This window comes from Lactobacillus sp. HBUAS51381, assembly GCF_012641095.1.
Lineage (GTDB): Bacteria > Bacillota > Bacilli > Lactobacillales > Lactobacillaceae > Levilactobacillus.
The window spans coordinates 1-44,696 of the sequence record NZ_JAAVSC010000023.1 but is presented as its reverse complement, the minus strand read 5'-3'; the positions used below and the strand labels follow the sequence as shown (position 1 = coordinate 44,696).

The 44,696-nt window shown below is 49.6% G+C and carries 49 protein-coding genes and 1 tRNA gene; 12 read left to right on the top strand and 38 right to left on the bottom strand.

Translation table 11 applies throughout. The annotated features are described in order from the left end of the window. The 8 genes from rseP to rpsB all read right to left on the bottom strand — a co-directional run. The coding region (rseP, locus tag HEQ50_RS08835; RefSeq protein WP_168900155.1) for an RIP metalloprotease RseP at positions 1 to 872 on the bottom strand (872 nt) is incomplete at its 3' end. Between the two features lie 95 nt (positions 873 to 967). After that, complete coding sequence (locus HEQ50_RS08830) at positions 968 to 1,756, bottom strand: phosphatidate cytidylyltransferase (RefSeq protein ID WP_168900154.1); 789 nt, start codon at positions 1,754 to 1,756, stop codon at positions 968 to 970. A 22-nt stretch (positions 1,757 to 1,778) separates the two neighbouring features. Beyond that, positions 1,779 to 2,570 carry an isoprenyl transferase gene (locus HEQ50_RS08825; RefSeq protein ID WP_168900153.1) on the bottom strand — a complete coding sequence of 264 codons (792 nt, stop codon included), beginning with the start codon at positions 2,568 to 2,570 and terminating at the stop codon, positions 1,779 to 1,781. Positions 2,571 to 2,768: 198 nt separating this feature from the next. Continuing rightward, positions 2,769 to 3,191: a hypothetical protein gene (locus HEQ50_RS08820; protein WP_168900152.1), complete on the bottom strand. Its 423-nt coding sequence runs from the start codon at positions 3,189 to 3,191 to the stop codon at positions 2,769 to 2,771. 27 nt (positions 3,192 to 3,218) lie between these two features. Next, positions 3,219 to 3,776: a ribosome recycling factor gene (gene frr / locus HEQ50_RS08815; RefSeq protein WP_168900151.1), complete on the bottom strand. Its 558-nt coding sequence runs from the start codon at positions 3,774 to 3,776 to the stop codon at positions 3,219 to 3,221. Between the two features lie 2 nt (positions 3,777 to 3,778). Beyond that, positions 3,779 to 4,501 (bottom strand): UMP kinase, encoded by a 723-nt coding sequence (gene pyrH / locus HEQ50_RS08810; RefSeq protein ID WP_168849012.1) that lies wholly within the window; start codon positions 4,499 to 4,501, stop codon positions 3,779 to 3,781. Positions 4,502 to 4,647: 146 nt separating this feature from the next. Then, positions 4,648 to 5,532 (bottom strand): translation elongation factor Ts, encoded by an 885-nt coding sequence (gene tsf / locus HEQ50_RS08805; RefSeq protein WP_168900150.1) that lies wholly within the window; start codon positions 5,530 to 5,532, stop codon positions 4,648 to 4,650. Between the two features lie 148 nt (positions 5,533 to 5,680). Next, positions 5,681 to 6,484 carry a 30S ribosomal protein S2 gene (rpsB, locus tag HEQ50_RS08800; RefSeq protein ID WP_168900149.1) on the bottom strand — a complete coding sequence of 268 codons (804 nt, stop codon included), beginning with the start codon at positions 6,482 to 6,484 and terminating at the stop codon, positions 5,681 to 5,683. 338 nt (positions 6,485 to 6,822) lie between these two features. On the opposite strand from rpsB, the gene HEQ50_RS08795 reads away from it, so the two are divergent. Beyond that, positions 6,823 to 7,545: an HAD family hydrolase gene (locus tag HEQ50_RS08795; RefSeq protein ID WP_168900148.1), complete on the top strand. Its 723-nt coding sequence runs from the start codon at positions 6,823 to 6,825 to the stop codon at positions 7,543 to 7,545. Between the two features lie 64 nt (positions 7,546 to 7,609). Here HEQ50_RS08795 and HEQ50_RS08790 read toward each other — a convergent pair whose 3' ends face one another. The 3 genes from HEQ50_RS08790 to HEQ50_RS08780 form a co-directional block, all read right to left on the bottom strand. Next, positions 7,610 to 8,605 (bottom strand): D-2-hydroxyacid dehydrogenase, encoded by a 996-nt coding sequence (locus tag HEQ50_RS08790; protein ID WP_168900147.1) that lies wholly within the window; start codon positions 8,603 to 8,605, stop codon positions 7,610 to 7,612. 89 nt (positions 8,606 to 8,694) lie between these two features. Next, positions 8,695 to 8,970, bottom strand: a complete 276-nt coding sequence (locus HEQ50_RS08785) for a GIY-YIG nuclease family protein (protein ID WP_168900146.1) — start codon at positions 8,968 to 8,970, stop codon at positions 8,695 to 8,697. Continuing rightward, positions 8,957 to 9,712, bottom strand: coding sequence for a tRNA1(Val) (adenine(37)-N6)-methyltransferase (locus tag HEQ50_RS08780; RefSeq protein WP_168900145.1), 756 nt, complete (start codon positions 9,710 to 9,712; stop codon positions 8,957 to 8,959). The genes HEQ50_RS08785 and HEQ50_RS08780 overlap by 14 nt, the downstream gene beginning before the upstream one ends. Positions 9,713 to 9,813: 101 nt before the next feature. On the opposite strand from HEQ50_RS08780, the gene HEQ50_RS08775 reads away from it, so the two are divergent. Beyond that, on the top strand, positions 9,814 to 10,458 hold the full coding sequence (locus HEQ50_RS08775) for a 1-acyl-sn-glycerol-3-phosphate acyltransferase (RefSeq protein ID WP_168900144.1): 645 nt from the start codon (positions 9,814 to 9,816) through the stop codon (positions 10,456 to 10,458). A gap of 167 nt (positions 10,459 to 10,625) precedes the next feature. Here the strand turns inward: HEQ50_RS08775 and HEQ50_RS08770 are convergent, their stop codons facing one another. The 6 genes from HEQ50_RS08770 to HEQ50_RS08745 form a co-directional block, all read right to left on the bottom strand. Continuing rightward, on the bottom strand, positions 10,626 to 12,020 hold the full coding sequence (locus HEQ50_RS08770) for an MDR family MFS transporter (protein ID WP_168900143.1): 1,395 nt from the start codon (positions 12,018 to 12,020) through the stop codon (positions 10,626 to 10,628). A gap of 64 nt (positions 12,021 to 12,084) precedes the next feature. After that, positions 12,085 to 12,543 carry a MarR family winged helix-turn-helix transcriptional regulator gene (locus HEQ50_RS08765; protein WP_168900142.1) on the bottom strand — a complete coding sequence of 153 codons (459 nt, stop codon included), beginning with the start codon at positions 12,541 to 12,543 and terminating at the stop codon, positions 12,085 to 12,087. A 155-nt stretch (positions 12,544 to 12,698) separates the two neighbouring features. Further along, positions 12,699 to 14,492: an ABC transporter ATP-binding protein gene (locus HEQ50_RS08760; protein WP_168900141.1), complete on the bottom strand. Its 1,794-nt coding sequence runs from the start codon at positions 14,490 to 14,492 to the stop codon at positions 12,699 to 12,701. Continuing rightward, positions 14,482 to 16,242 (bottom strand): ABC transporter ATP-binding protein, encoded by a 1,761-nt coding sequence (locus tag HEQ50_RS08755; RefSeq protein WP_168900140.1) that lies wholly within the window; start codon positions 16,240 to 16,242, stop codon positions 14,482 to 14,484. The genes HEQ50_RS08760 and HEQ50_RS08755 overlap by 11 nt, the downstream gene beginning before the upstream one ends. A gap of 135 nt (positions 16,243 to 16,377) precedes the next feature. Continuing rightward, a complete protein-coding gene (locus HEQ50_RS08750) occupies positions 16,378 to 16,605 on the bottom strand; it encodes a YneF family protein (RefSeq protein ID WP_168900139.1) in 228 nt (75 codons plus the stop codon). Between the two features lie 98 nt (positions 16,606 to 16,703). Continuing rightward, on the bottom strand, positions 16,704 to 16,955 hold the full coding sequence (locus HEQ50_RS08745) for a DUF896 domain-containing protein (RefSeq protein WP_168900138.1): 252 nt from the start codon (positions 16,953 to 16,955) through the stop codon (positions 16,704 to 16,706). A gap of 249 nt (positions 16,956 to 17,204) precedes the next feature. Between HEQ50_RS08745 and lexA the strand changes: the two genes are divergently transcribed. After that, positions 17,205 to 17,834 carry a transcriptional repressor LexA gene (gene lexA, locus HEQ50_RS08740; protein WP_168900137.1) on the top strand — a complete coding sequence of 210 codons (630 nt, stop codon included), beginning with the start codon at positions 17,205 to 17,207 and terminating at the stop codon, positions 17,832 to 17,834. Between the two features lie 63 nt (positions 17,835 to 17,897). Here lexA and HEQ50_RS08735 read toward each other — a convergent pair whose 3' ends face one another. Continuing rightward, entirely contained in the window at positions 17,898 to 18,338 is a 441-nt protein-coding gene (locus tag HEQ50_RS08735) for a nucleoside 2-deoxyribosyltransferase (RefSeq protein WP_168900136.1), read from the bottom strand. Between the two features lie 220 nt (positions 18,339 to 18,558). Here HEQ50_RS08735 and HEQ50_RS08730 point away from each other — a divergent pair, with 220 nt between their 5' ends. Beyond that, positions 18,559 to 19,149: a hypothetical protein gene (locus HEQ50_RS08730; protein ID WP_232842723.1), complete on the top strand. Its 591-nt coding sequence runs from the start codon at positions 18,559 to 18,561 to the stop codon at positions 19,147 to 19,149. A gap of 143 nt (positions 19,150 to 19,292) precedes the next feature. Here HEQ50_RS08730 and HEQ50_RS08725 read toward each other — a convergent pair whose 3' ends face one another. Continuing rightward, positions 19,293 to 20,462, bottom strand: coding sequence for a hydroxymethylglutaryl-CoA synthase (locus HEQ50_RS08725; RefSeq protein WP_211089282.1), 1,170 nt, complete (start codon positions 20,460 to 20,462; stop codon positions 19,293 to 19,295). Positions 20,463 to 20,772: 310 nt separating this feature from the next. Further along, positions 20,773 to 21,654 (bottom strand): PPK2 family polyphosphate kinase, encoded by an 882-nt coding sequence (locus tag HEQ50_RS08720; protein ID WP_168900135.1) that lies wholly within the window; start codon positions 21,652 to 21,654, stop codon positions 20,773 to 20,775. 164 nt (positions 21,655 to 21,818) lie between these two features. Between HEQ50_RS08720 and HEQ50_RS08715 the strand changes: the two genes are divergently transcribed. The 3 genes from HEQ50_RS08715 to ndk all read left to right on the top strand — a co-directional run bounded on the left by HEQ50_RS08715 (position 21,819) and on the right by ndk (position 23,346). Further along, positions 21,819 to 22,481, top strand: coding sequence for a histidine phosphatase family protein (locus HEQ50_RS08715; RefSeq protein ID WP_168900134.1), 663 nt, complete (start codon positions 21,819 to 21,821; stop codon positions 22,479 to 22,481). A 20-nt stretch (positions 22,482 to 22,501) separates the two neighbouring features. After that, positions 22,502 to 22,687: a PspC domain-containing protein gene (locus tag HEQ50_RS08710; protein ID WP_168900133.1), complete on the top strand. Its 186-nt coding sequence runs from the start codon at positions 22,502 to 22,504 to the stop codon at positions 22,685 to 22,687. A gap of 182 nt (positions 22,688 to 22,869) precedes the next feature. Further along, entirely contained in the window at positions 22,870 to 23,346 is a 477-nt protein-coding gene (ndk, locus tag HEQ50_RS08705; RefSeq protein WP_168900132.1) for a nucleoside-diphosphate kinase, read from the top strand. 178 nt (positions 23,347 to 23,524) lie between these two features. On the opposite strand, the gene HEQ50_RS08700 is transcribed toward ndk, so the two are convergent. From HEQ50_RS08700 to HEQ50_RS08680, 6 genes are all read right to left on the bottom strand, one after another. Further along, positions 23,525 to 23,716, bottom strand: coding sequence for a hypothetical protein (locus HEQ50_RS08700; protein ID WP_168900131.1), 192 nt, complete (start codon positions 23,714 to 23,716; stop codon positions 23,525 to 23,527). Positions 23,717 to 23,720: 4 nt separating this feature from the next. After that, positions 23,721 to 23,975, bottom strand: coding sequence for a DUF6883 domain-containing protein (locus tag HEQ50_RS12990; protein WP_334468893.1), 255 nt, complete (start codon positions 23,973 to 23,975; stop codon positions 23,721 to 23,723). Next, positions 23,966 to 24,358, bottom strand: a complete 393-nt coding sequence (locus tag HEQ50_RS08695; RefSeq protein ID WP_168900130.1) for a hypothetical protein — start codon at positions 24,356 to 24,358, stop codon at positions 23,966 to 23,968. The genes HEQ50_RS12990 and HEQ50_RS08695 overlap by 10 nt, the downstream gene beginning before the upstream one ends. Before the next feature lie 110 nt (positions 24,359 to 24,468). Continuing rightward, the gene (locus tag HEQ50_RS08690; RefSeq protein ID WP_168900129.1) at positions 24,469 to 24,780 is read right to left on the bottom strand and encodes a hypothetical protein; all 312 of its coding nucleotides are present in this window, start codon (positions 24,778 to 24,780) and stop codon (positions 24,469 to 24,471) included. Positions 24,781 to 24,900: 120 nt separating this feature from the next. Beyond that, positions 24,901 to 24,988: transfer RNA gene (locus tag HEQ50_RS08685), tRNA-Ser, on the bottom strand. Between the two features lie 52 nt (positions 24,989 to 25,040). Then, positions 25,041 to 25,439 (bottom strand): TIR domain-containing protein, encoded by a 399-nt coding sequence (locus HEQ50_RS08680; RefSeq protein WP_168900128.1) that lies wholly within the window; start codon positions 25,437 to 25,439, stop codon positions 25,041 to 25,043. Positions 25,440 to 26,165: 726 nt separating this feature from the next. Here HEQ50_RS08680 and HEQ50_RS08675 point away from each other — a divergent pair. Further along, on the top strand, positions 26,166 to 26,615 hold the full coding sequence (locus HEQ50_RS08675) for a universal stress protein (protein ID WP_168900127.1): 450 nt from the start codon (positions 26,166 to 26,168) through the stop codon (positions 26,613 to 26,615). A gap of 196 nt (positions 26,616 to 26,811) precedes the next feature. Continuing rightward, entirely contained in the window at positions 26,812 to 27,993 is a 1,182-nt protein-coding gene (locus HEQ50_RS08670) for an MFS transporter (protein ID WP_168900126.1), read from the top strand. A gap of 69 nt (positions 27,994 to 28,062) precedes the next feature. On the opposite strand, the gene HEQ50_RS08665 is transcribed toward HEQ50_RS08670, so the two are convergent. The 4 genes from HEQ50_RS08665 to rnz all read right to left on the bottom strand — a co-directional run bounded on the left by HEQ50_RS08665 (position 28,063) and on the right by rnz (position 32,966). Next, a complete protein-coding gene (locus HEQ50_RS08665) occupies positions 28,063 to 28,581 on the bottom strand; it encodes an adenine phosphoribosyltransferase (protein WP_168900125.1) in 519 nt (172 codons plus the stop codon). Positions 28,582 to 28,602: 21 nt separating this feature from the next. Then, entirely contained in the window at positions 28,603 to 30,918 is a 2,316-nt protein-coding gene (recJ, locus tag HEQ50_RS08660; protein ID WP_168900124.1) for a single-stranded-DNA-specific exonuclease RecJ, read from the bottom strand. Between the two features lie 699 nt (positions 30,919 to 31,617). Further along, on the bottom strand, positions 31,618 to 32,016 hold the full coding sequence (locus HEQ50_RS08655; protein ID WP_168900123.1) for a lipopolysaccharide assembly protein LapA domain-containing protein: 399 nt from the start codon (positions 32,014 to 32,016) through the stop codon (positions 31,618 to 31,620). A gap of 14 nt (positions 32,017 to 32,030) precedes the next feature. Further along, positions 32,031 to 32,966 carry a ribonuclease Z gene (gene rnz / locus HEQ50_RS08650; RefSeq protein WP_168900122.1) on the bottom strand — a complete coding sequence of 312 codons (936 nt, stop codon included), beginning with the start codon at positions 32,964 to 32,966 and terminating at the stop codon, positions 32,031 to 32,033. Between the two features lie 169 nt (positions 32,967 to 33,135). Between rnz and HEQ50_RS08645 the strand changes: the two genes are divergently transcribed. Together HEQ50_RS08645 and HEQ50_RS08640 are read left to right on the top strand one after the other, a co-directional pair. Then, complete coding sequence (locus HEQ50_RS08645; protein ID WP_168900121.1) at positions 33,136 to 33,411, top strand: hypothetical protein; 276 nt, start codon at positions 33,136 to 33,138, stop codon at positions 33,409 to 33,411. A gap of 13 nt (positions 33,412 to 33,424) precedes the next feature. Further along, positions 33,425 to 34,177, top strand: coding sequence for a hypothetical protein (locus HEQ50_RS08640; protein ID WP_168900120.1), 753 nt, complete (start codon positions 33,425 to 33,427; stop codon positions 34,175 to 34,177). 139 nt (positions 34,178 to 34,316) lie between these two features. On the opposite strand, the gene obgE is transcribed toward HEQ50_RS08640, so the two are convergent. Together obgE and uvrC are read right to left on the bottom strand one after the other, a co-directional pair. After that, positions 34,317 to 35,612 carry a GTPase ObgE gene (gene obgE, locus HEQ50_RS08635; protein WP_168900119.1) on the bottom strand — a complete coding sequence of 432 codons (1,296 nt, stop codon included), beginning with the start codon at positions 35,610 to 35,612 and terminating at the stop codon, positions 34,317 to 34,319. A gap of 88 nt (positions 35,613 to 35,700) precedes the next feature. Continuing rightward, complete coding sequence (gene uvrC, locus HEQ50_RS08630; RefSeq protein ID WP_168900118.1) at positions 35,701 to 37,518, bottom strand: excinuclease ABC subunit UvrC; 1,818 nt, start codon at positions 37,516 to 37,518, stop codon at positions 35,701 to 35,703. 221 nt (positions 37,519 to 37,739) lie between these two features. On the opposite strand from uvrC, the gene HEQ50_RS08625 reads away from it, so the two are divergent. After that, positions 37,740 to 37,928 carry an SPJ_0845 family protein gene (locus HEQ50_RS08625; RefSeq protein WP_057733679.1) on the top strand — a complete coding sequence of 63 codons (189 nt, stop codon included), beginning with the start codon at positions 37,740 to 37,742 and terminating at the stop codon, positions 37,926 to 37,928. Between the two features lie 80 nt (positions 37,929 to 38,008). On the opposite strand, the gene HEQ50_RS08620 is transcribed toward HEQ50_RS08625, so the two are convergent. The 6 genes from HEQ50_RS08620 to HEQ50_RS08595 form a co-directional block, all read right to left on the bottom strand. Continuing rightward, the gene (locus HEQ50_RS08620) at positions 38,009 to 38,308 is read right to left on the bottom strand and encodes a nucleoside triphosphate pyrophosphohydrolase family protein (protein ID WP_168900117.1); all 300 of its coding nucleotides are present in this window, start codon (positions 38,306 to 38,308) and stop codon (positions 38,009 to 38,011) included. 1 nt (position 38,309) lies between these two features. Next, the gene (gene yihA / locus HEQ50_RS08615) at positions 38,310 to 38,903 is read right to left on the bottom strand and encodes a ribosome biogenesis GTP-binding protein YihA/YsxC (protein ID WP_168900116.1); all 594 of its coding nucleotides are present in this window, start codon (positions 38,901 to 38,903) and stop codon (positions 38,310 to 38,312) included. A gap of 182 nt (positions 38,904 to 39,085) precedes the next feature. Further along, on the bottom strand, positions 39,086 to 40,339 hold the full coding sequence (clpX, locus tag HEQ50_RS08610; RefSeq protein WP_168900115.1) for an ATP-dependent Clp protease ATP-binding subunit ClpX: 1,254 nt from the start codon (positions 40,337 to 40,339) through the stop codon (positions 39,086 to 39,088). Positions 40,340 to 40,564: 225 nt separating this feature from the next. Next, positions 40,565 to 41,872, bottom strand: a complete 1,308-nt coding sequence (tig, locus tag HEQ50_RS08605; RefSeq protein WP_168900114.1) for a trigger factor — start codon at positions 41,870 to 41,872, stop codon at positions 40,565 to 40,567. 366 nt (positions 41,873 to 42,238) lie between these two features. Next, positions 42,239 to 43,429 carry an elongation factor Tu gene (gene tuf, locus HEQ50_RS08600; protein WP_168900113.1) on the bottom strand — a complete coding sequence of 397 codons (1,191 nt, stop codon included), beginning with the start codon at positions 43,427 to 43,429 and terminating at the stop codon, positions 42,239 to 42,241. Positions 43,430 to 43,609: 180 nt separating this feature from the next. Next, a complete protein-coding gene (locus HEQ50_RS08595) occupies positions 43,610 to 44,566 on the bottom strand; it encodes a hypothetical protein (RefSeq protein WP_168900112.1) in 957 nt (318 codons plus the stop codon). Between the last annotated feature and the right edge of the window lie 130 nt (positions 44,567 to 44,696).

Here is a 44,696-nt window from a genome sequence, read left to right as displayed (position 1 = left end):
TGGGCCTGCGTGATGCCAATCATCCCAACCGTCTTACCGTTGGACTTTTCGCCCTTCGGCGTCAACGTCACGGTCTTTTGGGTCTTACCGCGTTGAATGACCACTTTGGTCGCCTTGTTGGCCCGCGGTTGAATGGCGGTACTCAAAGCCGTCCAATCCTTGGTCTGCTTGCCGTTGACCGACAAGATCTTATCATTCGATTGAATACCGGCCTTTTTGGCAACCGAAACGGGTGAGCTGGCGACTTGGACCTGGTTCGTGCCCATCGCCACGCCACCCTGGACGAACGACATTAACATAAAGGTCACGATTGCCAGGATGATGTTATTCATCGGTCCGGCAAAGTTGGTCATCAAGCGCCGGCCTAGAGATGCCGACTGGAATTGAACGTCCTTAGGCGCAATTTGGAGCTCGGTGCCATCCGTCTCAATGATCGTGGCATTGTGGGCGACCGAATAGCGTTTAACCTCAGATTCATCGCCATTCTCATAACCCTCAACCCAGAGTTCATCCTCCAGATCAGACCCGGTGATTTCCACCGGAATTCCGTTAAATAGCGTGGATTTCTTGCTGGCATTGATGCGTTCAACCTGATCGTTTTTGCCCAAATACAGGCTAACCGGCGTACCGGGTTGAATTTCGTCTTCGTCATCTTCGGCACCGGCCATACGCACGTACCCACCAACGGGTAAGAGCCGAACGGTATAGGTGGTACCGTCCTTCCCCCGCCGATAAAACAGCTTGGGGCCCATACCAATGGAAAATTCTCGGACTAAAATCCCGCCACGTTTAGCAAAGTAAAAATGCCCAAACTCGTGGACAATGACCAGAATCCCAAAGACGATAATAAACGTAATAATCGTTGTAATCACAGCTGTCGTCCCTTCTACTGTTCTCTTAATTGTCGTTTTTCACTGCTACCTAGCATACCCTAACCACCCTAGATGGCGCAAGCGAACAGCAGGCGTTAAATCAACCCAAATAAATGAATGACGGGCAGAACTAACAGTAAACTATCGAACCGGTCTAAAATACCACCATGACCGGGTAAAATCTTGCCGGAGTCCTTGACGCCATAGTACCGTTTCAAAGCGGACTCGACCAAATCACCGAACTGACCCACGATGGAGAAAATCAGCGTCAAAATAATCATCACAACCAGGCTGTAATGACCGATCGGGAAGAAATACCAGAAGACGCTGCCGACGATCGTGGCCACTAATGAGCCCCCAATCGACCCTTCCCAAGTCTTGTTGGGACTGATGTGGGGGGCCAGCTTATGTTTTCCCAGCTTCCGCCCAATCATGTAGGCACCGGAGTCCGTGGTCCAGACGATAAACAACGCGTACAGTAAGGCCACTAGACTCACGGCCCGTGCTGCAACGAAGAAGTGGAACCCAATCCCAATGTACAACATGCTCAGGGTAATCATCCCGGCATCGTCAAAGGAAAAGCGATTCTTGGACACCACCGTCCGCATCAATAAGAGCAGAACGAAGAGATAGACGATATACCACGGGTCAAGGAAATGGGGTAAATCAGCCCACCATCCCTGTGGTGCAATAATGAGAAGAGTTCCCAAACCAGAAATAATGGCTTCCGGACTCACTAATAATTTCTTCCGCATGATCAAAGCTTCTGATAGTGCAACTAACCCCAAAGCAAAGGCCGCGATATCAATCCAGATGTGTCCCGCGACAATAATAGGGATAAAAATAATTAAGGCGACAACCGCCGTAATAACCCGTTGTTTCATTTTACAAACTCCTCAATTCTTCTTATTTTTGATCAGCAGTCGGTGTCAGGCCGCCAAAGCGCCGGTGACGTTGCTGATACGTGTAGATTGCCCGTTCTAGCGTCGTTTGGTCGAAGTCCGGCCAATGTTCCTGCATAAACACAAACTCGCTGTAGGCAACCTGCCAGAGCATAAAGTTCGATAACCGCTCCTCACCACTGGTCCGAATCAGCAGATCGGGATCGGCCAAGTCGGCCAGGTCTCCGGTCATCAGCTCTTGACCAATGGTCTCCGCCGTAATCTCATCGGCGGTTAATTGCCCCGAACGCACCTGTTCGGCCAATCGTTGCGTCGCCGTCACAATTTCGGCCCGGCCGCCATAGTTCAGTGCAAAGTTCAGGACCATTCCCGTACAATCTGCCGTATCGGCAATCGCATCGCGCACCGCCTTTTGCGTGGCGGCCGGCAATTGATCCGTATAGCCCATGACTTTAACCCGAATATTGTTCTTAACGAGGTCGGGCACGAAGGTCCCAAAGAAATCCACCGGCAACTTCATCAGGTAGTTCACTTCGCTTGAGGGTCGCTTCCAATTCTCCGTGGAAAAGGCGTACAACGTCAACACCTTAACGCCCAAATGACTCGCGGCCTTGGCCACCGTCTTCACGGTATTCATCCCCTGCTTATGGCCCGCAATGCGTGGTAAATGTCGCTGTTGCGCCCAACGACCGTTGCCGTCCATAATAATTGCAATGTGGGCGGGAATATTTTGCGCGTCTAACTGGCGCTCTGTGACCTCGCCCGTGGCTTGATCTTTATTTAAAAATGAAAACACTGCGCACCTCCGTTGGTTCTTCATGCTTTTTAAATTTCTACGATAGACTGTTCCGGCCAACGTTGGGCGCGATCACCGCCGCCCTTGCTCACCAAAAAAGGCTCAGTTTATCTCTACAACCTCTCATCATAACAAAAAAAGGACCGGGAAACTATCCCGACCCCCAATTTGCATAAATTCTTTAGGTTTAAGCTGCGATTATTCGATTAACCGCCATTCGCCACGCTTGGCATCAACCAACGTCCCAAAGTAACTCAACAGGTTGTTGGCGTCATCAGCGCTGACTTGGCCTAAGAGGTTCAGACCTTCACCGGTTGGTAATGGATCTGAAAGATCGGTAATCTCATTGCCATTTTCAATTTTGGCCTTCGAGAACGCAACGATCCAGTCATCCCCAATTAATTGGGTCACCACGAAGAACAGGTTGAAGTCATCGCTGACAAAGGCTGGCTGTGCGTACACGCCGTCTTGAATCTGTTCCAACTCGGCCCCGTTGTAGTTCAATACGGAGATATTCTCTGCATTAACCGGGTTGTTCAACCGGAAGACCATCTTCCCAAATTCCTTGGTTCCCGGGGTAATTTCAACGTTATCTTGGTTATTTTGGTTATCTTCTGCCATTTTTAAAGCGCTCCTTACTCAGTTGGATTAGTCCGTTAAGACTTCTTTTTCCTTATCTGCCGCAATCGCATCAACGCCCTTGATGGCCTTGTCCGTCACCTTTTGGACTTGGTCTTCCAAATTGTGAAGATCATCATCGGTGTAGTCACCGTTCTTGTGGCCCTTCTTAACGCTATCCATCGCGTCACGACGGACGTTCCGGACGGCAACCTTGCCTTGTTCGGCCGTGGCCTTGACTTGCTTGGCGATTTCCTTACGCCGCTCTTCGGTCAATTGCGGAATCACTAACCGAATGGCCGTCCCATCGTTGGCTGGCGTGATCCCCACGTCGGATTCCAAGATTCCCTTTTCGATATCTTCGAGCGCGGACTTGTCATACGGTGTCACCATCAAAACCCGTGGTTCTGGAATGGTGATGGAGGCCACTTGGTTCAGTGGTGTTTGGGCACCGTAGTACTCTACCATGACCCGGTTCAAAATACTTGCGTTGGCCCGGCCGGCACGAATTGTTCCCAATTCACGCTTCAAAGCGTCCTCGGCCTTTTTCATCCGGTTCTGTGCATCTGTAATAATTTGATCTGCCATATCTATTTACCCCTAACTGTGGTCCCAATATTCTCGCCTTCAACGACTTTTCGAATGTTGCCACTCTTGTTGAGGTTGAATACGACAAATGGGATGTCATTATCCATCGAAAGTGAACTAGCCGTGGTATCCATCACGTGAAGGCCCTTGTTGATAATGTCCAACTGCGTCAACTGGTCGAACTTAACGGCATCGGGGTCCTTATTCGGATCAGCCGAATAAATCCCGTCGACCCCGTTTTTGGCCATTAAGATCGCATCTGCGTTGATTTCCGCCGCCCGTAAAGCAGCGGTCGTATCCGTCGAGAAGTACGGACTACCTGTGCCCCCGGCAAAGATCACGACGCGTTCCTTTTCCAGATGACGAATCGCCTTGCGCCGAATATACGGTTCGGCAATCTGCCGCATCTCAATAGAAGTCTGAACCCGCGTCGGGACCCCAATCGACTCTAAATTGTCTTGCAAGGCTAACGCGTTCATGATGGTGGCTAACATGCCGATGTAATCAGCTTGTGCACGTTCCATGCCCATCTGTTCACCAGACACGCCACGCCACATGTTACCGCCACCAACCACAATAGCGATTTGAATGCCCAAATTATAGACACTCTTAACCTCTTCCGCTACGGTTTTAATCACCGGCGGATTAATCCCAAAACCCTTGTCGCCGGCCAGAGCCTCACCACTCAGCTTGAGCATAATCCGTTTATACTTTACGTCCGCCATTGTGTTTCCTCCTATTGTATTCTGACAATAATTCTATCATATTCCGGAGACTAGTGATAGTCACGGCACATGAATTACCGTATTTCGCTTAAAAACTCTATTAAAAAAGCGTAGCCTCCCACCGGAATCTACGCTTTTTACTGAAATTAGCCGTTGATTTGGTCGTTAACTTCCTTGGCCAGGTCACTCTTAGGCTTTTCGATGCCTTCGCCAACTTCGTAACGGACAAAGGTTACTAACTTGCCACCCTTGCTAGCCACAAATTGACCGACAGTTTGGTCGCCATCCTTAACGAATGGTTGGTCAGCTAAGCTGATTTCGGATAAGAACTTGTGCAGACGGCCTTCGACCATCTTTTCAACGATCTTTTCAGGCTTGCCTTCGTTCAAAGCTTCTTGCTTCAGAACTTCACGTTCGTGTGCCAAGCGATCGGCTGGAATGTCGTCCTTAGAAACGAATTCTGGGTTGATTGCGGCAACGTGCATTGCAACGTCCTTAGCAGTCGCTTCATCAGCACCGTCTAAGACAACAACCGCAGCGATTTGGCCGCCTTGGTGTAAGTAAGCACCAAAGACTTGGCTGTCGGTCTTCTTCACAACGGCAAAACGACGTAATTGGACGTTTTCACTCGTGACTTGTGTCGTCTTAACGATGGCTTCGTTAACCGTTTCGCCATCAGCCGTCTTCAAGGCTAAAGCGGCGTCCAAGTCAGCGGGTTGTTGGTCGGCAATCGTGTTAGCTACCGTGTCAACCAAGGCGTTGAACGTGTCGTTCGTCGCCACGAAGTCGGTTTCGGAGTTCACTTCGATGATGGCCGCGGTGTTGCCCGCAACCTTCACGCGTGCTAAACCGTTAGCAGCGACGTTGCCACTCTTCTTCTTCGCCTTTGCAATCCCCTTTTCACGCAGGAAATCGATGGCCTTGTCCGTGTCACCGTCAGAGGCAACGAGGGCCTTCTTAGCATCCATCATCCCAACTTGGGTCTTATCCCGTAATTCTTTAACTTGTGCCGCAGTGATTTTGCTTGCCATGTGTAATGGCCTCCTTTTATTAATGCATCTATTTCCGCAAAAAAGACTGACTCAATCTCAGGCCATTATCGGTCCTAAACATTAAGCCAGCCTAAGGTGCTTTAAATCTTATATTTGGAAAGTGTCAAAACGGACACCTTGCATTTAATTACTTGTTGTCGCCTTCAACGGCGTTAACGATGTCTTCCATCGAGTTGTCAGAAGCAGGCTTGTCGCCCTTCTTGTCAGCTGACTTCTTGCCTTCGAAAGTCTTTTCGTCAACTTGGTCTTCACCCTGACGGCCTTCAACGATAGCGTCAGCCATCTTAGAAGTGATCAGACGAACGGCACGGATAGCGTCATCGTTAGATGGGATAACCACGTCAATTTCGTCTGGGTCAGTGTTCGTATCAACCATCGCAACGATCGGAATGTTCAACTTTTGTGCTTCGTGAACAGCGATTTGTTCCTTGCGAGGGTCAACGATGAACATAACGTCAGGCAACTTAGGCATATCTTCGATACCGCCTAAGAACCGTTCCAACTTGTCTTGAGACTTCTTAAGTAAGGAAACTTCCTTCTTAGGAAGAACATCAAAAGTCCCATCGGTTGCCATCTTCTTCAGATCTTTAAGACGCTTGATCCGCGTTTGGATGGTTTCCCAGTTGGTCAAAGTCCCACCTAACCAACGGTGGTTAACGTAGAATTGGCCAGCACGGGTAGCTTCTTCTTCGATAGAATCTTGCGCTTGCTTCTTAGTCCCAACAAACAGAACAACGGCGCCCTTAGCAGCTTCGTCCTTCATGTAGTTGTAAGCAGCGTCAATCAACTTCACCGTCTTTTGTAAGTCGATGATGTAGATACCGTTACGTTCCGTAAAGATGTATTGCTTCATCTTTGGGTTCCAACGACGGGTTTGGTGACCAAAGTGGACACCGGCTTCGAGCAGTTGTTTCATTGAAATAACAGCCATGATAAAATGCCTCCAAATAGTTTTTGATTTCCTCCCCCACGCTCAATTGACCCGAGAACTCGCAAGCGAGCACCCCTCAGACCATCACGCGAGGTGTGAATTGGCGCATACGCACCGAAAGTTATTATACAAAACTACGCGCGCTAACACAAGGAAAAATTGCAAAAAGCGCCAATTACTGCAAAACTCGCCACGGGTTCGCTAGTCCACCGTGGGGCTGACCGGCCGCCTTTGGCAATCGCGCCGGCACCTGCTTAACCACCCCAATCATCAAATGTACGTTGCTTTTATTTCTCGTTATGGTAAACTGCTTAGGCATAACTGAGGAGGAACCGACTATGATTAAAGCGGTCGTCTTCGATGTCGATGACACGCTCTATGATCAAAAAGCGCCCTTCGAGGCCGCGCTTGCGCCGATTTTAAATTTATCGCAGGACTTTGATCTTAATTTGACCTTTCAGACTTACCGCCAACAAAGCGCTGAGGCATACGCTCAAGTGGCTAACGGCCAGTGGTCGCACCAGGAAATGGCCGTTAAGCGGCTCAATACCGCACTTTTAGCACAACAGTTGCCCCCCGTGGATACCGATTCCGCGTTAGACTTTCAACGCGCCTACACGACTGGGTTACGTCAGATTAAATTATTTCCCGGGCTGGAAACGGCCCTGGACCAGCTGAGTACCCAATATCAACTGGGGATTATCACGAATGGCCGGACTGACTCACAATTGGCAAAGGTCATGCAACTTCAGATGCATCGGTGGATGACTAGGGAAGCCATCGTCACGTCAGAGGAAGTGGGCCTGGCCAAACCGGACCCCAAGATCTTCACGCTAATGAACCGTAAGCTTAACTTACGGGCGAGTGAAGTGGCCTACGTTGGGGATAACTACAGTATGGACGTCAAGGGGGCTAAGCAGGCTGGTTGGCATGCCTTTTGGTTCAACCACCGTAACTTAGAAATTCCTGACCGCCAGTGGATTCCCGATCAAACCGTGACGGATTCTTACGAACTCCAGGACCTGCTGCTGGCCCTTACCGTGGCCTATTCAGAAGCTTAATCGTTCCCTGTATAAAAAAGAGGAGTCGCGCAGTCGCGCGGCTCCTCTTTTGGCGTTCGGTCGGCTAAAAGGCCACTTCATTTTCGGCCTTACCCGTCTCAATCAATTGTTTATTATTATTCAATGCGAATTGGACCATGTTCTTGACGGCCGTGCGGGTGTAAAAGGCGATATGTGGGCTAACCAGCACGTTCTCCCGTTTCAACAGGTTCTTCAACCGTTCATCCGGAATGGCGTCGAAGCTCCCGAAGTCGGCGTTAAAGATCCCCACCTCATCCTCGTAGACATCCAGAGCCGCGCCAGCAACCTTGCCACTATCGAGCGCCCGAATCAACGCATCGGTGTCAATCAAGGCCCCCCGTGCGGGATTCAAGATCCACACGCCGTCTTTCATCTTGCCAAAGCTCTCGTCATTCAGCATGTGGGTGTTGTCCTTCGTTGCCGGGGCATGTAGCGAGATGACATCGGCCTGGGCATAGAGTTCATCCATCGTATCCACGTAGATGCCTTGCTTCTCTAGTTCCGGATTGTGGAAGACATCGTAAGCAATCACCTTAGCACCAAAGCCTTGATAGATCTTCATAGCCGCACGGCCAATCCGACCGGTAGCAACCACCCCGACCGTCATCGAATTAAGCTCATCGGCAATGTCAGGTGCCCACCGCAAGTCACCGTTGGCCTGTTTACGATCAAACGTTGGCGTCCGCCGCAATAACCGCATTAATTGGGTAACGGTAAATTCGGCGATGGCTTCTGGGGAATAAGCCGGCACGTTGGTGACCTTGAACCCATTGCGTTTAACCGCATCCGCGTCCACATTATCGACGCCGACGTTTCGTAAGGACAGGTTCGTCACACCATTTGCCGCCAACTTATCGAGGACCGCTGCCGTATAGGGCTTCTGCTGGTAGACGACCGCACCGTCATATCCCTTAGCGAGGTCGACCGTGGACTCGTCCAATAACGTACCGACTGCTTTCACGTCGATCCTCTGATCCTGGGACCATTCTTCTAAGTAAGGACGTTCATCGTCACGAATACCATAAGCAATAATTTTCACAATAAGTTCCTCCTTCGCTTGTCTGAAAAACAGGATTGACTATCCGCCATCAGTGTACCATAGTCGTGACTATTTCAGGGTGAAAACGCTTATTTTTCTAGGGAAACGCCCTGCAATTTTAGAAACTGAAGCTTCTTCTGTCGCGATTGATGCTTAAACGCCCATTCCGCGTGAAGGGCGTCGTGTTTGCTCGTAAATGCCTGACTAAATAACACCTTAATGGGCCGGTGAACCTTCGTGTATTTGGCACCCTTACCGGCCAAGTGGGTGGCAAATCGTTTGGCAACATCCGTGGTAAATCCGCCATACAACGACTGGTCCGCACAGAGCAGCACATAAAAATAATAGGTCTTAGTCTCTGCCATACAGTAACGCCTTCACTTCTGGGGTATAGTCACCCCGTTGATCATACACCGTTAAGGGTGCAAGGAACCGTAGTCCGCCCGGCTTACCGTCCTTGATAGCCTCGACCAACACCATATTGGCCTCCTTACCCGGCTTGGGGTGCACCAGTCGAATGCGTTTGGGCGCTAGGCGATGGGTCGCCATCAGGTCGAGAAGCTGTAGGAGCCGGTCCGGGCGATGGACGAAATAAGCCTTGCCATTCATCTTGAGCAGGCCGCTGGTCGTGGCTACAACGGTTGCCAGATCCGTGGTAATCTCATGACGGGCAATCGCTAGATATTGGTTAGGATTCTTCTGACTGTCCGGTAAATCCGCGAAGTACGGCGGGTTACAGGTCACCACATCCACCGAATCCTTGGGAATCCACCGATTCACCTGCGCCAGGTCCCCCTCGTAAACGGTCATGCGGTCGTCCAGGTGGTTCAACGCCACACTTCGCCGGGCCATATCGGCCAATCGCGGCTGAATCTCGACCTCGGCAATTCTGCCACGGGTCTGATGACTCATGAAGAGGCCCACCGCCCCGTTGCCCGCGCATAGATCAACGGTCTGACTGGTCTGCCGTGGTGGAAGTTTGGCAAAAGCCGCCAACAGCACGGCGTCGAGGGAAAAGGCAAAGACCTCGGGACTCTGAATGATTTGGATATCTTGACTGTACAGCTGGTCAATTCGTTCGCCTGACTTTAATTCTGGGGTTGTCACACGCCCCACCTTCTTTCATTTTTCGTTAAGATTACTTGCAACCCCCGCCGTTTTTTTGCATACTAGATTCATTGAGAAACACTGCGAGAGGAGCACAACCTATGTTTTATTCGTTTCTGCGGAACGTTATCCGCGTTATCCTATTTATCGTAAACGGTAAGGCGAAATACCTCAACCGTGAAAAATTACCCGACGGCCCCTACGTATTGGTCGGCCCACACCGAACCTGGTTTGACCCCGTCTACTTTGCGTTGGCGGCCAGTCCCCGTAAGTTTAGCTTCATGGCCAAAGAAGAGCTGTTCCAAAACTCCATTTTCCGATGGCTGCTCTACCATGTCAATGGTTTTTCGGTAAATCGTGATCATCCGGGCCCTTCGGCGATCAAAACACCCGTGCGGATCTTACGGAAAGGTGAGCTTTCCTTGATCATGTTCCCCTCTGGTTCTCGGCACTCCCAGGAACTCAAGGGGGGCGCGGCCGTCATTGCCAAGATGGCCAAGGTGCCGCTGGTTCCCGCCGTCTACCAAGGCCCACTGACCTTCAAGCGTCTGTTCTCCAGAAAGCGTGTCACGGTGGCCTTCGGTGATCCCATTACCATCGACCGCAAGCTAAAACTCGACGAAGCCGGCCAAGCCGACATTGAACAACAAATGCAAGCGGCCTTCAATGCGTTGGACAAGCAGATCAACCCCAACTTTGAATACGTCGATGTCACTGGAAAAAAGGAACAAGAACACCACGACTAATCATAAAAGACCGGTGCCCCCTATCAATTGGCGATAGGGGCACCGGTCTTTTTGCGCTTTGTGGTGACCCAAAAGTAATCGCGGGGTCACCTCATTAATTCACTTTTTCGCCAAATCATGCAACAAAATCCGGTGAAAAATCATTAGTAATAAGTGAGGACTATTTTTTACGATTGTCGTTTCAACTTAAACGATAGAAGAAAACCCAGCAGTGCCATGAGAAAGGCGATGAGAAACGAGAACCAGTAGCCCTGATTAAGCTGCGCGGTGGTCGTCAAATGGCTGGCCGCACCCTGATGCGTGCCAAACGCCACAAACATCATCAGGACAGCAGTTCCCAACGACCCGGCAATCTGTCGTACGGTCGAGGATGCGGCGTTGCCGTGCACGGACAATTCTTCTGGTAAGGCGTTCAGTCCCGCCGTAAAAGTCGGCATCATCACCGTGGCAACACCCACAACCCGAAAGGCATAGGCCCCGGCCACAATGATCAGACTCGTGTGTGCAGTGAAGAAGAGCATGGGCAGGGTTCCCAAAGCAATGATGGCAAAACCAATCAATGAGATCGGCCGAATACCGAACCGATCATACAGCTTCCCCGATATTGGACTAATCAACCCTTCCAACAAGGCTCCCGGTAAGAGGACTAGACCAGACATCAATGCGGACAAACCCTGAACCCGCTGCAGATAGAGTGGTAACACCAATTCCACCCCCAACAGAGCAATGTTACTCAAGGCACTCAGCCCCGTCGTCAACGTAAACAGCTTATTCTTAAAGACGCGCAAGTTCACCAACGGTTGGGTCAAATTGAGCTGGCGTTTGCCGAAGAAGACTAGAATGATGCACCCAATCAGCAGGCTAACCCCACTCGTCAGTGTCAACGCACCAGCGTTACCAATGGCGGAAAACCCATAGAGAATGGCCGCGAATCCCAGTGACGATTCGACCAGCGATAGCCAATCGACGCGACTATTTTCTGAAACCATCACCGGTCGCACATAGCCGATTGCCGCAATCAATAGCACGATTACTAGTGGGATGAGCACCCCAGAAAGCCAAGGTAACCCCCAACGATCAATGACCCAGCCCCCAATTGTGGGACCCAACTCCGGACCAAAGGCCACGACGAGTCCAATCACCCCCATTACCGTTCCCCGTTGTTTTTGCGGGTAAAGCATCAGAACCACATTTTGGATTAACGGAATCATGGACCCCGCCGCAATGGCTTGAATCAACCGACCAATCAACAGCCACGTGAAAGACGTCGCCCAAAAGCCACAGATACACCCGATCAGGAAGATCCCCGTTAGAGTTAGGAACGTCTTTTGCGTATCAAATCGGTGAAATAACCAAGCCGAAATAGGAATCATCAACCCGGCCACCAGCTGGTAGCCCGTACTGACCCACTGTGCGGTCGACTGGGTGACGCCGTAAGTCCGAATGATGGTGGGTAATGCATTGTTGAAAAAGGTTTCCGTCAGTAGCATGGTGAAGGCACCAACGAGGAGAACCCCCAGCATCCGATTGCGTTTCCGAATAGTAGAATTAATTGTAATCATTGAATCGCTCCTTTTTTGTAGCTAGCTACACTTTTGCTTAAAAATAATAGCCTCATCGAAGAGGCTATGCGTTCTTCATGGTGGTAAGCATCGTGGTCACCATCCGTTGTAATGCCTGTTGGTCGGTGGCGGATAAATTCCGAACCAGTTTCTGTTCCATATGGGCGACTGGTTGTTGAATCTGTTGAAAATGTTCGGCCATGAAGGTCCGTCCTTGCGACGTTAAATTCAATGTCACCTGTCGCTGATCGGCTTGCCCCGGTGTTGTCTGTAGCAAGCCAGTTGCCACCAACCGCTTCACAATTCCTCGGGTCGTTGGATGGCTCAAACGAAGCCTGGTCTCGATCTGCTTTTGGGTGAGCGCCTCTCCCGTATTCGAATAGACTTTAACCAAAACAGCAACCTGCGTCCCGGTCAGGGCAATACCAAGGGCCTTGAGATCACTGTTCATTTCCTTTTCAATCGCAATATTGAGCATCTTTAACTGCTGCACCAAACCATTGGTAAAGAAATCCGTTGTCATACTGTTTATCCTCCTCACATTTATGTAGTATGCTACATAAATGTGTGAAAAGCAAGTCGTTTAGAATCAAATTTCTAAATTTTGCGTGAAAAAAGGTGCGCCGTCAGCATCAACGACGCACCCTCTTAAATTTATAAATCCCAGCAATATTGGCCTTACTCTGCCGCATGCGCCGCATTTTGCAGCTGAATCATGTCGTAGTAATACCCTTGCTTTTGCATCAATTCATCGTTGGTCCCACGCTCGACAATTCGGCCGTGATTCAAAACCAGAATCAGGTCGGCGTTTTGAATGGTCGACAGCCGGTGAGCGATGGCAATTGTTGTCCGGTTTTCCTGAATACGTGACAGTCCAGTCTGAATCATCGTCTCCGTCTCGGTATCCACGTTGGCCGTCGCCTCATCTAGGATCAAAATCTTAGGATCGGTGACCACGGTCCGGGCAAATGTAATGAGTTGCCGTTGGCCGGCCGAATACTCCGTCCCCCGTTCCAGTACGGGCGTTGCGTAGCCTTGTGGCAACTGATCGATAAAGTCATCCGCTTGAACGAAGTGTGCCGCTTGATGAACCTGCGCATCGGAAATGTTGGTGTTAAACATCCGAATATTGGTCTGAATGTCACCGTAGAACAGTTGAGGTTCCTGTAAAACCAGTCCCATCTTCGACCGCAATTCCTCGGCCGGATAGTCGCGAATATCGCGGTCATCGATGAGGACTTCGCCGGACTGAAACTCGTAAAATCGCATCAACACATTAATTGTTGACGTCTTTCCGGATCCCGTTTGCCCCACTAAGGCCACCGTTTGGCCAGGTTCGGCCACGAAGGAGACGTCCTTCAAGACGGGATGTTCCTGGTCATAGGCAAAGGTCACGTGACGAAATTCAACCTTCCCGCGCGTAATCTTCGCGTCAGCCACCGGATGCTGAGCTGGGGCTAACGTTTGGTCATCGACCACGCGCAAGACCCGTGAGCCCGCAACCATCCCATTTTGAAAGTCGCTCAGACTATCCATCATGTTACTCATGGGGCTGTAGAAGTTGTTCAGATAGGTAATAAACGCGTAAATAACCCCGGCGGCCACGACCTCGTGGAGACCCCGAAGGCCGAAGATACTCAGGACAATTACGGTACCCAGCGCGTAGAACAGGTTGATGATGGGACTCAATAGCAGTGAATTCGTCCGAATCATGGCCTTACGCGTGTCATAGTACGCCTGATTTGTGGTCTCAAAGTTGGCCGCTGTCCGCCGTTCTTGACGGAACTCCTGAATGACACTGATCCCGGTAATGGCCTCGGCCAGCTTAGTATTTAGCTCACTGAGGCGTTCCCGCATGCGGCGATAAACCTTGGAACTATACCGTTGATAGTACCAGATTGTCACACCCAGAAACGGAACCAATACCAGCGTCCACAATGCCACCGTCACGTCGGTGAAATACATCGCAATGAACGATGAAATGACCGCAAAGATGGCCAGAATCAGCGTATTCAGTAGTGCCCAGAAGTTGGAGAACGTCATGGTATCGTTCATCAGTCGTGACAGGATGGACCCGCCCGGCGTTTGGTCGAAGTACCGCATCCCCTTGCCATGTAACTGGCTAAAGAGCTGTCGCCGGACATTTTCCAACATATACTCGGCGCCCATCGTGCTGGTGTAGTTCTGCCAAAATTGCATTGAGGCGCGCATCAGCATGCCAAAGAAGTACAGGCCGGCAAAGAGCCACATGATGACGATGGTGGCATTGCCAGCGCGCAGATACCGGTCCATATACATCTGCAACAACCAGGGCAGGAAAACGTTAATGCCACTAATCAGCGCCGACAGGATAATCGAGCCAATGAAGAACCACTTATAGGGTGCCGCAAACTTCAGCAGGCGTTTGATGACCGTCCACTGTTCTCTGGTCGTCATGCTATGGGCCCAAGCCGATTCATGCTTATCCGTCATCGCGAACGCCTCCCTTCACTTGCGTTTCAAGCTGTTGTTGTTCAAACATCCGTTGATACCAACCATGAGCCGCCATCAATTGCTCGTGCGTCCCGCGTTCGACGACCCGGCCCTGATCAAGTACCAGAATCTCATCGGCGCCCATGACAGAGCTCAACCGGTGTGCCGAAATAATCGTCGTCTTGTTGGCCCGTTCGGCCTTGAGGTTGGTTAAGATTTCAGCTTCCGTCTCGGCATCCACCGCCGACAACGCATCGTCCAAAATCAACAGTTCTGGGTTAATCAGGAGCGCCCGGGCAATCGCCATCCGCTGACGTTGGCCGCCGGATAGTGAAATTCCTTCTTCCCCCACCTGTGTATCGTAACCATCGGGTAGCTGAGCAATCTGCCCCGCCAGATCACTCTTTGCCGCGGCGTCCTCGACTTCGGCCTGCGTGGCATCGGGTTTGGCAAAGCGGATATTTTCAAAGATATTCGATGAGAACAAGAAGCTTTCCTGTGGGACGTAACCGATGGCCGGCAAGTAACTATCCAACGCGTAGTCCTTAATGGGATGCCCGCCGAAGCGAATCTCGCCATCGTACGCGTCAAACTCCCGGAGAATCAACTTCATAATCGTGGACTTCCCAGCACCGACACGCCCGACAATTCCCAGCGTCTTGCCCGCCTGCAGGTCGAAGTCGATCTGCTGGAGACTGGCTCCGGCATCGTCCGGATAGTCAAAGCGCTTGACGTGGTAGCTCAGCGTCCCCGTTGGCCGTACCTTTAGACCGTTGACCCGGTCAATGATGTGGGTCTTTTGATTCAGTAGCTCCATGACCCGGTCGTAACTGGCATTGCCCCGTTCCATGGTGTTAAAGAGCATCCCCACGGCAAACATCGGCCACACCATCATTGCCAGGTAACTGATGAAGGACACCAGATTCCCAATTGTAATGACGTTATGGGTGACAAACAGCCCCCCCAGGACGATCGTCGCGACATAGGAAAACGAGATCACCAGGGTAATCGCGGGATCAAACAGGGAATCCAACCGGTTTACCCGGCGGTTAATCTTGATGGTCTGCGCCACCTGCTGGTCGAAATCCGCAACATCGTCGTCCTCTTGTCCCAGTGCTTTGATCACCTTGATCCCACTGATACTTTCCTGTGCCTTGTTATTGAGGCGTGAAAAGGCGGCCTGTGAGGCGCCGAATGCGCGGTGAATCCGCTGTCCCAAAAACCAGGAGATAACGGCGAGAAACGGAAAGGGAATGATGGCAATAATCGTCAGCCGCCAGTCAATCAGCGTCATCATGGCAATCAGCGTGGTGCCGCCGGTAATGATTGCATCGGCAAACTGGAGAATCCCCCCGCCGGCGACCCGTTGTACGGCTTCGAGGTCGTTGGTCGCATGGGCCATGAGGTCCCCGGTCCGGTAATGTTGATAGAATTCTCGGTCCATCAGCATAAAGTGATTAAACAACCGATTCCGGAGCAGTTGTTCAAGGTGGGCGGCCCCACCCCAAATGGCATTTCGCCAGAGATAACGCGTGGCGTACTGCCCTAACGCAGCCAGGGTGACAAAGGCTAAGTCAATGAGGAGTACCCGCCCCGTCATGGTTTGCCCGTGAATACCGTCGACCATGTTCCCAATGATCCGCGGTGGAATAATAGCGATGATGGCCGTTAATAACAGACCGATCACCCCAACCAGGTAGGTTCGCCATTCCAAGCGAAAATACCAGGCCAGTTTACGAAAAATACTCACGAACGTCCCCTCCTTTAAATTAAAATATGATTAAATTGTAACAGACTTTCCAATTTTACAGAAATTCCTGTAAAATGCAAACAAAAAAAACTCGTCCCCAGGAAAACTGGAAACGAGTCGTCAGTAAAGCCCGACCTATTTTTTGTTGCGCGCGTTTTGTTGCATCGCATTCATCATTTGATGTAATTTCCGTTGTGATGGCTTTTGCCCCATTTGCAACATCATTGCGCGTAGTTGGTCTTCGTTAATTGGCGGATTGTCTTTCAGGTAGTTTTCCATATACTTACGAGCACCGAAGAAGCCCCCAGCCGCACAGCCAAGGCCAACCACGATGACAATAATGATCCAGATCCAAGTTGACAAGGTATTCCCCTCCTTTTTGCAGTCATTCATTTTACAATTTTACACAAACTTAACGCAAAATAAAAGAGCGAATCCGTTAAAAAGACCCGCTCGTTGAATTAATTGTCGCGTAAACCCTTTTTACGTTGAATATTACGGACCTTTTCTGGCGTAACTTCCTTACCATTCTTATCATAAACCTGCATCATTTCGACCTGACTCTTGAAGCTGGCCCGAAATAATTTAAGATACTTCTGCCGCAACGTGGCGCGTTCGGCCGTTTCTTCAGCCGTTAAACCCGCATCCGTCTTGGCCTTGTGTGCCAATTCGTTGATCCGTACTAATAAGGTGTCCATCGTTTCTTCAGCCATGAACAACCCTCCTTTATTTTAATTTTTATGGTTGGCCGTCACCCCGGACATGATTCATCCCGAACACCGTCCACACGATTTCCAATTGAAAGTCGGGCACTCGCTCCCCGTCATTTCAAGACGCTCCCTATCATATCAGGGTTATTTTCAGATTTCAACTGATTTAACCGAACATCTGTTTGAAAACGCCGGGAACGTATGCTACACTGTGATTAAACTATACTACGAATGACGAACGAGGTGGCAAAAATGAGTAAAGCTTCTGAAAGTAAACAGCTAGCCGTCCTGCGCTTCATCTGGGAACGGGTAAATGAAAAAGGGTATCCGCCGACCGTCCGTGAAATTGGCGAAGCCGTTTCCTTGTCCTCTACTTCTACGGTACACGGCCACATCGCCCGCCTAGAGAAGAAGGGGCTATTGACCAAGGACCCCACTAAGCCCCGGGCACTGGAAGTGACCCCGGCTGGTTTGGAAGAACTAGGCGTTCACGAGCAGCAAACGCGAATCCCAGTTCTGGGCACCGTGACGGCGGGAGAACCGATCCTGGCCGTTCAGGAAGCGACGGACTATTTCCCCGTCCCACCCGAATTTGAACGCGATGATGATCAACTCTTTATGTTGACTATCCGTGGCGAAAGTATGATTAACATTGGGATTCTAAACGGAGATCAGGTCATCGTCCGCCGCCAACAAAATGCGGATAACGGTGACGTTGTTATTGCGATGACCGAAGAAAACGAAGCGACCTGCAAGCGATTCTTTAAAGAGGCCGATCACTTCCGACTTCAACCCGAAAATGACACCATGGCGCCGATTATCCTGAATAACGTCAGCATTCTGGGCAAGGTTGTCGGTCTGTTCAGAGACGACGTCCACTAAACCTTAACATTAATAAAGCAGCTGTCCACCCTCACGGTGGCAGCTGCTTTTGGTGTCCGCTATTTAAATGACATCGCCATGGTAGTGACTCTCTGGCAAGGTTGCGAAGTCATACGCCGCCAAGGCCTCAGCCTCTTGGACGTAGGCGTGTAACCCCTCGGCAATCATCAGATTAAGTGTCGTCTTCTTCTCGTGTAAAATGACCACCGGTTTCTTACTATGGAAAGCGTAGCCAATCTCAAAGGCCGTTCCGGAATCCACTTGATCGTCCACAAAGTCAACCATGCCAACCACGACATCGGCTTGATCGATCTGTGAAACGTCCATCTGAAACGTCTGAGTCGCCCATTCTGGCGTTCCCATGGTCAAGCCGGGAATTTCACTCTTACGGGGACTAAAGAAACTACTAATGCGGGGGTTAGCGGCTAAGGCCTGTTCCACCCGTTCAATCCGTGAAATCTGTTCATCATCAAAGAAGGGTCCTGCTAAGTAAACTTTGGTCACACTAATCTCCTCATTTCTCTCGAATATAGGTTCCATTATACCGGAAATGTTAACCTTTAGCGACAACATTTTAATTAATATTCGGCTATAAAACAATGAGGGTGGCTAATTTAATGAATTTATTAATATTATTCGAGTTTGGCGCAACCAGTCGCCAAACTTTCAGGATATATTTGTTTCATGCTATACTAAACCTAATTAACTTGGGGGGTTCGGTAACATGATGATTCTTGGATTTGCCATCATGGGTGGCTTAATTACGATTATTGCGGGATTTTCGCTGGTGAACGCCATTCAAAGTGGTGGCTCTAAAGTTGGGGTCAGCATCCTGCTCACGGTTGCGCTGTTAGGAACGGTATTGGCCATTTGGAAGCTCCCTTACTGGTCACATCAGGCGGCGACGCCAGCAACGCACACGGCCAAGCAGCAATCCCAGATTAGCTCGCAGTCTGGTCAGGTCTTCTCGGCAAGTTCAAGTGGTGTGACGCAAGCCGACAACGAAAAAAGTGTTCAGCAGCAATTGGCTAAGGCGCTCACCAAGTTGGGCGACGTGACCTTCGACCGCGCCAGCAAGACCTATACCCTAACCGTGACCAACCAGGACCTCAAACAAACCATTCAAGCACTTACTAAGAAGCCTAGTCTGGCCAAACAAGCCAAATGGCCCCGTTTCGTCGAGAATTTCACCAAGACAAGCGGTTCCTTGGAGAAATCTCTCGGAAAGGGCTACAGTCTGAGCGTTCGCGTTGGCCATCAATCACCGGTTCTGGTCTTCAAGGATGGCTACGTCGTCAAGAATCAATTCGAATAACGATTGTGTTTAATGGTCAAATAGCACACCTCAAAAATGAGTTGGCTACTGGCCGCCGTTTCTATCCATTAAGCTTAACCAAGAAACCCGTATCTAGGATTGCATCCAGATACGGGTTTTTAGCTTATTGTATACACCAAATGTTACCGTTGACGGTATTGACGTTGCTGATTTTGCCGACCAGCGAGGTAATAACTGGCCGTTTCCTCACCGATAGCCAGCTGCGTATCACGCCCATCGTCACTGAGTTGACTGCGGTAAATCGTCTCATATTCGGCGACACTTACGCGCTGACGTTGCGCCAACAATCGTGTCAACGCCGCGTCATCAAATCCCTTTCGAAAATCAGGTTGTATCCGTCCGCTGAAGAACTCCCCTTCGGCGCCGGACCCATAGCTAAAGAAACCGATCCGATTACCCACAGCCAATTGCCCGTGACGCAGTAAGGACAGGAAACTGAGATATAAGGACCCCGTGTAGAGATTGCCGACATTTCGATTATCCTCTTGGCTCGCCTCAAATGCGGCTTTCAACGTCTCTTGTTGTTCGGGCTGTGCCTCCGGTAAGATCTGTCGAAGCCCTTTACGGCCCATCTTTGTAAATGGCAAGTGAAAGACAAAAGCATCAAAATCAGCAATTGTCCGGTGGGTCTGCTGCTGATAATCATGCCAGACGGTTTTGAAGAAATCCAAATAAACATTGGTTGAATATTTACCGTCAACCAGTGCTTCCGTTCGATAAGTTGGCCGCCAAAAATCCATCACATCTTCGGTATGATAGGCGCTCTCCGACTCCAAAGCTAAAATCTGCGGATTAGCCGCCACGATCATGGCCACCGCACCACCGCCCTGGGTTACCTCTCCGGCCGTTCTTAACCCATAACGGGCCACATCGGCGCCAATGACTAAGACCTTAGCCGCTGGATGAACACGCACGTAATCAGCAGCCAATTGGAGTCCCGCCGTGGCCCCATAGCAGGCTTGCTTAAGCTCAATTGCCCGCGTTTGGCTAGATAGGCCCAACAGATGAGCAAGATATACGGCTGTGGCCTTCGAGTTATCAATTCCCGATTCCGTGCCGAATAACACCATGGCAATGTCAGCTTTGAACGCTGGCGTTAAAATTTGACGCGCCGCATTGGCCGCCATCGTGACGGTATCCTGGGTTGGCGGAATCACCGCCTGGCGAGACTGCCCAATTCCGATTAAATATTTATTGGGATCTTCACCCCGGGCAGTGGCCAATTCGGCCATATCCAGGTATAATCCCGGCGTATAAAAACCAATTTTATCAATACCGACACTGATGCTCATAAGATGAGACCTCCTAAAGTTCTTGGAGCTACCCGGCAACCCCTGAGCTCACACTGGCGTTTCACGAGTCGAATCGTTACGGACAACTCCCATTTCTACTCTTAATTGTACGACACAAACTGGCTGAATAAGCCGCTGCGAATCAGACCTAATGAACTCTTAATAATCCCATCAGAAAATGGCTTTACCCGCAATTTACAGATAACTCCAGTAAATTGCGGGTAAAACCATTATTTGTATCTAGCAATCAATTGATTTTTTGTTGTGCTCTACTTACTGCTGATTCGCTTTTTGTATATAGCAATCTCACTTATAGTTTGTGATCTTTAAGCTGCTGAAGAACCGTTCGTAGATTTCGTTTGGTTTCGGCACTCACTTTAGGATATTCCGGATGGAGCACCTGCAAACGATCAATGAGGATGTTGGAGACAATCAGCCGGGCAACCCCCTTATCATCAGCGGGAATTAAATACCAAGGACTCTTCTTAGTGGCCGTCCGCTCTAGCATCCGCGTATAAGCCGTCTGATAATCATCCCAGAAAGCCCGCTCCTGCATGTCACTGGGTGCGAATTTCCAGTTCTTGCTGGGCACTTCAATCCGCCGTTCGAATCGATGGGTCTGCTCATCCTTCGACAAGTGCAAGAAAAATTTGATGACTTCGAAGCCTTGATGGCGTAAGTATTTTTCGTAGTTCTTTAAATCATGATAGCGGTGATCCCAAAACTTATCATCCACATCCTCGACCGACTCAATGCCCGGTAAATTTTGTGTCGTTAACATTTCGGGATGAACGTGGCTAATCAGGACATCTTCATATTGCGAACGATTAAAGACGCGTATCTCGCCCCGTGGTGGCAATGCCTGGTTGATCCGCCAAAGAAAATCATGATCCAGCTGCAGATGTGTGGGTTGCTTAAAGCTAACGACGCTGGTTCCCGATGGATTCAGGCCACTGAAGACGTGGCGAATTAAGCCATCTTTCCCTGCAGTATCCATCCCCTGCAAAATCACGATAACCCCGTGCTTCTTCTGCGAATATAACCGGGATTGTAAATCGCTTAACGTTGCAACATTTGCTGCTAAGGCACTATTAATCACGGCCTGATCGGGCCCCTTTTCAACGCGAGTCGCCAATTGCGCTAACTCTAAGGGGTGTTCTCCAGAATAACGATAACTACTCTCAGTCGTCATAGACACCATCTCCTTGTTAACATTCACCTTAGCATGCTTGCTAGTGGGATACCAGTGAACACCCAGACTTTTTTAAAATAAACGGCAAAATCTTCGCGTTCCCTTTTCAACCTTGATATACTAGGCTTGTAACCACTTACTTAATCAATGGAGGCCTCGGTAAAATGAAAAAGATTACGGCATACTTTGTTCGTCACGGGCAGACCATGTTAAATCACTACAACAAGGTGCAGGGATGGATTGACTCACCGCTCACTGAGAAGGGTCGAGCAGATGCAAAACGCGCTGGCAAGCAGCTCAGCAAGATTCCTTTCGTGGCTGCCTATAGCAGTGACTCTGGTCGGGCCATTGAGACGGCACATATTGCCCTCAAAGAAAATCCGGACAATATGAATATTGTGACCTATCAGTACCCCGAATTTCGGGAACAGTGTCATGGTTACTTTGAAGGCAACGACTTAAATCAAATGTGGCAGTTTGTCGGCGCTCAAGTTGGCCTCACCTCCGAATCCAAGGTCTTAGGTACTTACGGGCTGGAGAAAGCCCGCGACTTGATTCATCAGGCTGACCTATACGGTGAAGCCGAAAGCAATGATATGTTTTGGGCACGACTAGATCGTGGCTTTGATAAACTTCGGGCCAATTCTAAAGATGGTGATCAGGTGCTGGTGGTTTCGCACGGCATGACTATTCGTTCCATCATCGACCGCTATGCACCAGAATTAGATGAAGGTGTCGCCACCATCAACGGCAGCATTACTAAACTGGAAATTACGGACGACACGATTCACGTTGATTTCTTTAACCGCATTGATTTTCAATCTTAATTACGCAGGAGGTCCTTCTCATGAAAAGTATTCACCGCTCACGTAATAATCGCGTATTCGCTGGCGTCATTGGTGGAATCGCCGAACACTTCGACTGGAACAGCAACATTGCCCGCGTCATCTTTGTTCTGTTAGCCATCACGCCGGTGTTCCCGGGATTAATCGCCTACTTGATTCTCTGGATGATTATGGGTGACCCCGAATAAGGTCCATAAGTCCGAGTACTTCTCGGGCTTTTTTCATGCGTAAAATGCGCAAAATGAAAACGCTAACAAAAATATTCATAATTCGATTGACGTTCTGGAACGGTTAGTCTACAATTTGAATTAACAACTTGTTATACCCGCTATAACTTGGACGTTTTAAAAACTCAAGGAGGTTCTCTACCATGGCAAATTCAGAAAAGACTTTAGTATTAGTTAAACCGGATGGTGTTGCGGAAGGGCATATTGGTGAAATTATTTCACGGCTTGAAAGTAAGCGCTACCAAATCACTGCCCTTAAGGTTTTGAACGCAACTACCGATCAATTGAAACGGCACTACAGGGAGCAAGTCGACAAGCCCTACTTTAATGAAATTCAGACGTACATGCAAGAAGGTCCCTTGGTCGCTATCATTGTGACGGGTACCGACGTGGTTAAAGCCGTGCACAACCTGGCTGGTAAAACCCGACCGAATGATGCCCAACCTGGCACAATTCGTGGCGATTATGCCCATGAGTATCCCGATGGCATTCTGCGAAACATTGTTCACACGGCCGACAGTCGTGAAAACGCCCACCACGAAATTGCCATTTGGTTCCCAGAACTAGCGGTTGCCGCCCATCAAAAGGTTGCGGGCAAGGAAAAAGTTGGCGCTAAATAATTGATAATGAACTGATATCCTGAGGCTGTGTGATGCACGGTCTCTTTTTTTACAAAAAAGTCGATTTAACGGTAAATACCGGACAGTCGACTCTTTGAAGCTGTTTAATTAAATTAACGCCTTGGTAAATCAACGTTTCTTAAGTTCTATTTTATTAGAAATAACGCCTACTCACAAATCATTCTGCCTTTTTAATAACCTTATCGACATGGGATACAAAAGAGTTCATAATCGGCCAGTCTCCTGTAAAATCTTGCTGACGTTGTTCCAATTGAATTTCACCGGTTGTTTTATCCATCTCATCAATGACACCAATTCTGCCGTCATCTAATTGAACTATATCATAAAGGCTTATTTCAGAAATTAGCATATTATCAACTCTTTCCCTTCATCACTCTATTTTGTCGCTTAATATCAACATACGGCGATACCAGTTGAGAAACACCGTCTACTATTTTCCAAACAGTTAGAACTGACGCATCTCTATCGTTCTTACCATGAATCATAACACTAACCTCATACATATCTCTACCCTTATAACCTGTTCCTTTGTAAATTACGTTGGTAGTCAAAATCTGTTGTTTTATTTGACCTTTTAGATACTCAGAATCCTTCTTTTCTAATCCCAACGCAGATTTAAATACCTTGGCTTTATCGGCCTACCATTTTTAATGGCTGTCGGATCTAAAGAATAGCGAGTGAATTTTTCAATCGGAAGAATAGCATTTTCAGCATTAGGAAGCGGTTGTTCAGGCGATGTGTTACGATCAACAGCCCGCGTTTCATTTTTTAGCAGTGCCAAGGCTATCATTATTTTCAGAAGCATAGTTTGCGTGGTGGATTTTACCACCTCACTAGACGTAATTAAACTCATTTTATCAATATGTGGAATCTTACTACACCGACAATTGGGGTGACTCAGGGATACCCGGTGCGTCATTAATCCAGTACGGGCCACCTTCTTCAATTCCTTGGCACTTTTGACAGACGCCAGGCTCACATACCCAGTCAACCTTCTTCACGTCCTTCATCCGGTATGTGGTCATGTTGACCTTATCTTTAATTCGTGCCAATTCGGTACGCACAATTCGCCGTGCATTGAACTCCATTTGACTGATACGGTCAGCAGCGGACTACCCCTGGTTTGAATTGCTTGGGATTAGTATGGGCTGCAAGAATATTGTTTAAATCATTGAGCGACATGCCATGTTTCAAATGTTGATTAACGAGGTATTGCACATCCCCAGCCATCTTATCAGCGTCTATCCATAGGTTTCGAGACCATATCTTTGTGGTCTCCGGGTCCGTGATAATACTGGTAACTTTTTTAGATTGGTTAGAAGTGAGGTTAAAAAAATCACCCATCCGTTTAGCTTCGGTCTTGCCGTCAAGTGCTACTCGATGAGTGCTATTTCTTTGGTTAGAAACAGCCATCTTTGTGCAAACTCTTTGATTTTCTAGTACTTTTTAGCGAAAACTAAAAAATAGGAACCTCGCTAAACGTTGATTTAACGGGATTCCTATTTTTTATTATTCTTCTAACGAGGTCTCATAAGGAGAGTACAGGATTTGAACCTGCGCGCCGGTATTAGCCGGTTCGCCGGATTTCGAGTCCGGTGCATTACCACTCTGCCAACTCTCCAAGTCACTACTTAATATATTTTACCAATAATGACTATAAATGCAAGCGTTTTTTAAAATGAAGTTTGGGCAAGGACCTCTGGATTAAACGGTTCAATCCAAGCCGGATCGGCCGCAAGAAGTTCTAGCGGTGAGATATTGGTGCTATCCAATTTGGCCGCTAAAACTTGTTTGTCTGCTTGACGGGCCGTTGCAATTTCCCAATCGGTCCATTCCGATTGCCAGGTTTCCCGACTAATAATGACCAGAATCCGGTGAGAACGCTTGATTTCTTTCCGTAAGCGCCGTTTGATTCCCGCGGCCCGGGCACCGATGAATTTCTCGGGTAATCGCTGTTCATGAAAACTAATGGTTGGGAACTCCCAGTGCTTCTCAGCCCATTCTAGGAGTTGAACTTGAAACGAATGGGCTAGCGGATCGGCTGACTGGTAGCTGATAAATAGATCGCTCATAGGTCAAACTCCCTTTCCGATTACCAATAGTGTAGTCCTTTAAGAAGACAAAATGATGACAAAAATATTTATTTCTTATGAATACTATATAACGAAACTAATTTAAAGACTAGTTCTCTGAATAATTACTGAACCATTCAATAGCTTAAGTATAGCCGATAAATTGAATTTAAGGGGTAGATCCAACCGCAAAATAAGCAATTCGTAAACCTGCGTCCATTAATTAATTCGTGAAATGAAACAGTTAGCCAAACATTAAGTCCCCACTTATAAGTAGTGGCAACCAGTTTACGATCATTCTGAACAAAACGAAACTCGCTCATTGTTTCCTTAGACGCTGTCTTACTAATTTCTTCCGTCCCTTTGCACAATAGCCTCAGCTTCTTTATACTGAGAATAATTATTTCTCTGTTAGAAAGGACCCCACTTATGGTAAAACTCATTGCGATCATCCTTGTAATCATTGCACTCGGCATTGCCCTTTACAGTTATTTAATTGCCAAGAAAAATCAATAACCCATTAATTCAAGTTGCTTTAAAACTGATTCAGTGCGGAGTCATTTTATATTTAGTCATTTCACTTGTCAAAAGGTTCCATTTCAGGTATAGTATAATCATTAACTAATCCAATTTATTAGTTAATCAAGAAGATCGTATTTCTTGCCAGTCTTCAAAAACGTTTTATCTCGTCCGCTACCCCCGCCGACTATGAAGGAGGTAATCCCTATGTATCAACGTCTACTTGTCCCTCTCGATGGTTCTAGCAACGCTAACGAAGCCCTCAAGACCGCTATCGACTTTGCCAAGAACTGGCAGGCCAAACTGGTCTTACTGAACGTCATTGACATCACCCAGTTCTCTCCGCAAGGGCTCGGTGGTGGTTATGCGGCCGTTATTCAAGGCATGCGGCAAACCAGTGAAGAGATTCTTCAAAAAGCCAAGGCCCTGGTCGAAGATGCCGGTCTTGAAGCCGCGCTCATTGTTCGTGAGGGGGCTCCCAAGCAAGTCATTGTGAAGACCGCGAACGCTGCCGATGCCGCGATTGATTTAGTCGTCATGGGTAAGACCGGAACGAACGCCTTCTCCCGGCTAATCGTTGGGTCCACCACGAACTACGTCGTCCAGCACGCAGCGCCAAACGTTGTGGTCGTCAATGACTTGGTCGAAGACGCCTAAAGTTCCGTTCTCACCTTAAGTTGTCAACTAAAACTTTCAGAGAGGTCCTCCCCTCTCTGTTTTTTTGTGCTGTCCATGGATTTTCAGAAAATTAGGATAAAATAGGCTCTTTTTTCATGAAAAGTCTTCGTTCCCCTTTTTTCCGCCCCACTGCCGGTCTATAATGGGGTAATGAACTTTTTTAGGAGGCTATATTTTGAAACAGACACAATCGCGGTGGTTTTTAATTGGCATGATGCTCATTGCGGCCAACCTCCGCTTGCCCATTACCATCATTCCACCACTCCTGCCCAGCATCGAACGGGCCCTCAACCTCCCCAGCTCGATGGCAGGCTTAATCACCTCAATTCCCTTAATGACTTTTGCCATCTTTTCGCCCATCATCGTTAAATTAGCGCAGCGTTGGGGCAACGAACGCACGGTTTTTGCCCTATTTCTCCTGCTTATCGTGGGAACCTACCTGCGAATCATCCCCACGCTAGCCGCCCTGCTCTTGGGGACCTTCCTCGTGGGCGTCGGTATCGACAGTGGTAACGTTTTGGTTCCGGCCCTGATCAAGGAACACATGCCCTACAAGATCCGCCTTGGCACCAGCCTCTACACATTATCTATGTTACTCGTAGGGGCCATTGGGACAGCGGTTTCGGGTATTCTTATCTCCCGCACCAGCCTCGCCGCTACCCAGGCCTATCTCGGTATCATCAGCATCATTGCCATTTTAGCCTGGTTCCCGAATGTCCGGACGAAACGCCAAGCACCACTGACGGCTGAGCAACGCTCCCACATTCCCCACTACCAGAGTGTTTGGCATCAACCCTTAGGCTGGCTCATCACCCTATTTTTCGGACTCCAATCACTGGTGTATTACGCCATCATTACTTGGTTACCGTCAATTTTGGCCGTGCATGGCGTCTCCACGTTGACATCCAGTAACCTGCTGACGCTCTTACAGCTCAGTGGCTTACCGTTATCCTTCATGGTGCCCTTGCTCTTTAACAAGCGTCACGGCGTTTCCTTCCTGCTGGGCATCATGACCCTCGGCTACGTTGTCGCACCACTGACTTGGTTGATTGATACGAAGTCGATTCCGTTTCTCACGATTGTATGCTTGATTACCGGATTAGGATCGGGCGTGGCCTTCAACCTCGCCATCATGTTTTTCACGGAAAAGACGACCAACCCCTATCAAACGGCGGCCATCTCCGGCATGGCCCAGTCGGCCGGTTACTTATTAGCGGCGATTGGTCCCATTCTCTTCGGTTATCTTCAACAATTCAGTCAATCTTGGGTTCCGGTTATTTGGGTAATGGCCCTCTTAGCCGCCGTATTGACCACGACCGGCTTCATTGTGCACCGTCGTGGCATGATTGCTAACTAACATTCTGAGGCAATAGAAAACGCGCCCCGCCGATTTTTCGGTGGAGCGCGTTTTTGTCATCATTTGAAATTAGTAGGTCATTAAGCTAAAGATATCGTAACCCTTCAGCTTGTCGCGACCGTGCAGGTCCTTCAATTCAATCAGGAAGGCCGTGCCGACCACGATACCACCGAGGTCTTCGACTAATTGAATCGTCGCACCAATCGTGCCACCCGTAGCCAGCAAGTCATCGGTAACCAGCACCTTTTGGCCCGGTTTGATGGCGTCCTTGTGCAGGTACAAGGCGGAAGTGCCGTATTCCAAGTCATAGGACGCCTTGACCGTTGGCCGAGGAAGCTTTCCTTGTTTACGTGCGGGGGCAAACCCAATGTTCATCTGGTAAGCCACGGGGCAACCCACGATGAACCCACGGGCCTCGGGACCAACGACCATTTCAACGCCCTTATCCTGAGCGTAGGCGACGATCTCGTCGGTTGCGGCATGGAAGGCGTCACCGTCCGCCATTAATGGGGAGATATCCCGGAACATAATCCCCTTTTCTGGGTAGTCCGGAACGGAAGCAATATATTTTGTAAAATCAGTGGCCATAATTGAAGTAGCTCCTTTATTTTATATCAATGGGGCGAGGCGCTTCGTTAACACCGCAGTCGAACAGGCCAACAGCTCAGTTTCCGTCTGCATCTGCTGTTGTCGAAGCTGGTAACTCGGGGCCGTCGTCAGATCCTTGTGTGCCGGATGTACCACACCAGCCATCAACCCGTGGTCGATCGTGATAAATCCGCATTCGAAGAAGACCTGAATCATGAAGATTAACTGAGTTCGTGGAATCTGCAAGAAAGCTGCAAGCTGCGTCAGTTGGTGCCCCACATCTACTTGTTGATGTGTTGCAACGAACTTAAATAGTTTAGCATATTGCGCGCGAGTTGGCATCCCTAATTGCGAAAGACTTTCTTTCTTATAAAGATAAACCGTCACCTTGGCGGGTTGTAGCTGCCGTAAGACTGTTTCCAGATCCGTCGTGGCATCGGGGCAATCGACAATGAACACAGTCGATCCCGCGGGTAATTGCGTCACGGCACTACCATCGTAGAGCAGTGGCGTCGCCGTTTCCGGCAGTTGGTTAGCTAACTGGCGGAACATATTCTGGTGAAAGAACACGTAGGTCCCAGCCTGCTGGAACATGGCCTGGTGAAGCTGGACCGTTCGTTGATCTTGAATCGGATTTTCAGTTAATTTTAAATCCTTCACCATCAACTGCAAGGAATGCCGACCCTGCCAGACGTTATCCGCAATGGCACCCAGCACAGCCGCATCGTTCGGAGCCGCCGTCAACGCATCGACGTAGCGACCCGCGCCGAACTGAATGGCATTGAGCTGATGCGTGCCCTCCTGCAGTTGAAATTTCAGGTGGGACCCGTCCTTACCAATTGCCTTAATTTGGGTTAACGTCGCCGCTTCAAAAGCAAACAGCGGTTGGCTATTATCCGTCCCAAACGGTGCCAACTTTGTCAACTCCTGATACAGTGTGGGCGTAACCGCCGCAACGTCAAGTGCCGCCGCAACGGGCACTTCGGTCGGTCCACTTTCCGCCAACTGTTGTTTAGCTGCCTCTTGATCCACAGCGTCAGCTAACGCCCCCAGCTGGTCGCTAGGCACCGTTAAGCCGACTGCCATGTGATGACCGCCAAATGCCGTCATCAGGTCTCTATGCGGGTCTAAGGCAGCAAACAGGTTAAATGCTGGCACACTACGACCAGACCCTTTGGCCCGGCCATCCGCGTTGACGTTCAGAACGATCGCGGGTTTCCCCGTGGTCTCGACGACCTTACTGGCCACAATCCCAAGAACACCCTCGTGCCAATCATGACCACTGATGATCAGGACCGCGCGATCGCGATGATCAGCATCCTCAGCCTGGGCCAGTGCGGACTGGCTAATCTGTTGGACCAATTCTTGCCGCTGACGGTTCTGTTCCTCCGTTTGCTTCGCTAAATCTTGAGCGACCGTGTAATCGGGCGTGGTCAGTAAGGCCACGGCCGGAGCCGCATCCTTGAGTCGACCTAAAGCGTTTAAACGGGGGGCAATGCCGAAGCCAATCGATTGTTCCGTCAATTCCTCGGGCTTAATCCCAGCGCCACTCATCAACGCCTGCAATCCCGGTCGTTCGTCTTGCTTCAACAGTTGGAGACCAAAGTAGACCAAGACCCGATTCTCATCGACTAAGGGCACTAAATCCGCCACCGTCCCAATGGCCGCCAAGTCTAAGACGTCTTGAGGAATCTCCTCACGCAACGCCTGGGCCACTTTGAAAGCCACACCAGCGCCTGACAAGCCGCCAAATGGGTACTCGGCCCCCGGATAGCGCGGATGGATGATGGCGTAAGCCGCGGGCAACTCCGCGGGTAGTTCGTGGTGATCGGTCACCACCACATCGACCCCCGCTTCGTTGGCCGCCGCAATTGCTGCGTTCCCGGCTACCCCGTTATCCACCGTCACGAATAGCTGTGTGCCGGCCGCGATTAATTTCTGAAAGGCCGCCACGTTGGGACCATAGCCGTCAGTAAATCGATTGGGGATATAGTAGTTCACCTTAGCGCCCATCTCATTGAGCGTCTCGTACAGGATTGACGTGCTCGTCACCCCATCGGCATCGTAGTCCCCGTAGATCGTAATCTGTTGGTCACTGCCAATGGCTTCTTCGATCCGGGCCACGCCCTTTTGCATGTCGTGCAGCAGGTTGGGATCATGCAGTTGCTCCGGTCCCGGATTCAAGAAGTCATGCGCGGCCGTTGGTGTCTGATACCCCCGATTCCATAAGATCTGGGCAACAATAGGCGAAATGGCTTCCTCTTTCGCCAGCTGCTGCGCCTCGGCTGACGGTTGATCAACGTTCTTGATATTCCATTGGTACTGTGCGGCAATCACCAGCAAATCATCCTTTCTAAACGGGAGAAGAGCCTGGGATCGAAAAATCTCAGACTCCTTTACCTTCGAATCTATTGACTAACTATCTATCTAAAGGTTGAAAGTTCACGACCACGTTCCAGTCCCCAGCTAGCAAGGCTTATCGCCATAAAATTAATCGTCGCCGACCACCTGCGGCTGCCAGAGATTCCGGTGCTGTGGGGACCGCCTGCGGCCTGAGAAGCGGTCCTCCGGCTCGGTTTGAAGCCTGACCAAAATCGCCAGTCTCCAAACGCGTCCCGCGCTGTAAGCTGAAAATCAGCTAACACCGCTGTCACGGCTGCCTACATCTCTGACTGCCTCCGGTTACAATAGTTGAAAACCACTAAACGTGTAGTGACATTGCTGGAGTGGCAACGTTTCGCCAGTTTAATTGGATATATTTCATGTAGCCGTGAGTGAGTCAAACTTGGTCTCAGCCGTGGGATTTACCAAGCGATTTTTCTTGGTAAATGGCGTCTTTGAGACACGGTCTGACGGCTCAAAGCGAGGGAAAAGACAGCACTTTGGCTTTTCCCGGTCCCTCCCACAGCGTTCCAGACCAAATTTGGCGAACGGTAAGGCGGCCAGCACGCACCTATCATATTATAATAGTTGTTATCCTTGTCACACCAAGGATTCTAGCCGTTTTCTATCTTTCAACCTTCAGCTATCTATCGGTTAGTGCGTCGGCTTCTCGGCCAATTTGGCCTTTAAGTCGGCATTTTCTTTTTCTAAGTCTTGGAGCTGTTGCGCTTGTTGTCCCGTGACCTGTTTGCTTCTGGAGTTCTGCAAACGCTTAGTCAGACTATCCTTCTCGTGTTCCAAAGCGGAAATCTGTTCTTGACTCGTCCGCTCCAGATCCTTGTAGGCCCGATTATGCTGGAAAACCGTGATGGTTGAAAACAAGATCATCAGCACGGCCCCAATCAAGATGGACACCAGCAAGATTAAAATCAGCGGCCAGTGAACAGTCGTGAAGCCAAAGGAAACCGGCACACTCTCCACATTTAAGATGGCAAAGACGGCCACGATAATGACCAGTAAAATGGTTAAGACGATTCGCCACTGATTTTTCATTGCTAGACATCCTCCTACTTAATCTTCTGAAACGGCACGTTAATCTCATCAAAATCCTTGACGACACGCGTATTCTTAAACACTTCCCGCGCCTGATGCTGTAATTCTAAGGCTAATTTCCCGGTGTAACGCGCGGAAATATGGTTCAACAGCAGCATTTTAACATTGGTCCGCTTGGCCAGCTCTGCCGCCTGAATATTCGTTGAATGGTAGTAGGACCGTGCCAACTTGCTCTCACCCTTGGCAAAGGTGCTCTCGTGAACCAAGACGTCCGCGTCCTGCGTCAGCCGCGCGGCGTTTGGCGTTTGGCGGGTATCTCCTAAGAAAGCGACGATCCGTCCCGGCTGGCTTGGTCCCAGGAAGTCCTGGCCATTGACGGTCCGGCCATCCGGTAAGGTGACGGTCTTTCCCGCCTTCAATTCGCCGTAGACCGGTCCCGATGGAATCTGTGCCGCGCGTAACTTATCGACCATTAATTCGCCGGGGTGATCCTTCTCCACGACCCGGTACCCAAAACACTCGATCCGGTGATCCAGATGTTGGGCGTAGACCCGAAACTTATTGTCCTCAAAGATCATGCCATCGGCCGATAGCTCGCGGTAGTGAATCCGGTATGATAGCTTCGTCTCTGAGACGCGCATACTGACCTCTACGAAGTCCCGGATACCCTTGGGGCCATAGATGGTCAGGGGTTCATTCCCGCCCTGAAAGGACCGACTACTGAGCAATCCCGGCAGGCCGAATATGTGGTCCCCATGCAGGTGGGTAATAAAGATTTTATCGATTTTTCGCGGTTTTAACGTGGTCCGCAAAATTTGATGCTGGGTGGCTTCACCCACGTCGAACAGCCACACTGAATTACGCTCATCGAGTAAGCGCAACGCCGTACTGGTCACATTCCGAAACTTCCCGGGTGATCCGGCGCCCGTCCCTAAAAATTGAATTTCCATATTTTTTTCGTTCCTATTCTATAATTAAAGTCCGTCCACTATTTTAGGGGATTTTGGCTGAAATCGCAACTCTCAAAGCTGGCCAGCCTATGTCAAATGGGATTAACGCTAGGGTTCTCCTCCCAAATTCGGTATAATTGACGTAAGCTTTTGATTGGGGGACCCTTACATGCGGCTCATTGACTTTAACCTCTCAACCATCGACTTGCATCCCGCACTGCGCCTGTACTGGGAGCACAACGGCCAGCAAGCCCCGGTGGTTGACCTCAAAACCCAGCACCACCAGCTCTACCTCATCATCGGCACAGGACGGCCCTTGACGCTGGACCAACTACGCACCCGTAGCCAACAAGTCGATCAGCAGGTCAGCCTGTTTGTGGCCCAAAACCCACCGCAACGGCTTTATGGCTACCGACTCGTGCCGCACCAAATCTTATTCGGTTGAAAGGAGTTTTATCATGCGTTACATCAAGGCATCATTACTTATGGGCGTGGGTCTCTTGACCCTGGGCTTAGCCGGCTGCCAGTCCAATAGCCACCAGAGTACGGCCAGCTTCAAGGACAGTAGCAGTCAGTCCAGTCGCTACAGCGCTAAGGAACCCGACGCGGCCGTCACGGCCTCCTCATCCTCGAAGAAAGAGGAAGCGCAAACCTACCGGCCTCAGGCCAAGCAAACCCGGAATCGGCACTACGTCAAGTCCGGCAATCTTAAAAAGGCTGGCCAATACACGTTTGACAAGGTCGGCACGCAACTTACGCTGGCCAAGGTTAGTCATCCCAAGACCACCGTTAAATCGGGGCAACTCACTTACAAGGTCACCACGGTACGGCTCATCAAGAACACGGCTAAGACCGCAGCGGCCAAGCGTATGGCGGCCCAGGCCCTGAATCTGGCACAGATTAAGAGTCCGTACTACACCCTCCAAGTCAAGTTTACCATTTATAACCACGGAAAGCAGGCTCTCGCCACCGATGGCATTCAAGCCATCCGACTCGACAGCAAGCACCAACTAAATGCGGCCAACCAACTCAGCGACGCCAGCGCGGGCAAGACTATCCCCGCCAACGGTAAACTGGCCACGTTTGCCACGGGTCTGGCTAGTCAGAACACCAAGCCCACGCTAAAGACCGTCAAGATTAAGTTTGCCGGGGCCTTCGCCGACAAGAAACAGGTGGTCACCCCCACCCGTTGGCTCAAGCTCACGCTATAGCCCGTTCCAAGGCCAAGCCAAAATTAAACCGTGATTCCCGTCGAAACAAGTTGCGGGAATCACGGTTTTTTGATTATCGTTTAAGAGTACTCAGCGCGACTAGCAAGGCGTCACTGAGCCGACCGATTGGCAGCGTGCCTTAGGCCATGTATTCGAAGGTGAAGTCGTCGATCTTGACTAGATCACCGTTCTTAGCCCCATGGTCGCGCAAACTATTGTCGACGCCCATGCCACGCATCTGACGCGTGAACCGCAGCAGGCTTTCATCGTGGTTGATATCCGTCATCCGGAACAGCTTCAGGAGCTTATCTCCGGTCAGAACCCACGTGCCATCGGCATCCTGCGTGACTTCGAACTCCGGTTCCGGCTTAAAGTCGTATTCGGCCTTCTCAACCACTTCTTCTTGCTTGACTGGGAACTTCGGCGTTGCGGCCAAGATATCCGCCGTCCGTTGTAGCAGTGGCGTTAAGCCATCATGAGTCAGCGCTGACACGGCGTAAACTTCGGGTGCCGTGGCCAACAGCTGATCTTGCTTTAAGTCTTCCTTGAACTTCGCCAAATTATCGGCGGAATCCGGCATATCCATCTTGTTGGCGACCACAATCTGCGGCCGTTTCAGAATATCTGGATCGTACATTTTGAGTTCTTCGTTGATTTTCTCAAAGTCCTCGTACGGATCGCGGCCCTCTAGTCCACTCATGTCGATCAGATGCAGGATGACCCGCGTCCGTTCAACGTGGCGCAGGAACTGGAAGCCCAGGCCCACACCGTTTGCGGCGCCCTCGATCAGACCAGGTAGATCGGCCATCACGAAGTCACGCCCATCCGGCAACCGAACCATGCCCAGGTTAGGGACCAACGTGGTGAAGTGGTATTCGGCAATCTTCGGTTTGGCACTCGTCACCGTGGACAACAACGTTGATTTCCCCACGGATGGGAAGCCAACCAGCCCGACATCGGCCAAAACCTTCAATTCCAGGCGAATCTCGAACTCTTGACCGGGTTCCCCGTTTTCGGCGATTTCCGGTGCCGGGTTCTTCGGTGAAGCAAAATGAATGTTGCCTCGACCCCCACGGCCACCCTTGGCTACAATGGCGGAGTCATCACTGGCCACCAGGTCGGCAATGACGGCACCGGTCTCGTCGTTATAAATCGTGGTTCCTTGTGGCACACTGATGATGGTGTCCGCGGCACCGCGACCCGTCATCGACTTGATTGCCCCGTTGCCACCGCTCTTGGCCTTGAACTTCCGCTGGTAGCGAAAGTCCATCAGGGTCCGCAGACCTTCGTCAACGGCAAAGACGATGTTTCCACCGCGACCACCGTCACCGCCGGCTGGACCACCGTTGGGCACAAATTTTTCCCGGCGGAAGGCAACCATCCCGTCGCCACCCTTACCGGCCTTAACACTAATTTTAACTTGATCTACAAACATATTTTATATTCCTCGTTTTCTAAGCCAGCCCGTGCTGCCTTCTTCGTAAGTATCCTGCTAGCCAGTATACCGGCAAACGGCCGCCACGTCAAAGTTTGGTTGGCGTTCGCGGACTTTTAATTTCTGCCGTCTCCGCTTGCAAGGTCAACCGAATCGTCTGGGCCACCGTTTCACTGATTCCTAGCGCCCGCAAATCATCCACACTGGCTTCCCCGATCTTCTTGGTTGATCCGAATTTCCGGAGAAGTTTGTTGCGCGTCTTGGGGCCTACGCCGGGAATCCGGTCAAGCCGTGAACTCAGTGAATGCTTGCTGTGAACCTGACGATGGAAGGTAATCGCGAACCGGTGCACCTCGTCTTGAATCCGCTGAACCAGATAAAAGCCTTGACTCTTCGGATCCAAATGCACGTGGTGATCGTCGGGACCAAACAGGAGGTCAGCGGTCTTATGATGGTCGTTTTTCACCATCCCCGCCACTGGAATGTGTAGGTCGAACTCGTCGGCCAACACTTCCTTGACGGCATTCATCTGAATGTCGCCCCCATCCATCAAGATGAGGTCTGGCATCTGCGCGTGTTCCTTGAGCAATCGCCCGTACCGGCGTCGAATGACCTCTAAGGTACTGGCTGTTTCGTCGGCGTGATCCACCGTCCGTAATTTATACTTCCGGTACAACTTCTTATTGGGTTGACCATCAACGAAGACCACCATTGCCGAGACTAAATCAGCCCCCTGAATGTGGGAATGGTCAAACGCTTCGATCTTGTGCCCCGGCGCAATCCCCAACGCATCCGTGATTTCCTTCATGGCACCCGTCGTCTTGCCTTCATCGAGTTCCAGTAGCCGAAACTTCTCTTCTAAGACCAGTCGGGCGTTCTTCCCGGCCATGTCTAGCAAATCCCGCTTGGTGCCCCGCTGCGGCGTTCTAACGGGCACGTGGAGGATCGATTCAATGGCCGCCCCATCGATGCTCGACGGCACCAGAATCTCTCGTGGGAGGACCGTATTCTTGCGTTGATAAAACTGGACGATGAAGCTCGCCAGCTCCTCCTCGGCCGTGCTGACGATCGGAAAGAGCCGCTTCTCACGCTTCATCAACCGCGCCTGCCGGATGAAGAAGACCTGAATCGACAGCCAGCCCTTATCCAAATAACAATTAAAGATATCTCGCGGCGTGCTATCGTTAGAAATAATCTTCTGTTTTTCCACCGTCGCTTCAATGTAGCGAATCTGATCACGCAAATCGGCCGCGCGTTCGTAAGCCATGTCGGCCGCCGCCGCGGTCATCCGATCGGATAGTTCCTTCTCGGCGTGACCCACATTGCCATTGAGAAAGGACTTGATCTTCTTAATCTGCTCATCATATTCCGCCTGTGGGACTTCCCTGAAACAAGCGCCTAAGCACTGGCCCATATGGTAATACAGGCATGGTCGTCCCTGATATCCCGTACACCGCCGCAACGGATAGACCTTCTGCAGGAAGTGAATCGTTTCTTCCGCGGCATAGACGTTCGGATATGGACCAAAGTAATAGGCCCCATCCTTCTTCACATCGTTAACCAGCAACAACTGGGGATCGCGTTCCTTGGTAATCTTGATATAGGGATAACCGGTCCCCCGCTTCAGCTTGATATTAAAGTACGGCTGATGCTTTTGAATCAGCGTGATTTCGAGGAGAAACGCTTCTTTATCCGTCGACGTAATGATGGTCTCAAAGTCCACAATTTCACTGACCAACTGCGCCGTCTTCCCGGTGTGACTACTCTTAAAGTAGGACCGCACCCGGTTCTTCAGATTTTTAGCCTTCCCCACGTAAATAATCTGGCTGTTGAGATTCTTCATCAAATAACAGCCGGGAAGGCCCGGCAATAACGCCAGTTTATGTTCCAAATATTCCGATGCCAAGGGCCTAACCTCCCGTTCATTTCTCGAATTAGCTAATAAAGTATAAGCCGAATATCTGTTTGGTGCAAGCAATTTACCCCGCTACAACGCCGCTCAGCGGATTATCCCGGCCACGCACAAATCACCCGGATTTTATTTGATTTTTGGCAAGCGTCGTTCTGATAAATGACAAAGCCACGTAATTCTGCTATGATACTGCTAAAGACAAGGAGGTGGCTTGAATGGCTCTTAAAGTAAAACGCCAGGATGACCTTGACTCCATGTTCGGTAAATTTGCTGAGATGGACCCGACGGACGTGAAACGCGACAAATTTTTGAAGCGTGACGATGCCCATAAGGATAACAAGCGTGCAAAAGGCTTGATCAAATCTGATAAATCTAAACACGAACAGGATCACAGTCAGGACTAACGTCATAAATGAAAGGACTCACGGTAACCATGCCGTGGGTCCTTTTATTTTACCAAAATTTCGGTTACACACAGCCTTGACTACCGTTCCGGTTGAAAGCCGTGTGGGTACCGTTCGTTTAAACGGTTAATGTTATCTTGAGCGACCTCATCAAAATCAATATCGGCCCACTGGGCAATCTGGCTTAAGTACCAGAGCACGTCGCCCATTTCCTTCACAATCGCCTCATGATCCATGTCTTGACCGTGAAAGGTATAGTTCTTGACCAGATCAACGACCTGTCCCGATTCACCCGCTAAGCCCAGTGCACAATTTGTGAGGACCTGTTCGTTCCCGTAGAGCGTCCGGTTCGCGGCTTTTTGATAATCATTAAATTCCATGTTATTTCCCCCCAAAGGCTTGTTGTTCGATCCAATTCCAGACGGCATCCTTCCCAATCTTTTTGGGTGCCGAGAACATAATAATGTTATCGGTATTTGGCAGCGCCATGGACTTCTTGATCTGGCTCACGGCCTGATTCCACTTGCCACGCGCAATCTTGTCGCTCTTCGTAGCCACAATCAACGTAGGCAGGTTGAAATAAGCTAAATACTGGTACATTTGAATATCGTCTTCCGTCGGTGCGTGCCGCGCATCAACTAGCGAAACGACCCCCTTGAGTTGGTCGCGTTGGGTCAGATACGTCTCGATCATCTGCCCCCATTTCTCACGCTCCGTCTTGGAAACCTTGGCGTAACCATAGCCAGGGACATCGACGAAGTAGAGTTGGTCTTCAACATTATAAAAATTCAGTGTCTGCGTTTTGCCGGGTTGGCTTGACGTCCGTGCGTACGACCGCCGATTAATTAAGACGTTGGTCAATGAAGACTTCCCCACATTTGACCGGCCAACTAACGCAATTTCTGGATACCCCGTCGTTGGGTACTGTGCGGGGTCAACCGCACTCATGACTAATTCCACGTGATTGACTTCCATTGGTTAATGCCATCCTCTCCAAATATCTTTCACCATTTTAACACAGAACGTCAGCTGACTGGGGACTTTCTCGGTCGCGCGTTTGCCGATGAAGCGGTTAACGCCCGGCACCGCCCGTCTTTACCACCCCATAAAAAAACGGCCAACCCGTAGGCTAGCCGTAAAACCACACTGTGTGGTTATTATGATGCTTTTTGATCCTTTAAGATAACTTCCGGTTCTGCATGATCCGTCACGGTCTGCGCCGTAATCACAACCTTCGCCACGTCGTCACGACTTGGCAGGTCGAACATGATGTCACGCATCACATCTTCAATGATTGACCGCAATCCCCGGGCACCTGTGTTCCGCGCAATGGCTAATTTCGCCATCTCACGGAGTGCAGCCGGCTGGAATTCCAGCTGAACATCATCGAGCGACAACAGTTTTTCGTATTGCTTAACCAAGGCATTCTTCGGTTCCGTTAAGATCCGTACTAGATCATTTTCATCCAGCTTCTCGAGCGCCGTCAAAATTGGCAACCGCCCAATAAATTCTGGAATCAAGCCGAATTGCAGTAAGTCTTCAGGAATCACGTGTTGCATCAGGCTATCGCCAGAGGCCAGCACGTTTTGTTCCTTGGTGTCGGCCCCAAAACCGATCGTTTGGTCACCCAGACGCCGCTTAACGATGCCGTCAATCCCATCAAAAGCCCCACCAACAATGAATAAGATGTTCGTGGTATCAATTTGAATGAACTCTTGTTGGGGATGCTTACGTCCACCCTGAGGCGGCACGTTGGCAATGGTGCCTTCCAAGATCTTCAAGAGGGCTTGTTGTACCCCTTCACCGGAAACGTCTCGCGTAATGGAAACATTCTCGGACTTCTTGGCAATTTTATCGATTTCATCAATGTAGATAATCCCCTTTTCGGCACGATCTACATCGTAATCGGCATTCTGCAAGAGCTTCAGTAGGATGTTTTCAACATCTTCACCCACGTAACCAGCTTCAGTCAAGGTCGTGGCATCGGCAATGGCAAACGGCACGTTGAGAATCTTAGCCAGGCTTTGCGCCAGATAAGTCTTCCCAGAACCGGTTGGTCCAATCACCGCAATGTTACTCTTCTGCAGTTCGGGACCATCATCGTCGGCTTGCGCCATTTCATTGACCCGCTTGTAGTGGTTGTAAACGGCAACGGACAGGGTCCGCTTCGCTTCATTTTGACCAATAACGTATTGATCAAGCGTATTGACGATGTCAGCAGGTGTCGGCACTTCTAAGGTTTCTTGCGCGCTGTCTTGGTTGAATTCTTCATCAATAATTTCCTTGCAGAGGTCAATACATTCATTACAGATGTAAACACCTGGGCCAGCAACGATCTTCTTCACTTGATCCTGCGATTTTCCACAGAAAGAGCACGTGACTGGGCCATTTGTTTCGGTGTTTTCAAACAATAAACTTCACCCTTTCTCTCCAGGCTTAAGCCTAACTCATTAAAATTTCTTTTTTGGTCAGTAAACCTGTCGAACTAACCAGGTTTTCCCTATCAATCGTGTACTATACCACAGATACGCGTACGAGAGAATCAATTTGCCTCGCACGAGCAGGCAAAAACCTGATTCTAAAGAAAAACCGGAACAACAGCGACTGTCGTCCCGGTCAAGCACGTCGACAAAGAACTAGTCCTTGTCGTCGTCCTTCTTCTTGTCTTGCTTTGCAGAATCAGCAATCAAGTCAACGGCACTCTTGATCGCAATGTCATGCTTCAACATGTCATCGGAAAGGGCACTGCGAACAGCACTTTCTTCCATGCCATATTGACCGGCTAAGTCTTTCACTTCAGCATTGATTTCATCTTCTGAAGGTTCGATCTTTTCAGCAGCAACAACGGCTTCGAGAACCAGGTTGGTCTTAACCCGCTTTTCGGCACCATCGGTGAATTGCTTCCGTAGGTCGTCTTCGGTCGTTCCAGTCAATTGGAAGTACATCTTAGGTTCGATACCTTGTTGTTGCATGTTAGCCAAGTATTGGTCCATTTGACGGTTGATGTCATCCTTCAGCATAGCTTCTGGGATGTCGGCGATTTCAGCGTTGTCAACGGCTTCGCTGATAGCTTCGTCTTCAATGGCATCGTGAGCAGCTTGGGTCTTTTGTTCCTTCAAGCTGTCCTTCGTCTTGGCTTGTAATTCTTCTAAGCTGTCAACTTCTTCGTCAACGTCCTTAGCGAATTCATCGTCCAATTCTGGTAATTGCTTTTCCTTAACTTCGTGGATGGTAACCTTGAAAGTGGCTTCCTTGTCACGTAAGTCTTCGGCTTGGTAGTCCTTAGGGAAAGTAACCTTAACGTCAACATTTTCGCCAGCCTTGTGACCAACCAATTGGTCTTCGAAGCCAGGGATGAAGGAGTTAGAGCCCAATTCCAGGGAGTAGTTGTCAGCCTTACCGCCATCGAATTGCTTGCCATCAACGTAACCGTCGAAGTCAATCACAACTGTGTCGCCCTTAGCAGCAGCTTCGTCTTCCTTAAGCACTAATTCGGCTTGTTGTTGACGTTGCTTTTCTAATTCGGCGTCGATGTCCTTTTGGTAAACCCGCGTGTTTTGCTTCGTTACGCTAAGGCCCTTGTAGTCGCCCAGCTTAACGTCTGGCTTAACCGTAACAACGGCCTTCAGCACCCAAGCCTTACCCTTGTCCATGGATTCAACATCCACTTGAGGTTGGTCGACTGGTTCGATATCAGCGTCCTTGATAGCTTGTTCGTAAGCATCTGGTAACACAATGTTTAAAGCATCTTGGTACAATGCTTCTTCACCGTACATTTGGTCGAAGATTTGACGGGGTACCCGGCCCTTACGGAAACCAGGTACGGCTAAGTTCTTCTTAGTACGCTTGAAGGCCTTGTCCAGACCATCTTTGATCATATCAGGAGCAATTTCAAAGGTTAATTCGCCTTGATTAGAGCCCTTTTTTTCCCATTTTGCAGCCATTATTTTCCCTCCGAAATGAAAGATATTACTATTTACAATTCTATCAATTGCATACTGTATAAGTGTACCTTATGCTTTCCGAATTGTAAAATGATTTTTTGTTGAAATGCCGTGAATGACGCGGCTTTCCTGGAAGTTTTCCGAGAAAGTCCCACAAAAGTAAAGCGCTACCGAATATTTCGCGCCAGCTCACGGCCAGACCCCGACAAAATTAACGCAAATGTGGCTAACAGTCGTGTCACCAAGTCATTGCGGTTATTCACGGATCAGTCGGTCAACCGGCCTCATGATTAAGGTACGAAAAAAGGACCGAAAAGTTAACCTTTTCAGTCCTTCATTCAAGGTACACTAATTAAATAACTTTAATTAGTCGTCGATTTCCGTAACGGTACCGGCACCAACAGTGTGGCCACCTTCACGAACAGTAAACTTCGTACCCTTTTCAATGGCAGCTGGTTGGATCAGTTCAACAGTGAACGTCACGTTGTCACCAGGCATAACCATTTCAACGCCATCTGGCAATTCGATAACACCAGTGATATCAGTGGTGTGGAAGTAGAATTGTGGACGGTAGTTTGAGAAGAATGGCGTATGACGGCCACCTTCCTCTTTGCTCAAGATGTAGACTTCACCCTTGAACTTTTCGTGCGTTTGGATCGAACCTGGCTTAGCCAGAACTTGACCACGAACAACTTGTTCACGGTTGATCCCACGAAGTAAGGCACCAACGTTATCCCCGGCTTCACCAAGGTCCAACGTCTTACGGAACATTTCAAGACCAGTAACGGTCGTCTTCAATACGTCGTCATGTAAACCAACGATTTCAACTTCGTCACCAACCTTAACCATCCCACGGTCGATACGACCGGAAGCAACAGTCCCACGACCAGTGATCGTGAAGACGTCTTCAACAGGCATTAAGAAAGGCTTGTCGTTTTCACGTTCTGGAGTTGGGATGTAGTCATCAACGATGTCCATCAAGTGAAGGATAACCTTAGTTTGTTCTTCGTCGCCTTCAAGAGCCTTCAAAGCGGAACCACGAACAACAGGAATATCGTCACCAGGGTAATCGTATTCGGACAACAGTTCACGAACTTCCATTTCAACTAAGTCGACCAATTCGTCGTCATCAACTAAGTCGGTCTTGTTTAAGAAGACAACGATGTAGTTAACACCAACTTGGCGAGCAAGCAAAATGTGTTCACGCGTTTGTGGCATAGGGCCATCAGTAGCGGCAACAACCAAGATAGCACCGTCCATTTGGGCAGCACCAGTGATCATGTTCTTGATGTAGTCAGCATGTCCTGGGGCATCGATATGCGCATAGTGACGCTTTTCAGTTTCGTATTCAACGTGGGCAGTGTTGATCGTGATACCACGTTCACGTTCTTCTGGAGCAGCATCGATATCAGCGTAATCTTCGGCCTTGGCTAAACCTTTGTCAGCAAGTACCTTAGTGATTGCAGCAGTTAACGTCGTTTTCCCATGGTCAATATGGCCAATAGTACCAATATTTACATGGGGTTTAGTTCTTTCATAATGTTCTTTTTCAGCCATTAATGAAACCCTCCTGTATTTTATCGCAAGGATGACCACTTTTCAGACGAAAATTAATCACCCTTTGCGTAAAATTATACTACTTCTTTTCAGAAAGGGAAAGCTGGAACCCTCCCAAAAAAGAATCCTTGACCAGTATATATGCTGTAGAATTATTTGTAAACTAAAATCTTGCCGAATTTACGGTTTTTCATGATTTTTATCGTCAATTGAACCAAATAAAGCCGCCATGTAGCGATTTAAGCGGTGTTGCCACACATTAATTTCTTCTAATTCTGCGTCATCGGCCTGATCTGTCACCGATTGTCGCGCCACGAGTCGAACCCAAGCGACCGGATTCTTAATGATTTTGTCAATAAACGGGTACAACATCATCAATTGTAACGTAATTGTTTGGGAAATGTTAGCCATAAGCATCGGATCTTGTTGGGCTAAATTTTCATGTAAATACCGTTGGATTTGCTGCGCCGCCGAACTTGCCCCAACCGGCTGCAACTGACTGGTATCTACCACGTAGGTCTGATCGTCCAGCCAGTGAACCTGCACAGTCTGCGTTGTCCGTAGCCGCAACAGCTCTTCCAGCAAGGTGGCCCGCATTAAGGGATGCAAGAACGGATCAACTAATAAATACTGAATGCCCTGCATGAATTCCTTAAGTGGTAGTTGGCGGGCCTGCTCCAGTCGTTGTCGTTGCTCACCAAAGGAAACGTCCCCCAGATGATAGAATTGCTTGGCCCGTACCCGTTGTGTTTCACCCAGGGTCTGTCGGGCAGCTTCTTCTGCGGCCGTAATCTGGGTGATGCCGGTCTCGCGCCAAGCCTGTGCAGATGGAAGTTCGCAAAACTCTCGGGCAAAGATAAACTGCTGATTCTTCAGCGCTACATCTAGCCGCAATTGAAACGTCTCAGCCGAAGCTAAATAAACCGTATCCTGTTCGGCCGCATACTGCTCGGCAGCCAGATACTTTTCATCATGGTAGAGGCTCGCCACCAAATAACGGTTAAATTCGGCCGTTTGCTGGTCGGTATAGAGCTTCTCAAACAATTCAGTAGCCGTTGACCATTTCCCGGCTGAAAACGCCTGGTGGGCCTTCTCGATGGCTTGTTCCCTGGCGGCCGGACTTGTAAATTCTCCCATAGCATCCACTCCTCACTGGGTCAATTTTTTGGATCGAGTAGGAGGTAGCCGATTAGTTCGGCTACCGACCTCTCACACCACCGTACGTACGGTTCCGTATACGGCGGTTCAGTAACTTAAGCATTTTGAA

Coding starts and splice junctions, on each gene's coding strand:
- HEQ50_RS08830 (WP_168900154.1), bottom strand. CDS start 1,756: ATGAAACAACGGGTTATTACGGCGGTTGTCGCCTTAATTATTTTTATC.
- HEQ50_RS08820 (WP_168900152.1), bottom strand. CDS start 3,191: ATGGCAGAAGATAACCAAAATAACCAAGATAACGTTGAAATTACCCCG.
- frr (WP_168900151.1), bottom strand. CDS start 3,776: ATGGCAGATCAAATTATTACAGATGCACAGAACCGGATGAAAAAGGCC.
- pyrH (WP_168849012.1), bottom strand. CDS start 4,501: ATGGCGGACGTAAAGTATAAACGGATTATGCTCAAGCTGAGTGGTGAG.
- tsf (WP_168900150.1), bottom strand. CDS start 5,532: ATGGCAAGCAAAATCACTGCGGCACAAGTTAAAGAATTACGGGATAAG.
- rpsB (WP_168900149.1), bottom strand. CDS start 6,484: ATGGCTGTTATTTCAATGAAACAACTGCTCGAAGCCGGTGTCCACTTT.
- HEQ50_RS08795 (WP_168900148.1), top strand. CDS start 6,823: ATGATTAAAGCGGTCGTCTTCGATGTCGATGACACGCTCTATGATCAA.
- HEQ50_RS08785 (WP_168900146.1), bottom strand. CDS start 8,970: ATGGCAGAGACTAAGACCTATTATTTTTATGTGCTGCTCTGTGCGGAC.
- HEQ50_RS08775 (WP_168900144.1), top strand. CDS start 9,814: ATGTTTTATTCGTTTCTGCGGAACGTTATCCGCGTTATCCTATTTATC.
- HEQ50_RS08770 (WP_168900143.1), bottom strand. CDS start 12,020: ATGATTACAATTAATTCTACTATTCGGAAACGCAATCGGATGCTGGGG.
- HEQ50_RS08765 (WP_168900142.1), bottom strand. CDS start 12,543: ATGACAACGGATTTCTTTACCAATGGTTTGGTGCAGCAGTTAAAGATG.
- HEQ50_RS08760 (WP_168900141.1), bottom strand. CDS start 14,492: ATGACGGATAAGCATGAATCGGCTTGGGCCCATAGCATGACGACCAGA.
- HEQ50_RS08745 (WP_168900138.1), bottom strand. CDS start 16,955: ATGGCTGAAGAAACGATGGACACCTTATTAGTACGGATCAACGAATTG.
- lexA (WP_168900137.1), top strand. CDS start 17,205: ATGAGTAAAGCTTCTGAAAGTAAACAGCTAGCCGTCCTGCGCTTCATC.
- HEQ50_RS08730 (WP_232842723.1), top strand. CDS start 18,559: ATGATGATTCTTGGATTTGCCATCATGGGTGGCTTAATTACGATTATT.
- HEQ50_RS08725 (WP_211089282.1), bottom strand. CDS start 20,462: ATGAGCATCAGTGTCGGTATTGATAAAATTGGTTTTTATACGCCGGGA.
- HEQ50_RS08720 (WP_168900135.1), bottom strand. CDS start 21,654: ATGACGACTGAGAGTAGTTATCGTTATTCTGGAGAACACCCCTTAGAG.
- HEQ50_RS08715 (WP_168900134.1), top strand. CDS start 21,819: ATGAAAAAGATTACGGCATACTTTGTTCGTCACGGGCAGACCATGTTA.
- HEQ50_RS08710 (WP_168900133.1), top strand. CDS start 22,502: ATGAAAAGTATTCACCGCTCACGTAATAATCGCGTATTCGCTGGCGTC.
- ndk (WP_168900132.1), top strand. CDS start 22,870: ATGGCAAATTCAGAAAAGACTTTAGTATTAGTTAAACCGGATGGTGTT.
- HEQ50_RS08700 (WP_168900131.1), bottom strand. CDS start 23,716: ATGCTAATTTCTGAAATAAGCCTTTATGATATAGTTCAATTAGATGAC.
- HEQ50_RS08690 (WP_168900129.1), bottom strand. CDS start 24,780: ATGGCTGTTTCTAACCAAAGAAATAGCACTCATCGAGTAGCACTTGAC.
- HEQ50_RS08680 (WP_168900128.1), bottom strand. CDS start 25,439: ATGAGCGATCTATTTATCAGCTACCAGTCAGCCGATCCGCTAGCCCAT.
- HEQ50_RS08675 (WP_168900127.1), top strand. CDS start 26,166: ATGTATCAACGTCTACTTGTCCCTCTCGATGGTTCTAGCAACGCTAAC.
- HEQ50_RS08665 (WP_168900125.1), bottom strand. CDS start 28,581: ATGGCCACTGATTTTACAAAATATATTGCTTCCGTTCCGGACTACCCA.
- HEQ50_RS08655 (WP_168900123.1), bottom strand. CDS start 32,016: ATGAAAAATCAGTGGCGAATCGTCTTAACCATTTTACTGGTCATTATC.
- rnz (WP_168900122.1), bottom strand. CDS start 32,966: ATGGAAATTCAATTTTTAGGGACGGGCGCCGGATCACCCGGGAAGTTT.
- HEQ50_RS08645 (WP_168900121.1), top strand. CDS start 33,136: ATGCGGCTCATTGACTTTAACCTCTCAACCATCGACTTGCATCCCGCA.
- HEQ50_RS08640 (WP_168900120.1), top strand. CDS start 33,425: ATGCGTTACATCAAGGCATCATTACTTATGGGCGTGGGTCTCTTGACC.
- obgE (WP_168900119.1), bottom strand. CDS start 35,612: ATGTTTGTAGATCAAGTTAAAATTAGTGTTAAGGCCGGTAAGGGTGGC.
- HEQ50_RS08625 (WP_057733679.1), top strand. CDS start 37,740: ATGGCTCTTAAAGTAAAACGCCAGGATGACCTTGACTCCATGTTCGGT.
- HEQ50_RS08620 (WP_168900117.1), bottom strand. CDS start 38,308: ATGGAATTTAATGATTATCAAAAAGCCGCGAACCGGACGCTCTACGGG.
- yihA (WP_168900116.1), bottom strand. CDS start 38,903: ATGGAAGTCAATCACGTGGAATTAGTCATGAGTGCGGTTGACCCCGCA.
- tig (WP_168900114.1), bottom strand. CDS start 41,872: ATGGCTGCAAAATGGGAAAAAAAGGGCTCTAATCAAGGCGAATTAACC.
- tuf (WP_168900113.1), bottom strand. CDS start 43,429: ATGGCTGAAAAAGAACATTATGAAAGAACTAAACCCCATGTAAATATT.
- HEQ50_RS08595 (WP_168900112.1), bottom strand. CDS start 44,566: ATGGGAGAATTTACAAGTCCGGCCGCCAGGGAACAAGCCATCGAGAAG.